The organism is Streptomyces sp. LUP30 (genome assembly GCF_001746365.1).
GTDB lineage: Bacteria > Actinomycetota > Actinomycetes > Streptomycetales > Streptomycetaceae > Streptomyces.
Window position 1 is genome coordinate 56339 of sequence record NZ_MJAJ01000011.1, and the last position, 57471, is coordinate 113809.

Sequence of the window (57471 nt, forward strand, 5' to 3'; positions counted from 1 at the left end):
GCGCCGGATCAGCTCCGCCGTGTCCTTCAAGGAGAGCGCGGCGGCCTGCAGATGATCGTAACGGAGCGAGCAGTACTTGACGGTGTCCGGATCGGCGCTGGGATGCGCGCTGCCGTAACCCTCGGTATAGACGATGGCCGGGTCGCTGTGGAAGCGATAGATGTCGAATGAGCCCGTCATCCCCGCGTGCGCCCCTGCCGAGAAGGGCAACACCTGAATGTTGATCCGAGGATCGTCCCGGAAAGCCAACAGGTGGGCCAGTTGTTCCCGCATGATCTCCGGGCCGCCGATCTCCTGATAGAGCGCGGCCTCACTCAGGACGACCCAGAAAAGCGGCGGCTCGGCCTTCTCGAAGATCCGCTGCCGGGCGAGCCGGACGGCGGTGCGATCATCGAGGTTCGCCTTGTCCATCGCCCCGAGCACCGCGCGAGTGTACGCCCGGGTCTGAAGGAGGCCCGGCACCATACCCATCTCGAAGGAGTAGATCTCAGTGGCCCGCGCCTGAAGCTCTGCCACCTGCCGGAACCAGGCCGGAAGTTGGCTACGAAGAACGAGCTCGACGAGCCTCGAGAACAGCCCACCAGTTCCAAGGGCGGCGTCCACCCGCTCGCTGAACTCGGGCGTGGGCACCTTGCGGGCGGTCTCGACCTGTCCCACCAGCGAGCCGGTGTAATTGAGGATGTCCCCGAACTGCCGCTGCGTGAGCCCGGCGGCCTCCCGCATGCGCCGCAGCTCGAACCCGTAGTAGTCGAGCGGGGAGGCTCCGGGGTCAAGGATGTTCACATGGGTCACGCAGGGCACCTCTCTCACGCAGCCACTCGTTGCATTCAACCTGTAGCCCAGAGTAGTTGCGCGAGGTCACCCTCGTAGTGTGAACGGATACTTCCCCTCGATCTACGCGCCCCCGGTCCCCACGCAGTACCGCATGACCCTGACGGTCGACGTGCACTCCGCCCGCCACATCCGCAGGATCGCCCGCAGGTTCCTGGCGGACTGGAACATGGAACCCCTCACGGACACGGTGGAGCTGGCCCTGACGGAGTTGATCGCCAACGTGGTACGCCACGTCCCTGACAGCCGCTGCACGGTGCTCCTCCTGAAGCAACAGACAGGCGTCAGGGCAGAGGTATCGGACACCTACGGCCAACTGCTCCCGACCCCGGCGAAGTCGAACCCGGAGTCGGAAGGCGGCCGCGGTCTGCTGCTCCTGGACGCGCTGGTCGACAAGTGGGGAGTGTCGCCGACGGCAGGGGGCGGGAAGACGGTGTGGTTCGAGTGCACCAAATCCCCCGCTCAGGGGAGCAGTCCCCTGTGACTGCGGTAGAACTCCTCACCGATCTCCCGCACGTCCGCATCGCCGCTCCTGCCGGCCTGCGCGATCAGCTCGCCGAGAGCCGGCCATGCTTCGAGGTAGGTCAGCATGTCGGCCAGCATGCGGTAGTCCTCGGCATCGCCGTCGACCAGAGCATGCAGCACGGCGTCACTGACTCGGTGCGCCGGTCGTGGACGAGTCTGTCCAGCTCGCGGGCAAGTGCTGGTCCTTCGGCTCGGGAAGACGGGTGCGGAGCAGGTCGTAGACGGCGGAGCGGCCGAGCAGTACAAGCGCCGCGACGAGGTGCCGCGAGGGTGTGCGTGTCCCTGGCCAACGTGCCCGGCGTGACCGTGGCCGGCGTCCCGGGTGCGGGCAAGACCTCGGGGGTCAACAAGTTCGTCTGCGACTTCGCGCCGTCGGCGGCCGTGCAGATCGCGACTGCGGACGGGAAAGTGTCGCGGGCATCGGAGGGCGACTACGCCGACCTGGTCAAGCGGATGTTCGCGTTCTGCGGGGACGACCTCAACGAAGCGAACGCGCTGTTCAAGCGCCTGGTGGACCTGCGCAAGCGGCGCTCTGCCACCATCCGGGACGTGCTGGGTGTGAAGAACATGTGGCACGTCGGCCCCTCTCCGGAGTGGCCGCTCACGGTCCTGATCATCGATGAGGCGCACACGTTCTTCCGCGAGTACAAGGGCAGCGACGCCACCACCAAGCGCCTGGCCGCGTTGACGGCGGAGAATGCCCGGCTGGTGGAGGACCTGGTCAAGAAGGGCCGCAGTGTCGGCGTCCTGGTGATCCTGATCAGCCAGAAGACCACCGGGGATGCCATCCCGACCTTCATCCGCGACGTGTGCCCCATCGGGCTGTCCTTCGCGCAGAAGACCGTGGAGGCCGCGGTGGCCGCGCTGGGTGAGGACATCCGCAACTGGCCCGACGCCAGTCCGGTCACCTTGCAGGACCCCGCCTACGTCGGGGTCGCGGTGATGGCGATGCAGGGCCGCCCCGGCTACACCCGCATCCGCACCCCCTGCGTCTCCGACACCGACGCCGCCCGCATCGCGGACGCCACCTCGCAGCTGACCGCCGACCCGGACCTGTGCCTGGATACCCTCCTCCGCTCGACCGACCGGACAGCAACACCCGCGCCCTCGCTCACCAGGTGAACCCGAACAGCCCACGCCAGAAAGGAGGTTGAGATGATGGCGGAGGAACGGTTCACCCGGCGCACTGTGACCGTGGTCATGGCGGTCATCGCGGCCCTGGCCTTCGTCTTCTCCTTCGGCAACGTCTGGGCACTCGCCCTGCGCCTCGGCGTCCCCCACCCGATCGCCCCGCTGATCGCGCCCATGGTGGACCTGTCGGTCGTCGGGCTCCTGGTCGCCCTGCGGTTCCTGGCCCTGCGCGGGGTACCCAAGGCGGAGTTGCGGGCCGGTACCCGGCTGCTTCACCTGTGCGGCCTGCTCACCCTCGCCCTGAACACCGCCGAACCCCTGCTGACCGGACGCTACGGCCGCGCCTGCCTGGACACCGTCGCCCCGCTCCTACTCCTCGGCTGGGGCCGCGTCGGCCCCGCCCTCCTCACCCAGTTCCACATGCACACCACCCCCGCCCCGCACCCGGAGGTAGCTGCCGCTCCTTTCTCCGAGCCGGTGCCCAACGAAGCACCCGCACCTGAATCAGCACCCACTCCCTCTGTCCCGGTCATCGCCGACTTGCCGGCCGAAGAACCGCAGCCCACCCCGGCTCCAACCACCGTCGCCAAGGCGGCCCGCTCCGTCTCCGGCCCGGCCCTGCCGTCCGCTCTGCTGGATGCGGCCCGGCGCATCGCGGACACCCACCGCGCCGAGCATGGAACCCCGATCACCGCCGCCCACCTGGGAACCCGCATGGGCATCGCCCTGCCGGTGGCCACCGCCGCTCTCGCTCAGCTCTGAGCCCCGGCTCTCACCGGCCTCATCCCCTCGCTGAACCCCATGCCCGCCCATGGGCCTGGTTCGTCATGCCCCGAGCACCAACACGCCTCTTTGCCTGGCTGGTTGCTGCTCGGGGCCGCCCACCCGAACAGAAGGGACACGCCCCGAATGGTCACCCTGGACCTGCGCCACGTGGCAAGCCCCGCCGTACGGGACCTGCTCCACCTGGTCAACCACCCCGACTTCGACCGCGCACAGCAGCAGATCGAGCACCTCGGCGGCTGCACCGAGCCCGTCCGCCTGACCGGCCATAGCGTCACCATCGACACCACGACCGGCGAGGTACTGCGCTCCTACACCTCCTCCGACGAGCCCACGGGCAGCCTGCTCACCACGTGCGGTAACCGCCGCGCCTCCCGCTGCCCGGCCTGCTCCCGCCTCTACGCCGCCGACACCTACCACCTCATCCGCGCCAGCCTCTCCGGCGGCAAGACCGTCCCGGACACCGTTCGCACCCACCCCCGCGTCTTCGTCACCCTCACCCCGCCGTCCTTCGGCCCCGTCCACAACCGCCCCACCACGCCCGACGGCGGCATCCGGCCCTGCCGCTGCCGCAAGCTCCACGAAGCCACGGACGCCCTGATCGGGACGCCCCTGAACCCGGCAACGTACGACTACGCGGGCGCGGTCCTCTTCAACGCCCACGCCGGAGCCCTGTGGGCCCGCTTCACCACCTACCTGCGCCGTGAGATCGCCGCAGGGCTCGGTATGACCCAGAAGGCCGCGCACGCGGTCCTGCGGATCTCCTTCGCCAAGGTCGCCGAGTACCAGCAGCGCGGCCTGGTCCACTTCCACGCCGTCATCCGACTCGACGGCCCCGACGGCACCCACCAGCCCCCACCCCTGTATGCCACCGTCGCCAAGCTCACCGACGCCGTACGCGCCGCAGCCGAACGGGTCCGCGTCACGGTCACCTCGGACGCGATCGGGGAACGCGCACTCGCCTGGGGAAAACAGCTCGACGTATCCGAGATCACCGCCTTCGGCACCGACAGCGAATTCACCGACCAGGCCGTGGCCGCCTACGTGGCCAAGTACGCCACCAAATCAGCCGACGCCACCGGCACCCTCGACCGCACCCTGTACTGCCGACCCTGCCAGGGACGCGGCGCCACCCTCCTGCCCCACGGAACCCCACTCCCGTGCACCGCCTGCGACGGCACCGGACAGGTCCGGCCCCTGCCCCGTCTCGCCGTCGCACGTCACGTCCGGCAGATGATCCGCACCTGCTGGGAGCTCGGCAGGCTGCCCGAGTTCGCCGACCTCAAGCTCTGGAAGTGGGCGCACATGCTCGGCTTCCGGGGCCACTTCTCCACCAAGTCCCGTCGGTACTCCGTCACGCTCGGCGCGCTGCGCGACGCCCGCCGCGCCTGGCGCACCGAACAGGCCCGCACCCACGCCGGCCTTCCCGAACCCGACCCGACGACCACGCTCGTCGTCGGGCACTGGGCCTACCTCGGCACGGGCTACAGCCCCGGCGGCACACTTCTTGCCGCCTATGTCTGGCACCGCAAGGAACTGGAACGGCAGTTCGCGGCCGAAGGCGGCTGCTGATGACCTCGTCCCCGACTGCCGTCCTCCACGCCGGGACCGGCCCGGCGCTGGAGTTGCTGACGGTCCCCCAGGTCATGGCCCGCCTCCAGCTCGGCCGCTCCGCCGTCTACGACCTGCTGCGCTCCGGACAGCTCGCCTCGATCACCCTCGGCCGCGCCCGCCGCATCCCCACGCATGCCCTCACCGACTTCATCCGCACCCGCCTGGAACAGGACGCCGCCTGATGACCACAGACCGCCCCTCTTCGTCCCACCGCTCCCGTACCCGTGCAAACGGCGACGGGACCGTCTACCAGCGCAAGGACGGACGATGGGAAGCCGCCGGATACGTGCTCGCCTCCGGCAACACCCGCAAGCGCGTCCGCGTCTACGGCACCACCCGCAAAGACGCGATGACCAAGCTCACCGAGAAGATCGCCGCCAGCAACCGCGGCCTCCCCGTCGCGACGGCCGACAGCACCGTGAGCGCCTACCTCACGTACTGGCTGGACGGCGTCGCCGTTCGCCACCTGCGGGAGAACACCCACACCCGCTACGCCGCCTCCATCCGCCTCCACCTCAACCCCGGACTCGGCGCCAAGAAGCTCGCCCGGCTCACCACCCGCGACGTCCGCACCTTCCTCGACGGACTCCGCACCACCTACCAGTGCTGCGCCCAGGAACGGGACACCGACCGGCGGTGCTGCTGCGCCATCGGCCAGTGCTGCGAGAAGCGGCTGTCACCGCTGACCGTGACGTACGTCCACGCAGTCCTCAAATCCGCCCTGGAACACGCCGTCCGCGAAGACGAACTCCCGCGCAACGTCGCCCGGAACGTCAAGACGACCACGCCCCGCCCCAGGCGTTTCCAGCCGCTCACCGCCACCGAAGCCCGGCAACTCCTCCATGCTGCCAACAGCGACCGGCTGCATGGCCTGTACGAACTCGCCCTGCGCACCGGACTCCGCAAGGGTGAACTCCTCGGCCTCCATTGGGAAGACCTCGACCTCGACGGCGGCACCGCCACCATCCACCGCTCCCTCCAGCGCACCCGCAGCCAGGGCCTGACCGTCCTGAACACCAAGACCCTCGCCTCCGAACGCCGCATCGCCCTCCCCACCGAATGCATCAACTCCCTCAAGACCCATCAGGAACGGCAGCAGGAAGAGCGTCAGGCAGCCGGAACGGGCTGGACGGACAACGGCCTCGTCTTCACCACCCCGAAGGGCAGACCACTCGACCCCACCAACCTCACCCGCCGCTTCCGCCGCCTCCTCCACCGCGCTGGGCTCCGGATAATCCGCTTCCATGACCTCCGCCACTCCACCGCCACCCTGCTCCTTGAGCAAGGCGTCGACCTCGTCGTCATCAAGGAACTCCTCGGCCACGCCCACATCGGCGTCACCGCTGGCGTCTACGCCCACGTCCGACTCCGCCTCCAACGCCAGGCCATCGACACCCTCGGCGACGTGCTCAGCCCCACCGACGACGACCCTGACGCCCCACCCACCACAGCGGCCGTCCGCTGACGTTGCCGTCAGCGTTGCCGTCAAACGACCACAGAGGCCCCGCTGGAACACTCCAGCGGGGCCTCTGCATTTCATTCTCCATCCCCTCCGAGACAGGCGACCTACTCCGGAGGAATTCGCTGAATAACTGAATTTGCAGACAATTCGGGAATCTCGGCGATCAGCCGGGAATGTGCCGCTCGCAGGAAAATGAGAATCTCTCGTACGAGTTCCTCGCGCCCCACGAAAGCCTGCACAGGACGCTTCGACGAACTCACCGCGATGAGATCACCATCCTGACGCAGGCGAATAACCTCCTCGCTTTCAGTAAACCCGAACGCGGCATCCTCGCCCAACGAGATTCGCTTCGCTGCACCAGAAAGGGACAAGGCCAGGTCGACGAGCGTCACAAATCTCTTCTTTGAGACGATCTCGGTGTCATCAATCGCCAGTTCGAAGTTCACCCCGAAGTACTTGTAGCGGAGGTCCATCTCCGTAGCGGCAGCCGGATCGCCCTGCCTGGCGGCGTCCCAGGTCTTGATCCAGGCTGAACCCGACTCCGGGAGATCGAAGGAGAGATGAATCACGTTTTTCCTCACTTGCTGTCCACCTAGTACGGAAACGCCGTCACGACTTTTCCGTCGTTAACGATTACGCGGACGCCAGTTAGCTCGCCGCCACCATTCGCCGAACCAGCCCTCCCGACAGGGGTTCCGAAATCCCACTCGTAGATCTGGCCAGGGCGCGCTGCACCTGTAACAGGATCCGGCGTATTGGGCTTAGGTGTTCCCCGATTGATTGTGTCGGCTATTCGTTGGCGAACCTGCTTCGCCTTACCGGTAAAGATTCCAGCCGCGTCGTCCACCAGCGCACCTCCGGGCCGGTGACGGTCGACGATGTGCTGCCAGTCTCCATTTTCCAGCGCCGCGGTTCCGCACAAGCCATTCGAGTTATGCACCAGGACCGGTGTCTCACCCGCCAGCACATAGTACGCGTGGACGTCCTCTACCGTGAGGTCGTGTGTGCGCTGGCGCTTCGCGTAGTGACTGAGCGCGGTGATCTGGACATGAGTCCCAGCGCTCGTACGGAGCATCTGGCCGAGCTGAAGGTCGCCGGCCGGCACCCACTTCTTCAGCTCGGGCACCCAGAACGGGTGGGTATCCGTGGCCACGATGCTGGAGTACGCACCGTCCACGGAAATGGAGATCTCGGTGAAATCCTTGTCGTTTTCCGTGGTGATTGTCTCAACAACCGGCTTCTTGATCGTTTCGCCGGTTTCCGGGTCGGTCGTGATTACTACGTCGCCGACTTCAACGTCTTCAATTGCCTTCTTCGTACCGTCAGCGAGGAGTACCCCTGTACCCGGCAGGAAGCTGTGGCATTTACCCAGTATTTTCGCGCCGACTTTTCCGAGGCCGTACCCGGCTGCACCTGAAGCAGCGCCCCAAACCGCTCCCTCAGCCATATCGCTAAGTTGTCCCGAGGTGCTGTGATCAGCGTCGTCCGACAGCATGTTCCCCACTGCCGAACTCGCCGCCCCAGCGACAGCCCCACAGCCCGCCGCGGCAGCGAAGCCGACACCCCCGGTCGCGAAACCTGCACCCGTCGCCGTGCCGAGACACAACCCGCCGACCACAACTTCGGTAGCGACTTGGGCGATAACGACCTTGTGCTCGGAGACCCAGTCTTTCGTGTCGTCCCAAGCCTTGCTCAACCCGCAGCCGGTGTACCACGAACAGCCACCTCCGCCGCCACCCCCGCCGCCTCCTCCACCACCACTGCTGCCGCCGCCGCTGCTCCCACCACCGCCGCCGGAGCTCTTCGTTTTCTTGGCCTTCACCGTCTCGTCGATGGTGCCGCCGTTGGCCGTGCAGTTTATGTAGTAGGCGCAGTTGTCGACTTTGAGGCCGGAGGGGTCGGTGCCGGTGATGGGGTTGTTGTTGGCGTAGGTGTAACCGTGGAGCTGTTGGGGGTCGCTCAGGTCCATGATCGGGTCGACGCTGAGGAAGCGGCCGACCCCTGGGTCGTATTCGCGGGCGCCGAGGTGGGTCAGGCCTGTGTCCGTGTCCTTGGTGCCGCCAACGAAGCCCTTGTCTCCCGCCCAGGGGCCGAGTTGGGCACCTCGCGCGGTGCCGAAGATGCCTGCCTTGCGGCGTGTGATCGCCTGAGCGGCGTCAGCCGTGACCTGGGTCGTGGTCGTGCCGTGGTGGTCGGCGAGCAGGAAGGTCAGTTTGCCGCCGGTACGCATGGCCACCGTCTGCGCGCCGGTGCTGTAGTAGCGGGTGCCCGTGGCCTTGCCGGACTTGTCGATGGTGAGCTCATTGCCATCGGGGAGGTAGAGCGTCGTACCCGTGGAGTCGGTGCGGGTCAGGCGCTGGCCGTCGGTGTCGTACGTGTAGTTGGTTGTCTGACCGTTGCTGGTGACGGACTTGAGGTGGTCTTCGACGTCCCAGGCCAGGTCCTGGTTGAGCGTGGTCGTAGTGCCCCGCTTGAAAGTTCGGGTCTTGGTGCCGCCGGTCTCGGTGTAGCTGTAGGACTCGGTGCGCGGATCGGTGCCGGTCTGGGTGACGCTGGGCAGGTTGTGCTTGCCCGTGTCGGGTGCGGCATAGGTACGGACCGTGTCGGCGGAGGGACCTGCGGCGGTCTGGTGCTGGGTTTCGGTCTTTCGATTGCCCACCGCGTCGTACGAGTAGCTGGTCCAGTACGGGTCCTGGCCGCCGACCACGTCACCGGAAGGAGCAGCGGCGCACGTACTACCCGTGTTTGTCCAGGCTTCGGTGATGCGCGTGAGCGCGTCGAGGGTGAAGCACTGGGTGTCGGTGGTCCGAGCGGCGTCCTGACCGTAGTTGGTGGTGATCTGTGTGATGTTGCCGGCCGGGTCGTACGTGTAGTGGGAGTCCTCGATCCTCTGCGGCGCGGTGTCACGGTCGGTGTAGGCGTCGGTCAGCGCGCCGGTGTGGTCGTCGTAGACGCTGGTGGTCTTCAGGTGCTGGGCGAACTTGCCGTATTCGAGGACGGTGTTACGCCCGTAGTGGTCGTAGGTCGTGTCCGAGATCAGCGGGTCGCTCTGCGCGCTGAGAGTCCGCAGCAGGCCGGCGCTGTCGTAGTTGATGTGAACCGATTCCTCGGGCAGGCCACCGACGGCTGGATGCTCGGTCTCCATGAGCTGGCCTGTGTTGTCGTTGTAGTAGTTCCACCACTCGTAGCTGCCGGCTGGCACGCCCAAGCCGGCGGGGACGGTGACCTTGGTTCCTGCCGGTTGGTCGAAGGCGCTGTAGTCGGTGATCTCGGTGACGTAGGCCTTGCCGTCGATATAGCGGGTAGTGGTGGCGAGCTGGCCCTTGGCGACATCGTCGTAGGTCCAGGCCGACAACATGGTGGTGCCGTTCTTGACCGCGGTGCGGCGGCCCAGATCGTCATAGTCGGTGTGCAGAGTGATATTGCGGGCGTCGGTGGTGTCGGTGACCCGATCGCCTTCGTCGTACTTGGTGTGGGTCTCCCCCTTGTCCGGGTCGACGACGTCGGTCTGGCGGCCGCGAACGTCGAAGCCATAGGTCCACTTGGCCCCCGACGGGTCGGTGACCTCGTCGAGGCGACCGAGTTTGTCGTAGTGGTAGCCAATGGACTGCGAGGCCGTGTGTTCGGCGTTCGTGTACTCCTTGAGCTGCACTGTGCGGCCCAGCGCGTCCACCACTGTCGTGGTCGCGGTGCCGCCCTTGGGCGGGATGACGGTGGTGCTGTCGCCCGTGTAGGTGGTGATGCTCCGCTTCGTCTCATCGCCGAACTTCTTGGCGATCACCGCTGTTGGCCGGCCCGCGCCGTCGAACACGGTCTCGGTGGACGAGGGGTACTGCGTGTCCTGGCCGGTCACCAGCACAGGCTCGGCGGCACCGGTGCTGAAGAACGTGCCGGAAGAGCGCCACGCTTCGCCACGGGTGTTGTAGAACGCCTCCGTCACCAGGCGCCCAGCCAGGTCCGGGGACTTGGCCTGAGTCTGGCGCTCGCGCAGCAGACCGTCATAAAAGGCGTAACTGGTCTGGTACTCGGAGAAGTGGTCGAGGAACTTCGTCGTGACGACGACGGGGCCGTCGGTGCGGACCTGATACGCGTAGGAGTAGTTCGGCGCGTCGGGGAATTCGGTGGCCGAGCGGGTCGGAAGCCAGACCTTGGCAGCTCTGCCAAGGCCGTCGTAGGCCGTCGAGGTGACGCGGCCATTGGCATCGGTCACCTCGAGTGCCTGGCCTCGCAGCGGGTCGAGCTTGGTCGCAATGGCGTGGCCGAGCGTGTTCGTCACCGTTGCGGTGGTCGGGTTCTCGCCCACGGGAGGGATATACGACGAGACGGTGACCTTGCCAAAGGCGTCCGCCGTCGCCAGCGGACGACCGTACTGGTCGTAGCAGAGTTGGTTCGTGGTCGCGCCGCAGGTGTTGGGGATGGAACTGGCGATGTCGTATCCAGTGCCGGTGCCGTTGATCCGCTCGGTCTTGGTGATCAGGCCCTTGGTGGGGGCGACACCGAACGCTGCGCCGTCGTAGGAGACACGGGAGTCATCGATGATGTCGTCGGGACGCTTGACGGTGGCGTTGCACAACGCGGCGACCGTCTCTGTGCGAGATATCGTGCTGATCAACCAGACCGATGTGTTGCGCAGGTAGGTCGTGGTGGTGCAGCTCTCGTCGCCGACGGTAGTGCCGTCCCCCGTCTTGGCGGTGTCGCCATGCTGGGAGACCTGGGTGACCATGCCGTAGGCGTCGAAGCCGCGGCTGGTTCTGGTTGTACGGGTGCCGCCAGTGACGGTTGTACGGGTCTCTTCCGACGCAGTGCCCGTGTGAAATGCCTTCAGGTCGGGCAGCTCGGCTTCACTGCGTGCCCGTGTCGCGGTCTCCGCCGAACGCCATGGGGTGTAAGAGGTGGCCGAGACAAGCGCGCCTCCGTCCCCGTTGTAGGTCGCGCTCTCTCGCACCGCGCCGGCGAACTGTTCCCGGTCGATGACCGCGACGCCGGCGGAGTCCTTCACTTCGGCACCGTCGATGCCACGGAAGTAGCGGGTCTCGGTCAGAGTCCGAGCATCCGCGCCGGCACCCTTGCGGGTCTGCACGCGCTCATAGCCGCGCGAGACCGAGTAGGTGCGGTCCTTGGGCTTGGTGAACTCGTCCGTGCTCTTGGCCCACTTGGTGCCACCGAGGTACGTGTACTCGGTGACGACGTCGGGGGACTCGACGAGGTTGTCGCCTTCGGTGACTCGCTTGACCGGGTAGATGACGAACCAGTCCTGCTTGGCCGTCTCGCCCTCGAAGGGCCACTTGACCGGATAACAGCGAGTGGTGTTCGTTCCGTCCGCCGGAGGGAGCGTGGTGGCGGTGCAGTCGGGGTCGTAGTAGTCGACGCCGATGGTGCCACCGGTCTCGGTCTTGACCTGTGACATCCGCAGCCGGACGAACGGCGCCAGGCCGTCACCCAGTTTGTCGACGCGGTTGGGCTTCTGCACGCCCGTGAAGGTGACGGCAGGCAGGATTTCGGCAGTCCCCACCTTTCCGGTGTGCTGAATGGACTTCAGCCACATCGGGGTGGATATGCCGTCTCCGGAAGCCGGGAAGTCCTGTGCCAGGGTCCAGGTGTCGACGTCCTTGTACACACCGCCGGTCAGGATCTTGGTCGTGATGGTGGAGAGGCGCTTCTGCGACCAGAACGTCGGGGAGTACTGGTCCTTGCACTCGGTGGAGCCATCCTTGCAGTACTGGTCGTACGGGACGTCCGGCCAGTGCGAGGCGTTGGTCTGGTCGAAGGTGCAGCCGCTCAGGCAGCGGGACGACACGCCGAACTGGACCTGGCCCATGGCCTTGCCCGTATAGACGGCGTCGTCGCGCAGGCCGTAGTCGATGCGGTCCAGCCAGCCGCCGCGTACGTAGGGGGTGACCGTGGCCTTGCCGGTCGTCGTCGAGACGTTGCGGCCGTAGTTGTTGGACTCCTTGGACCAGTAGTACGCCATCGCGTTGCCGCGCGGGTCGACGACGTAGTCCAGCTGCCAGCGCCAGGCCTGCTGACACCAGGCCGAGGCGAAGGAGGCGTTGTAGCAGGGCTCGGTGGAGTGGTTGCCGAAGACCGGTGCCGTCCAGGTCGAGTTGGTCACCGGGTCGTCGGCGGCGGTGCCGTGGTCGCTCCAGCCCGGAAGCCTGTTGCGGCCGAAGAAGTACTGGGTTCCGTCAGCCGAAGTGACCTTCCAGTACTCGCCCTTGCCGTCGACGCCGGTCGTGCCGTCGTCGCCGTTGACCGCGCCGGTGAGCTTCTCCACCTTCTCAGCCGAGTCGTCGGCCGGATGCCATCCCTCGGCCTTGTCGAAGACCAGGTCGATGGTCTTGCCGCCCAGGGACATGACGGCGTTGTCGTTGTACCAGCACTGGTCGCCGACCTTGGTGGTGTTGGTCGCGCCGGCCTTCTCCTTGTCGTCCTCGCAGGACTTGTAGCGGCGCTCGATGTAACCGGGCTGCCAGTCCCAGCCGTCGCCGATCCAGGAGGGCTGGTTGTTGGAGGCCGAGGTGCGGCCGTCGACCGCCTGGGAGCTGTAGCCGAGCGAGACGGCGGGCTTCAGACCGCCCGGCACCGCCGGTGCGTCGATCGGGTACGACCAGGAGAATCCACCGGTCGCGCCGCCTGCCGTCCACGAGCCGGAGGGTTGCAGAGAGGTCGCTTTGTAGTTGCCACCGGCACCGGAGGCCGCGGCGGTGGCTGCCAGTACGGTCGGGCTCGGAAACGTCCTCGCGGACGTCACGGAGGCAGCGGACAGGGGGGCGGTCGCGGTGAGCGTCCCGGCCTTCGCATCGTTGGTCGTGGCCAACGGCCTGGCGATGCGACACGCCGACTTGTCCGGTGTGGTCAGCGCACAGGCGGGCAGCTGCACCAGCCGCAGACGGGCAGCCCAGTCACCGCCGTACGCGCCCTTGAACGAGTTGTAGTCCACCTGGACCAAAGCGCTGCCCGCCGAACTCCTTGCGTCCGCAGGCGTAAGGGAGAACAGGAGACCTTCGACGCCGGCCTTGCGGGCGGTCTTCTGCTCGGCGAGCGTGACGGTCACTTTGGCCGGCAGGTGCGCAGCAGTCCGCTCGTCAGCAGGCGGACCCGTCAAGGCAACGGGGAGCGAACCGGCTCTCTTGGCCACTGACTCGGCGGTCACCGAGTTCAGCTGCACGGTTGCGGCGCCGGGCTCCGGCCAGGTGACCTTGGGCGCCTTCCAGGGGCGCGCCTGATCGGGCCGATCGTCCGTAGTACCGACAGCCATCCGCTCCACTGCCACCGTAGGCGGCTGCTTCGGCTTGGGAAGACTGACTCCCTTACCGGATGATGCAACCGCCACGCTGTTCGCAGGAAGCATTCCCAGTATGAGGGCGGCAGAAATAAGGCCGCCCCATCTACGCGCGCCGTACCGGCTCACGCCCCACCCCTCGTGAAGGCAAACAAAGCCCCCAAAAGGTAACAGGAAGATCAGCCGCAGGAAATAGATTCCCACTCGCTACGCACCGAAACAACCCGAATCCTCAACCTGTCGACGTGGCATTTGAGAGAGATGTGAGACTTCTACGAATCGATAAAGTTGCAGTTCAGGCCATGTTTGCGAGATCAAGCCACGTCACCTGATTGCCCACCTTTACACTCAATGCACATGTTCTCCATGTTTTCTGCCACCTCTCAGTGGTGCTCCGAGCGAGATAGCCGAAGGTGTCACTTATAGAGTTGCGTGAAATCAGGGCACAGGGATTGGGGATTTGTTCGTGTCCAGAGAAAATGAGGACAGGGCGCTTTTCCGAAGGCGCAGATTCCGGTTGCTGACAGGCCTCGCCGCCGTTGGCGTTCTGGTGCCGATATCACCTGCCGGTGCGGTCGAGGCCTCACCTGCGCACGCAGCAAAGACACTCACCGCGGCGTCCGATCCGGTCGCCGACGGTTCGATGACCGAGAAGGACAAGGCTCTTGCTGATGCCCAGGCCTCCGGTCAGCCCGTCGAGGTGGTGTCCGCTCGCACGGAGTCGAGCGACATCTGGGCCCAGCCGGACGGCTCGTTCTCGGTCAAGCGGTACGGCACCGCCGTGCGGGTATGGCGGAACGGTGCGTGGGTGGGGGCCGACCCCACCCTCGCGTTCGCCACCGACGGCGCCGTGGTTCCCAAGGCAGCAGCTGTGTCGGTGCGCTTCTCCGGCGGTGGCACCGGCCCCATGCTCACCGGAAACCGCGACGGACGCACACTCTCGCTGACCTGGCCCAAGGCGTTGCCCACTCCCACACTGGTCGGCAATGTGGCCACCTACGCCGAGGTGCTACCCGGTGTGGACCTTCAGCTGAAAGCCGAGGTGGAGGGCTTCTCTCAGCTGCTCGTGGTCAAGAACGCCGAAGCCGCCAAGAACCCGGAGCTGGCCCAACTCCAGTTCGCCGTCAACACGGTCGGTCTCGATGTCTCCAAGGACAGCGAGACCGGGTCTCTGGAGGCGGTCGACCCGGCCGGGCAGACCGTGTTCACCAGCCCCACCCCGATGATGTGGGACTCCAGCCAACCCACCAGTGCCCGAGCGCGGCAGTTGATGTCCGCCTTCACCACGACCGCGTCGACCACAGAGAACGCCTTCGACCCCGGGGCCGGGGCCAAGGACGCGGCCATGGAGACGTCCGTCAGCAGCGACACGCTGACCATCACGCCGAAACAGGACCTTCTGACGGGGGCTGAGACGACCTACCCCGTCTATATCGACCCGACCTGGTCCAGCAACGTCCGCACCCACTGGACGAGGGTCTACCAGGCTTACCCCAACACGTCGTTCTGGGACGCCAAGGAAGTGGTGCGCGTCGGGTACGAAGCCGAGACCGGCGGCCTGAACCGCATCTCGCGCTCCTTCTTCGAGCTCGACACCAGCGCCGCGCGGGGGGCGCAGGTCAAGTCCGCCACCTTCCGGATCCGCAACACCTGGTCCTGGTCCTGCCAGGCCCGCCGCGTCCAGCTGTTCGAGGTCGGTGACATCTCCGACAAGACCACTTGGAAGAACCAGCCCGACCCGATCGGGTCCGTACTGGACACGGTGAACGACGCCAAGGGCTGGAGCGACGACTGCCCGGCCGGCAACCTGGAGTTCAATGCCACGAACGTCGTCCGAAAAGCGGCTGCCAACGACGACGTGAGCGTCAACCTGGGCATGTACGCATCCAGCGAGACAGACACCTTCGGGTGGAAGAAGTTCGACCCCAAGACCGCCGTCCTGGAGATCGTCTACAACAACCCGCCCAAGGTCCCGACCGACCTGGGCACCTATCCCAGCACCAGTTGCACTGCGGGTGGCACCATCGGCAACACCTCGGTCAGTCTGTACGCGAAGGTCGACGATCCCGACGCGGGCAACCTGACCGCCGAGTTCCAGCTCTTCCGCTCCGGCTCCACCACTCCGTACGGAATCAGCGTGCCGGCACTGCGCGGACGCGTCGCCACCGTCGCGCTGCCCACCGACAAGACGCCCAGCGGAACCTATACCTGGAAGGTACGGGCAAAGGACCCGGACGGGGCGTACTCGGCGTACAGCAAGACCTGCACCTTCACCATCGACCGCGTTCGGCCGAGCAAGCCTCCTGTCATCACCTCCGACGGCAACAAGTACCCCAACGGGGATAGTGGCTGGCCTTCACAGACGGGGCCGGCTCGCACAACTGCTCGATTCCTGCTCGCCCCCAACGGTGTGACAGACGTGAAGGCCTACTACTGGTGGACCGACAGCGATCCCAGCCTCAACGAAGCCTCCACAGACGCCGCCTGGGCAGACTTCATCGTGCCCTCCTACGGCCCTCACCTGGTGTACGCCTACAGCGTCGACGCAGCCGGCAACCGGTCCGACACAGCCACCTACCTCTTCTACGCCACACGTTCCACGGACAAGGACCAGCCCGGTGACCTGAACGGCGACACCTTCAAGGACATCTGGAGCACCGACTCCAACGGCACCCTCCTCGCCCACGCCGGCCAGGGAGAAGGCCACTTCTACGCCGCAGCCAACGCAGGCGGGATCTTCCCGGGCCAGCAGGTCGCGCTGACCGGTGACTGGACGGAAGACGGCTACAACGACCTCGTCTCCCTCGAATACAACGCCAACAACAAGAAGAACAATCTGCGCGTCTACAACAACAACGGCAAGGGCAGCATCAATCGCGACCAGTACGTAGAACTGCGGGTCAGTTGCCCGGTGCCCAGGAGCGGAAAGTGCAAGGCCAGGCCAGGCTGGGAGGGTGACGACCACTGGTACAACGCCGTTCAGGTCACCACAGGGGGCGACCTGAACGGCGACTCCTTCCCTGACGTTCTCGTCAAGCAGGGCACCAAGCTTTGGGCGTATTACGGCGACACCGCCGGGATTCTCGACAGCGTCGCGCCCCCATCACTCGTAGGCACCATCGACTGGAGCAAGTTCACCGTGGTCGCCCCCGGCGATCTCAACGGCGACGCCGCCCCCGACCTGCTGCTCCGTGACGACTCGACCGGCGACCTCTTCCGCTCCTACGGAACGAAGATCGCGGATGACGGCAGACTCAACCTCGCCACATGGGGTGCCGACCGCACCAAAATCGCCACCGGCTTCAAGAAGGCCGACTACCCGACCCTGGGCACCTCCGGCGACCTCACCGGAGACGGCGTCCTCGATCTCTGGACCCGCAAGGCCGACAACACGATGGCCGGCTGGACCGGCAAGGCCACCAACGGTCAACTCACCGGTCTGGCGGCCGCCTTCAGCATCGACGGCATCACCGGCGGCGTCCGCCTCACACCCGGCACTCAGCTCACCTCCGGTCAGTCCATCACGTCCAACTCCGCCACTCTGACCATGAAGGGCGACGGCAACCTCACGGTCGCCTCCAAAGCCGGCTCCGTCGTCTGGCAGTCCAGGACATCGGGCAACCCAAACGCCACCGCTCGCGTGGAGGCCAACGGCAACCTCACCGTCTACAGCGCCGACGGACTGACCAAGCTGTGGACCACCGGCTTGGTCAAGGAGACCACCCCCGACCTGACCGGTGAGGGCTACGTCCTGCTCCAGGACAAGGGCAATCTGGTCGTCTACAACGCCAAGAGCCAGGCCCTGTGGTCCAACGGCTCAGGCATGCGCCACGACTACAACGGCGACGGACGCAGCGACCTGGCCTGGTGGAACGATTTCGATGCCGGATCGGACGCCACCTACAGTCTCTTGACCAACTCCGACGGCACCTTCAAGGAGCCGCTGAAGTCCTACACCGCCGCGGCCGGCGTGTACGAGGCCAAGTACATGAAGTTCGTGACCGGCGACTTCAACGGTGACGGGCGCGGTGACATCGCGGCCCTCCACCCCAAGCCGGACACCAGCCTGGAAATGCTGACCTTCCTGGGACAGAGCAACGGAGGGTTCGCCGCGCCGCTCACCTCCTGGACCGTCGCAAAGAACGTCATGCACGCCACCTACATGACCCCGGAGGCCGGCGACTACAACGGCGACGGACGGGACGACGTAGCCGTCTGGTACGCCTACCCCGACGGCACCACGAAGCTGTTCACCCTCACCGCCAACGTCCGGGGCGGCTTCAACACCCCTCTCGAGTCGTTCACGGCGTCCTCGGGCACCTGGCTGCGCAGCCGCTGCAAGTTCACCACCGGTGACTTCAACGGTGACGGACGCGACGACATCGCCGTCTTCTACGGCCAGGGTGACGACAGCATCCGCACCCACACTTTCCTCGCCACGGTCACGGGCGGCTTCGCGACTCCGACGTCCTGGTGGTACACCGCCTCGCTCGACTGGGACCAGGCCACCCCGCACGCTGGTGACTTCAACGGCGACGGACGCGACGACATCATGATCTGGTACGACTACGACGACGGCAGCGACCGTGTCTCCACCATGTTCGCCGAGTCCCTCAAGGACCAGTTCGGCTCCGCCAAGGTCACCCTGGACGGCAAGAAGAGCTGGGACATCAAGGCGACCCAGCTCGCCACCGGCGACTTCAACGGCGACGGATACGACGACCTGGCAGCCCTGCGCAAGCAGGACACCAGCATCCAGACCTGGACCTGGAACTGGTCCGGCGCGGACGCGACCTTCAAGGGCGGCGTCGCGGGCTGGACCGCTCCCACCAGCACCTACCCCTACGAGCCCATGAAGCTCGTCACTCCCTACAACTGACCCTGCCTTACCCGTACGGGGCATGCGGCAGTGCCGCGTGCCCCGTACGCTGTCCCGAATGCCCTGACCACGAAGGGTCCGCCTTGCCCCCCATACCCGCCCCCCGCCGTGACCGTCTGCCCTCGCTCACCGGGCTTCGGTTCTGGGCGGCCCTGCTCGTCGTCCTGTATCACCTGTCCCGGCAGGCGGGGACCGTGCCGGGGATCAGTGACGCCGTCTGGTACGGGCGTAGTGGGGTCACGTTCTTCTTCGTGTTGTCGGGGGTCGTGCTCGCCTGGACCTACGACGGCGCCGGTGTCGCCGTCCGGGTGTTCCTCTGGCGGCGCTTCGCGCGGATCTGGCCCATGCTCGCCGTCGGTGTCGGGGCGTCCGTCGCCGTGTGGTGGGTCCTCATGGACCAGGCTGTCTCGCTGAAGGCGATCGCCGCGACGCTGCTGCTGGTGCACGCGTGGTTCCCGCAGCCCGTCATCTTCAAGGGAGGGAACCCGGCCGCCTGGTCGCTCAGTGACGAGGGCTGGTTCTATCTGATCTTTCCCGTGCTGCTGGCGACGCTCTCGGGGCGACGGGCCAGGACGTGGGGGTGGACGGCGGCCGGGGTCGGCTGCGGCGCGCTGCTGCTGTGGGTCGGGCTGTCCGGGCTGTCGCCCGCCACCCGCACCTGGGCGCTCGACTATCTGCCGCTGACCCGTTCGCTCCAATTCGTGCTGGGCGTGGTGACAGGGCTGGCGCTCAAGCGCGGGTGGCGGCCTCCCGTGTCACTGCCGGTGTCCGTCGGACTCGTCGTCGCCTGGCACCTGGCGCTGATCCCGTGGTCGAACGCGGTGCCGGACTCGGCCTGGTACAGCCCGTACTCCGCCTCGCAGTTGCTCTCCGCACCGCTCTTCGCGGCCCTGATCGCCGCCGCCGCCCGCGCCGATCTCGACGGCCGGCGGACCGCACTGGGCGGAGCCTGGATGATCAGGCTGGGGCACTGGTCGTTCGCCTGGTACCTCCTGCACGAGATCGTGATCCGGGTGGCGGTGTTCGAGTGGGGCGAGCCCGCGCCCGGGGGCGAGACGCTCGTGTTCTGGGCGGGCGTGCTGGTCGTCAGCCAGGCCCTCGCCGCCCTCGCCTATCACTGCGTCGAGCATCCTGCCGAACGCCGGCTGCGGGGTCTGGTGGTCGCGCCTTCGAAGGACGCCGCCTCAGCGCGGCGAAGTCGGACGCTCGCCTGAGCGTCCGCGGTGACGGGCGACCGTTCTCGCGAGGGAGACGATCAGCAGGTTCACCCCGATGACCAGGGAGCCCACGGCGACGAGCGCTAGGAGGACCAGCGTGGGGTTGACCCAGGCCGGGACGAGGTCGTAGGAGGCGTTGCACTTGTTGTGCAGCGGGAAGATCTGCGACGGCTCGCGATAGTGGTCCCTGCGGTAGTCGTCGTCGTACTTCTGGCCCTTCAGGAGCGTGCAGGTCTCGGCCACGTCGAGGCCGCCGGACCACACTCCCCACAGCCAGGTGAGGAACAGCGCCCCGCCCGACAGGGTGCAGAGCGCGAGCCAGTGGACCGGCTTTCGCCCCATGAATCTCGCGCCCGCGTTCCCGCCCATCCCGTGACTCCCCCGTGCCGTGGTCCGCCCGTGCCCTGGTCGTCCCCTCCCATGGTCGCCGAGGAACGATCAGTTCGGCGCCGGATGCTTCTCCCGTGTCTTCGACGATGTCGTCGTCGTCCGCGTCGCCGCCGGTGTGGCGGATCGCGCCCTCGGGCCCATCAGGACGTACGACAACCCGAAGCCCGCGCACACCACCGCCGCGCCGCCGGCCGCGTCCAGGACCCAGTGGTTGCCGGTGGCCACGATGGCCGAGACCGTGAAGAGGGGGTGCAGCAGGCCCAGGGACTTCGTCCACCGGCTGCGCGCGACGATCGCGATGACCAGGCCGCACCACAGGGACCAGCCGAAGTGCAGGGACGGCATCGCCGCGTACTGGTTGGTCAGCGAGGTGAGCGTGCCGTAGTCCGGCTTGGAGAAGTCCTGGACGCCGTGGACGGTGTCGATGACGCCCAGGTTCGGCATCAGGCGCGGCGGGGCCAGCGGGTAGAGCCAGAACCCGACCAGCGCGAACAGGGTCGCGAAACCCAGGGACGCGCGGGCCCAGCGGTAGTCGACCGGGCGGCGCCAGTAGAGGACTCCGAGGATGGTCAGCGGGACCACGAAGTGGAGGGAGCCGTAGTAGAAGTCGAAGAAGTTCCGCAACCAGGTGACACCGACCACCCAGTGGTTGACGGTGTGTTCGATGTCGATGTGCAGAAGGCGTTCGAGGCCGAGGACGTCACGGCCGTGCGCCTCCGCCCGGGCCCGTCCGCCGGAGTTGGTGCCGCCCGTCGCCGCCAGCCGCACCTGCTGGTACGCCGCGTAGGTCACGCGCAGCAGGAGCAGCTCGAGCAGCAGGTTCGGACGGGTCGGCACGCGCTGGAGGAACGGCAGGAGCGGCACGTGCTTCCAGCGCGCGGGGACCGGTTCGGCGCACTCCGTCGGGATCGGCGTCCGGTAGTCGGGGGACGTCCGCGGCAGGAACGGGACGACGGTCGCAGCGGCGATCGCGAGGAGCAGCACCGTGTTGTCGCGCAGCGGGTGGAGGACCTCCATGTGCGGCAGCATCATCGTGGCCGGGAGGGTCGTCACCAGGATGACGGCCACCGGCCAGACGTAGCGGTCGGACGCGCGCCTGCCGACCCTGCCGACGATCGTCGGCAGGACCCACAGCAGTTGGTGCTGCCAGGTCGTGGGCGAGACGACGATCGCCGCGCAGCCGGTCAGGGCGACCGCGAGCAGCAGCTGGCCGTCCCGGGCGTAACGGACCGCGCGGTGGACGCCGATGACGGCGACGGCCGCGCCCAGCGACAGGAACAGGCCGATCTCCAGCGGGCCGGAGAGGCCCAGGCGGAGCAGGGCGCCGTGCAGGGACTGGTTGGCGAGGGCGTCGGCCTCGCCACCGAGGCCGACGCCCGCCAGGTGGTGCACCCAGTAGGTGTACGAGTCGTGCGGCATCGCCGCCCAGGCGAGCGCCGTGCCGCCGGCGAAGGTCGCGCCGGCGGCCGCCGCCGTCCGGCGACGGCCCGTGAACCACAGCAGGGCGGTGAAGAGGAGCACCGTGGGCTGGAGGGCGGCGGCCACCCCGATCAGGGCGCCGGCGGCCCGCTGGTCCCGTACGACGAAGCAGCCGAGGAGGACGAGGAGGACGGGGACGATGCTGGTCTGGCCGAGCCAGAGTGTGTTGCGCACCGGCAGCGAGAGCATCAGCAGGCTGCTCGCGACGGGCGCGGCCAGCAGCGAGGTCCGTCTGCTGACCGGCTGTGGCAGGGCCCGGGCCAGGACCACGGCGAGGGCGGCCACCAGCAGCAGGGTGCCGAAGGTCCAGCCCCAGCCGAGGGCCTGTTCCGCCGCCCGTGTGAAGGGCTTGAGGACCAGTCCGGTGAAGGGCGTGCCGGTGAAGCGGGTCGATTCGTAGAGTGAACCGTTGACGTGCAGCACGCCGTCGGGTCCTACCCAGGTCTCCAGGTCCGTCAGCCGTTCCGCGCGCGGGGTGCCGAGGACGACGGCCACCTGGCGCACGGCGAGGACCCCCGCCACGAGCCAGAGGCCGAGGCGGGCCGCTCTCAGGCGCGCTCTCGTCGTGTCGACCGCCGTCTCCCCGAAGGTCTCCGCCGCCCGCCCGCTGTGCTCCGCATTCGCCACGCCTCGTCGGCCTCCGCCTCGTTCGTGCCACGCGTTTCCTGCGCCGGGTCTGCTGAACTCGCCCGTCGATGTGGCCCGGCGCCGTCCCCTGACACAGACGCAGGCCACCCGTGCTTCACCCGACGTCCGCTCACCATTTGTCCGGAAGACGATAGTCCGTACCGAGAGGGCCCGCTTCCGCGAAGGGCGCGACCGGGTCGCGGCGCGAACGGAATCCGGCCCTGCGCCGTACGGTCGTTCACACCATGTGTGCAGTGGGGCGTACGGAGAGTGCGCGAGGCTGACCGGAGGGGACCCCGGGGGTGCGGTGGGCGGGGACGTGGCCGCGGCGAGTTGGTCGACCATCTCCGGATCGCCGAACCGAACCGTCGCCCGACGCGGCACGGGCATGATCCAGGCGGCCCGGTCCGCGTACCCGTCGACCGGCAGGCCCATCACGGTCTGCTCCCGCGCGCCGTCCCAGCGCACGACGGAGACCTCCCGGCCGACCGCGATCCGCCGCCGGCCGCCCGGGATCAGCGCCTCGGCCGAACGGCTGAATTACGCCCCCGGGGACGGTGCGGTACGGCCGCCAGGAACTCGTGCGCCGTCCATGCCGTTGACGTGACTAGTTAGCATCCCTAACTAGAGATGCCGACGGGGATGCCGAGAACGACGAGAACAGCGACAGCAACCGCAACAGCAACAAGTACGACAGGACACGAGAGGCAGAACGCATGAGCGAGTCGCAGGCGTGGGACGCCGTCGACGCCTACTTCACCGACCAACTGGCTCCGGACGACGAGATCACGGCCGCCGCGTTGCGGGAGAGCGACGCCGCCGGGCTACCGCCGATCAGCGTCACGGCGAACCAGGGCAAGCTGCTCCAACTGCTCGCCGAGATCCAGGGAGCCCGGTCGATCCTGGAGATCGGCACGCTCGGCGGGTACAGCACGATCTGGCTGGCGCGCGCGCTGCCGGCCGACGGCCGTCTGGTCTCGCTGGAGTACGACCCCCGGCACGCGGAGGTCGCCACCCGCAACATCGCCCGCGCGGGCCTCGACAAGCTGGTCGAGGTACGGGTCGGCGCGGCCCTGGAGTCGCTGCCGCTGCTGGCGGACGAGAACCCGCCACCGTTCGACCTCGTCTTCATCGACGCCGACAAGGCCAACAACGCCCCCTACCTGGAGTGGGCGCTGAAGCTCACGAGCGCGGGCAGTCTCATCGTCCTGGACAACGTCGTACGCGGCGGCCGAGTGGTCGACGCCGACGACGACGCGGCGGACGTGCTCGGTACCCGTGCCGCGATCGAGCTGATCGGCACGCACCCGAGACTGAGCGGCACCGCGATCCAGACGGTGGGGGTCAAGGGCTACGACGGTTTCGCGCTGGCACGCGTCCTGGCGTAGCCCCGTGCCCGGCCGGCCCGGCTCTCGACCCTCTTGAACTCTGAAGCCTCATGGGCTCAGGCCTCATGGGCTCAGGCCTCATGGGCGCTCAAGCCTCGTGCGCTCAAGGCTCGTGCGCTCTCAAGCCTCGTGCGCTCTCAGGCCTCGTGGTAGAAGCCCACGTTGACGCTGCGCGGCCCGGTGCGGTCGTACACGATGATCTCGCCGGAGCCCGCCAGCGGCAGGGTCCCGCCGTACACGAGGGGCTGGGTGTACTGCCCGATCACCAGCCGCACCTCGGAGGACGGCTCGTCCTGCGAGCCGCGCAGCCACGAGACCTGCCAGGCGCCGTCGGGCCCGCACAGGAACTCCAGGTGCACGCGAGAGACGAACAGCCAGTCCTCGGGGGTGGCGAGACGGCACACGGACTTGTCCCTGCCCACCCGCAGCACGGCGCCCGGGTCGCTGGGCGAGTCGGCCATGAGCATGCCGGCCGTGGCGCCCTCTTCCGTCCCGGAGACGGTGGCCATGGTCAGTTCGAGCACGTGCGCTCCCCTTGAGAATTCTTTGACATGCCTGTCGGCGTCCTGGGTCCCGAATGTGTTTGTGCAGCGGCCGCATGATAAATCGCCCGGGCACATCGCGTCCGGCACAATGGACTCATGACCGAGCGAAAGCCACCGGGCGTTCCGTTCGAATCCTGGGTCGACAAGCAGATCCGGGACGCGGAGCAGCGCGGTGAGTTCGATCAACTGCCGGGTGTGGGCAAGCCGTTGCCCGCGGACCTGGAGACGCCGTACGACGAGCTGTGGTGGATCAGGCGGAAAATGGCCCGTGAGGGTCTGTCCGTCCTGCCGCCGACGCTCGCCCTGCGCAAGGAGGCGGAGGACGCGCTCGCGGCGGCGTACGCGGCGCCCTCGGAACGCATCGTCCGGAAGATCATCACGGACGTCAACGTCAAGCTGCGCGACATGATGTTCAAGCCGCCGCCCGGGCCCCCGCTGGGCATGAAGCCGTACGACGTGGAAGCGGTCGTACGGGAGTGGCGGGAGCGCCGGGCGACGGCTGGGAGAAAGACGGCTGGGGAGACGACGGCCGGGGAGCCGACCGAGCGAACCGACCCCTGAGGTCGCCTGAGGGTCGCGTTCGGTCGGAAGGATCCACCGGAAGGACCCACCGGAGGGCCGGGCCGGCCGGAAGGCTTCAGAGGTGCAGGAGCCGCTCCGTCAGTTCGCGGTAGTCCCGCAGGGCCAGGCGGAGTTGCTCGGTGTCGACGGCGGTCGCGGCCGACGCGGCCCGGTCCTTCCCGCCCTCCGGCTGATGCCAGGATCCTCGCAGGGTGCGGCGGCGCCGGTCCACGGCGTCGGTGAGACGTGCGGCGAGTTCCTCGAGCACCTCGTCCGCCTCCGCCACGGCGTCCCGGGGCCCGTCGACGAACCCGACGACCGCGTGCCGCATCCGTGCGGAGATCCGGTCGCTCTCGTCCTCGGGGAAGAGCGACGCGCCACCGTGCTCGCCGGACGTCGACGACGATGCCGTCCTCGCAGCGTGGGCCTCGCGTTCGACGGGAGTGCCGGAAGGCGCGGAGGCGGTGGAGGAGGACGGGCCGGCCGTGGGGGCGGTGATCGGGGGGACCGGAGCCCCGGAGGTCGAAGCGCTCCCCGGCTCACGGCCCTTGGCGCCCACCGTGCCGGTGTTCGTGCCGGTGCTCGTGCCCGTGCTCGCGCCTGCGTCCGTGACCGTCTCGGGGGTGAGCGGCCTGGGCTTCGCGCCCGTCGGACCCGCCGCACCGGCGGTGCCCGCGGCGCCGACGGCGCCCGCGGAACCCGCCGTGCCTGCCGTGCCCGCCGTGGTGTCCCTGCGCGTCGCCGCGCCGGGATCGTCGGCCGTGCCGTCGCCGCGGTGATCGGTCGACGACCGGTCCTTGTCGATGGGCAGGACGCCTTCTCCGGGCAGGACGGCCCGGCCCGGCCGCGCGGCCTTGACCCGGTCGTCCGTCGGGCGGCGGTCGTCCCCGCTCGCACCCCTGTCAGGTGTCAGGTCCGACATGACGGTCAGCCCTCCTTCGTCTGGTGACGGTGGAAGCCCAGCTGCGGGCGGTGCCCGGAACGCTCCCGGGTGGCCGGCTCCTGGGCGCGATGGCGGTCGGAGCCGCGGCCGGACGAGGCGATCAGGTCGTCGAAGAGGGCGCGCGCCTCCACCAGGGCGGACCGCATGTCCTCCGTGTCGGGCGCACCGCCCTCCAGCCCGGAGGCACGTCCCTCGTCCGTCCCGTACGCGTCGGAAGCACCCGCGTGCCGTGTGCCGGAGCCTCCGCCGGAGGTCTGGACGACGCGGTGGACACGTCGGTAACCCTGGACGTGGTTCGCATGGTGGACGGAGAGCGCGGCGACCTGCTCCTCGTACTGGTCGCCGGCCGGGAAGCCGCGGGCGCCGGCCACCTCGGCGAGCAGGCGGTCAGCCTCGGCGACCGCCTCGCGCGGCGAGTCGACGAACCGCTCCTGCGCGGCCGTCCAGCGGGCCTCGAAACGCTCGCGCTCGGCGGGCTCCAGCGGCCGCTCGCGCAGTCCGCCGTGCCGCTCGACGAGAGCGTCGAGCTCACGCTCCGCGGCCTTGACGTCTCCGTCGTGGCGGGCCACGGCCCGGTCGTACTCGGGTCCGAAGCGGCGCTTCAGACCGTGTCCGCCGTGCGAGCCGCGGGCCCTCACGGCCATGACGGCCGCGACGGCGACGAGGGCCGCCACGACCACGATCAGAGCGATGATCACTCCTGTGGACATGCCTTGCCTTCCGGTGTGTCGGCCCCACGGGCCGGTTCCTCTGTCGGGTTGCCCGGACCGCACCTCATAAACGGCGGGGGCGACGGCCCGTCAGAGGCCGGCGGCCGGGGAGAGCGGGTCGCGAGCCGGCCCGGACGGCGGACCGGCCAACGGCGGACGAGGCCGGGTGCGGTGGTCCGGTGCTTCCGTGGTGCGGTTATTCGGTTGCGAGCCGGACGCGGCGTCACCGGAGAATGATCGGATGACCTGGAACGTCGCCCCGGAGCCCTTCGACTCCCCCGTCGCCGCAGCGCTCTGGCGGGCCTACTACACCGAAGTCAGCGACCGCTGGTATCTGCTCCACGAGGGACACCGGACCGACCCGGACGAGCTGGAGCGGGAGATCGCCGCCCAGAGTTGGGACGAACTCGCTCCGCCTCATGGGCAGTTGCTCGTGGGGCGGTACGACGGTGAGCCCGGCGGCTGCGCGGGCGTACGGCTGCTGTCCGCCGGGACCGCCGAACTGAAGCGGGTGTTCGTCCGGGAGGAGCTGCGTGGCAAGGGCGGCGCGGCACTCCTGGTCCGGGCCGCCGAGGAGGCCGCCCACGCGCTCGGCGCCACGCGGATGATCCTGGACACCCGCGGCGACCTGGTCGAGGCCCGTGCCCTGTACGCGCGGCTCGGCTATGCGGAGACCGACGCGCACAACGACGAACCGTATGCCGACCACTGGTTCCGCAGGGACCTCTGCTGACGGGGAGCTCAGGGAAGCCGGTGCTCAGGGAAGCCGGTGGTCTGGCAGCACCCGCCCGCTGTACGGCTGCTCCCGCTCCGAGCCGCACAGCTCGGCGTTGAGTTCCTTGACCAGCTGGACCAGGTCGGTGGGCCGGTCCGGGCCCCACCAGTCGCCGAGCAGCTCGGTCAGCGACTCCTCGCGGGCCTCGCCGAGCCGCTCGGCGACCTCGCGGCCCTCGTCGGTGAGCACCATGCCGAGTCCCTCGCGCACGGCGAGCCGCCGCTCCTCGACCTGCCGCGCCGCATTGGTGATCGCCGGCAGCGGGACGGTGCTGCGCTCGGCCAGCTCCGACGGCTCGACGCTGCCGTACCGCTTGATGCGCAGCAGCAGCCAGCTCGCGGCCGGGAGGAGGTCGTAGCCGGCCGTCGTGGTGATCTTCCGGTAGATCTCGCGGCGGCCCTCGTGGGTGCCGAGGACCGACAGCGCCCGGCACACCTCGTCGTACGAGGAGCGTTCCACGGGGTTGCTGGCGAGGGTCTCGGTCACGTCGGGAGCGGTGACCGAGCCGCGCAGCGGATCCTCCCGCAGGAACCACGCCAGGACGAAGCCCACGAGCGCGACCGGCGCCGCGTAAAGGAAGACGTCGGTGATGGACGAGGCGTACGCGTGCAGGACGGGCGGGCGCAGGTCGGACGGCAGGCCGGCGATGCCCCGCGGGTCGGACTCCAGCGTGCCGACCGAGACTCCGGGCGGGAGCCGGACGCCCCGGAAGGCGTCGGCCAGCTTGTCGCCGAGGCGGCTCGCGAAGACGGTGCCGAAGATGGCGACGCCGAAGGAGGCCCCGATGGAGCGGAAGAACGTCGCGCCCGAGGTGGCGACGCCGAGGTCCTCGTAGGCGACGGCGTTCTGCACGATCAGCACCAGCACCTGCATGACCAGGCCGAGTCCGAGGCCGAAGACGAAGAAACAGACGCTCATCTCGGCCGTGGAGCTGTGCTCGTCGAGCCGGTGCAGCAGGAGCAGGCCGACGGTGGTGACGGCGGTGCCCGCGATGGGGAACACCTTCCAGCGGCCGGTGCGGCTGACGATCTGCCCGGAGGCCGTGGACGACAGCAGCATGCCCGCCACCATGGGCAGCATGTGCACGCCGGACATGGTCGGTGAGACGCCCTGCACCACCTGCAGGAAGGTCGGCAGGTAGGTCATCGCGCCGAACATCGCGAAGCCGACGATGAAGCTGATGACGGCGGAGAGCGTGAAGGTGCGGATGCCGAACAGCTTGAGCGGGAGGACCGGTTCGGCCGCCCGCCGTTCGACGGCGACGAACGCCACGGCCAGCAGCACCCCGAGGACCGCCAGGCCGACGATCTGCGGCGAGCCCCAGTCCCAGGTGGTGCCGCCGAGGGAGGCGACCAGCACGAGACAGGTGGCGACGGAGGCGATGAGGAAGGTGCCGAGGTAGTCGATGACGTGCCTGGTCGACTTGCGGGGGATGTGGAGCACCGCAGCGATGACGACGAGCGCGACGACGCCGACGGGCAGGTTGACGTAGAACACCCAGCGCCAGCTGAGGTGTTCGGTGAACAGGCCGCCCAGGAGCGGGCCGAGGACGCTGGTGGCGCCGAACACCGCGCCGAACAGGCCCTGGTAGCGGCCGCGGTCGCGCGGCGGGACGATGTCGCCGACGATCGCCATCGACAGCACCATCAAGCCACCGCCGCCCAGCCCCTGGACGGCCCGGAAGGCGATCAACTGCGGCATGTTTTGCGCCATTCCGCACAGCGCCGAACCGATGAGGAAGATGACGATCGCGATCTGGAAAAGCCTCTTGCGCCCGTACTGGTCGCCCAGTTTGCCCCACAGCGGGGTCGCGGCCGTCGACGCCAGCATGTACGCGGTGACCACCCACGACAGGTGTTCCATACCACCGAGGTCGCTGACGATCGTCGGCAGGGCGGTCGACACGATCGTCTGGTCGAGGGCGGCGAGGAGCATGCCGAGCAGCAGGGCGCCGATCGAGACGAGGACGTTTCCGGACACGTGTTCCTGACGTGGATCCGCCGTCCTGCTGTGCGCGTCCAAGGCCATGGATGCCTCCTGGGGCTCTGGTGACCTTTTCCATCGTGATCGGTGTGACCCGTTATGGCCTCTTGTAGTGCTCCCCCGATTCTGGCGGAATCCGACATTCCGGGGGCCACGGGCGACCGCCCGTGGGGAGCATCTGCATAATCGCTGAAGTTTGAATGGGGAGGGACGAACACGTGATCGATCCGATGGGGCGGCAGGGACCGGCGGGACGGCAGGGACTGCCGTGCCCGGAGTGCGGAGCGCTCCGCGCGGCCGACAACACGCCGTCCTGCGCCTGCGCCCAGCGCGCCTCCGAGGCCCTGCGCGACACGCGCACGGCGGAGGCGGCAGCCGCGGAGGACTTCGATCCGTTGCGGATACGGCCGTACGTGGAACTGGAGGACTCGGGCCCCGGCCCCGCCTCCGGCCCTGCCGCAAGCCCCGGCCCCGGCTCCGGCCCGGAGGCGGGCGCAGGCCCCGCCTCCGGCCCGGCGGACTCCGGAAGCGCGGCGGGCGACGAGGCCGGTAGCCGAGGGGGCGGTACGGGCGGGATCCGAGGGGGCGACTCGCCCGGCGCGCGAGGGGGCGGCTCGGGCGGCGTGCGAGGGGGCGGCGCGGGCTGGAGCGGGGCCGGAGCGGCCTCCGCCGCCGACGTCACCATGCCGCTGAGGCCGGTCCCCGGCGACGCGACCGTGCCGCTGCGCACCGTGGCCCACGGCGGTCCCGCACCGGACACCACGGCGTGGCCCGCACCGCTCGGCCCGCCCGCGTCCGAGCCCGAGGCCGGCGACCTGAGCCTGTTCGAGACGGTGAACGTCGGCGCCGCACACCCCGACGGCGAGGAACCACGGGTCTCCCACCGTCGCCGCACCCTGCTGGTCGCCACGGCCGCCGCCGTGGTGGGCGTGGTGGCGGCGGCCGGGTTCGCGACCGGACTGTTCTCCTACGAGAAGCCGACGCGCGAGCGGGCCGCCCCGCAGGACGTGCGGGCCGCCGTGCCCGACACCTCCACCGAAGCGGCCTCCGGCTCGCCGTCGGCGAGCCGCTCCGCGTCCCCGTCGGCCGCCGAGGCCTCGCCGTCCCCCTCCGAGAGCGCGAGTCCGTCACCCTCCCCGTCGGCGTCGAGCGCCTCACCCTCGGCCTCCCCGTCGGCCGAGGCGCCCAGCCCCACGCCGACCGCCCGCGCGAGCGCCTCTCTGGCCCCCGGGAAGGGAGCCGAGGGCGGTCCGGCGGCCCCGGCCGACGTGGTCGCCCTGCGACGCGGCGACAAGGGCGCCGAGGTGACCGAACTCCAGCTGCGGCTGCGGCAGTTGCACCTCTACAACGGCCAGGCCGACGGCACGTTCAGCGGTGAGGTCGAGGACGCCGTGCGCAACTACCAGTGGTCCCGGGCCACGACTTCGGACGGCCTGGGCGTCTACGGCCCGGCGACCCGCACAGCACTGGAGTCCGAGACGGAGGAACCGTGACCCGCCCGGGGGCCGGCCCTCCCGGGGCCGGCAGGCGGCAGGCCGCGGGTCAGGCCGTGCGGACGTGGATGCGGACGCCGTCCGGCAAGGTTTCCACCCGCACCTGGCGCAGGTCGCGCACGAGCACGTCCGGAGCGTGCGCAGCCGCACGTGGCCCGACTCCCACGACGCGCATTCCGGCGGCGCGGCCGGCCGCGATGCCCGCCCCGGAGTCCTCGAAGACCACGCACTCCGCCGGGGCGACGCCCAGCTCGGCGGCGCCCTTGAGGAAGCCCTCGGGGTCCGGCTTGCTCGCGCCGACCGACTCCGCGGTGACCCGCACGTCGGGCAGCTCCAGCCCGGCCGCGGCCATCCGCGCCGTGGACAGCGGAACGTCCGCCGAGGTGACCAGGGCATGCGGGACCCCCCGCAGCGAGGCGAGGAACTCCGGCGCGCCGGGCACCGGCACGACGCCGTCCATGTCGGCGGTCTCCTCGGCCAGCATCCGCGCGTTGTCCGCGTGATGGAGATGCAGGGGCCGGTCGGGCAGCAGCACCGCCATCGAGGCGTGGCCCTGCCGGCCGTGGACGACCTGCATGACCTCGTCCCCGTCCAGCCCGTGCGCGTCGGCCCAGCGCCGCCAGATCCGTTCGACGACGGCGTCGGAGTTCACGAGTGTGCCGTCCATGTCGAGCAGGAGGGCGCGGGCGGTCAAGGCCGGCATCAGCAGCTCCAGGTGCGTAGAGACAAGGCGGCCCCGCCCGCCGGTCAGGGAAAACGGGCGGGAGCCACTTTGTTTTCCAACGGTACAAAACAAGGGGGGCCCGCCGCCACTCCGGCCGGGCGGGCGCGGGAAAGGTCCGGAGAGCGTTCACCGGCCGTTCAGCTCAGCCGGTGATCGCCTCCCACAGGCTCCACACGCCGAGCGCCAGCATCAGCAGCGCCGCGATCTGCGTGATCAGCTTCAGCGGCACCCGCTTCATCAGCGCCTTTCCGCCGACGATGCCCAGTCCGGCCACCGCCCACAGCGCCAGCACGGCGCCGAGGCCGACGGAGAGCGGGTCGTCGTAGCGGGCGGCGAGGTTCGCCGTCATGATCTGGGTGAGATCGCCGAACTCGGCGACCAGGATCAGCATGAAGCCCGCGCCCGCGACCTTCCAGAACGACTGGTCCTCCGGTCGCCGGATCTCCTCCTCGCCGTCGTCCTTCTTCAGCAGCAGCACGGCCGCGCCGCCCAGGAAGAGGACGCCCGTCAGAGCGTGCACGAGCTGCTGCGGCAGCAGCGTGAGCACGCTGCCGGCCGCGACGGCGAGCGCGACGTGCAGCGCGAAGGCCGCGGCGACCCCGGCGAAGACGTACGAGGCGCGGTAGCGGGTGCCGAGGACGAGGCCGGCCAGGGCGGTCTTGTCGGGCAGCTCGGCCAGGAAGACGACGCCGAAGACGACCGCCGTCACGGTGATGCTGATCAAGGTTCCTCAATCGGTCGGGGCCGCCCCACCGAGAGTCCGCGCACTGTGGACCAGACACCTCGGCACGGCAGCGCACACGTCACCCGCGCCGTGCGGCACGGGTGTGCACTGCTTGCCGAAGGTCTCGCTGGCCGGCCCGTACGACGGGTCTGCCTCCGGGCGCCGGCTCAGACGAGCTGAGCAGTATGTCGACGGTCCGGCGAAGAGCTACTCCCCTTCTGCGCTCCCCAGTGTACGAGACGGCCCGCACAACCCCTCGCGGAGATCGTTCCGCCGTACACCTTGTCGTGTCATGTGCGCGTCATTAGCTTCTTACCCGGCGCACATCTCCCCGCAATGCGCGAGCGCGAGCATTCCCCCGCTCGCACTCCCACACCCCCGCCTCCCCAACGGAGTTCGCATGTCGAAGTTCTACGCGCGTGGACGGCTGAGCGTACTGGCCGCCCTCACCGGCCTCATAGCCTCGGTCGGGCTCTTCACCTCCCCGACCGCCTCCGCCGCACTGCCCACCCCGGTCAGCGCCGCCACCGCCCGGACCTACCTGGCCTCCCTCAGCGTGAAGACCGAGAACCGCACCGGCTACAGCCGCGATCTCTTCCCCACCTGGATCACCATCAGCGGCACCTGCAACACGCGGGAGTACATCCTCAAGCGGGACGGCACGAACGTCGTGACCAACTCGGCCTGCACCGCCACCAGCGGCAGCTGGTACTCCCCCTACGACGGCGCCACCTGGACCGCCGCCTCCGACCTCGACATCGACCACCTGGTCCCGCTCGCCGAGGCCTGGGACTCCGGCGCGAGCGCGTGGACCACCGCCCAGCGGCAGGCCTTCGCCAACGACGTCACCCGCCCGCAGCTCCTCGCCGTCACGGACAACGTGAACCAGTCCAAGAGCGACCAGGACCCGGCCGAGTGGATGCCGTCCCTCACCTCGTACCGCTGCACGTACGTCCGCGCCTGGGTACAGGTGAAGTACTACTACGACCTCGCGGTCGACTCCGCCGAGAAGAGCGCGCTGACGAGCTACCTCGCCAACTGCTGACCTCCTCCGCCCGGATCCGGTGCGATCCCGACGTGATCCGACTGGATTCGACGTGATCCGACGTGATCCGACGTGATCCGACCGCAGGGATCTCCCCGCGGACCTCCGTCGTTCCGTACCGTACGGGGCGACGGAGGAGGGTGATCGCATGGCCGAACTGCGGCTGGGACCACTGCTGAGGTACGCCGACGGCTCGACGGCGACCGTCTGGGTCGAGGCGAGCCGCCCGTGCACCGCGGAGGTGCGCTGCGCCGACGGCGCCGGCGGCAGAGCCCCGACCTTCCAGGTGGCGGGCCACCACTACGCCCTGATCGAGGTCGGCGGCCTGACCCCGGGCACGGAGACGGCGTACGAGGTGTTCCTCGACGACGCCCCCGTGTGGCCGCTGCCCGACTCCCGCTTCCCGCCCTCGCGGATCCGCACCCTCGCCGACGACGGCGAGGAGGTGCGCGTCGCGTTCGGCTCGTGCCGCTGGGCCGCGCCCCCGGCCGGCGGGAAGGACCCCGTCGGCCCGGACGCCCTGGACAGCCTGGCCATCCGGCTCGCCGCCGACCCGACGGGCGAACGACCCGACGTGCTGCTGCTGTTGGGCGACCAGGTGTACGCCGACGAGGTGTCCGACGCGACCAAGGAGAAGATCGCCGCCCGCCGGGGGCTGGACGACGCGCCCGGAGCCGAGGTCGCCGACTTCGAGGAGTACACCTGGCTCTACTACGAGTCCTGGCTCGACCCCGAGGTGCGCTGGCTGCTGTCCACCGTGCCCACGTGCATGGTCTTCGACGACCACGACGTCATCGACGACTGGAACACCTCCGCCTCCTGGCTGGCCGACATGCGGGCCACGCCCTGGTGGCGCGAGCGGCTGCTGAGCGGCCTGATGTCGTACTGGGTGCATCAGCACCTCGGCAACCTCACCCCGGCCGAGCTGGCCGCCGACCCGCTCTACGCGGCCGTGCGCGAGGCCGCCGACGGCACCGACCTCCTGCGTGACTTCGCCGGGCGGGCCGACACCGACCCCGCGTCCGTGCGGTGGAGTTACCGGCGCGACTTCGGGCGGGTGCGGCTGCTGATGGTCGACAGCCGGGCCGCCCGGGTGCTCGACGAGGACGAGCGCTCGATGCTCGACCCGGGCGAGCGGGCCTGGCTGCGCGAACAGGCCCTCGACGGACCCGGCTCCTACGACCACCTTCTGATCGGCACCTCCCTGCCGTGGCTGCTGCCGCACCTGGTGCACGACGCCGAGGAGTGGGACGCGGCCCTGTGCCGGGGCGAACGCGGGGCGCGCTGGGCCCGGTTCGGGGAGAAGCTGCGACGCGGGGCGGACCTGGAGCACTGGGCGGCCTTTCCGCAGTCCTTCACGGCGCTCGCGGACCTGATCGCCGAGGTCGGCACGGGGGAGCGGGCGCCGGCGAGTGTGCTGGTGCTGTCGGGAGACGTCCATCACGCCTACGCGGCGGAGCCCCGCTGGCCCGAGGGGTCCGGCCCGGACGCGCGGGTGCTCCAGCTCACCTGCTCCCCCGTGCACAACTCCGTCCCGCCGTCGATCCGGGTGGGCTTCCGTTTCGGCTGGAGCGGGGTGGCCCGTGCGCTCGGCCGCCGGCTCCGCCGGCACGGCCACTGCCCCCGTCCGCCCGTCAGCTGGCGCAGGACGGGCGGGCCCTGGTTCGGCAACCAGCTCATGTCCCTGACGATGCGCGGCCGTTCGGCCCGGCTGCGGCTGGAGCGGGCGCGGGCGGACGGACGTCTGGCGACCGTGACGGAGTCCGACCTCACCCCGTGACGCGGGGCCGTCGTCCCCGTGGATGACTAATCGTCAAAAACCGTCACAGGCAAGGAGATTGACGCCAGGACACCAAGAGAGGGCGCGCACCGGACGGCCGCGGTGCGCGCCCTCTCAGGCGTGTATTCGGTCACACTTTCGGACACGGACACGGCGGGCGTCAGGCGTCCGACGTGCGGTGACCAGGGGAAGAGGGCCCTCGCGGGAAACGAAGTCGTGGCTAAAAGTTGAACTTGCAACGAACAATCAGGTCCACCTACCGTGAGTCGCTGATTCGGTACCGCCGCCCCCACCGACCGGTCCTCTCCCCGATCCGGACCGGCCCGATCCGAGACCGAAGGAGCACCCCCACCATGTCCGCTCGCCTCAACACCGCGCAGCCCTACGCGGTCGGCCTCTTCCGCATCGTCGTAGGCCTGCTCTTCGCCTGCCACGGCGCGGCGTCCCTGTTCGGCGTCCTCGGCGGCTCCGCCGGCAAGGGCGGCACGATCGACACCGGCACCTGGCCCGGCTGGTACGCGGCCGTGATCCAGCTCGTGTGCGGCACCCTGGTCATGCTGGGCCTGGGCACCCGGGCCGCCGCGTTCCTGGCCTCCGGCTCGATGGCGTACGCCTACTTCAACGTGCACCAGCCCCACGCCCTGTGGCCGATGCAGAACGGCGGGGAGCCCTCCGTGATGTTCTGCTGGGCCTTCCTGCTGCTGATCTTCACCGGTTCCGGCGCCCTCGGTCTCGACCGCCTCTTCGCGGGCCGTACGAGCCCGGAGCGGGAGCCGGCGGTCCGGAAGGCCCCCGTCTCCGCCTGATCCGCACAGGACGCACCGCGTGGTCCGGCCGCCCCAGCCGCGACGCACGCGGAACGGCGACCACCCGGGCCCCTGGGCGCCCGGGTGGTCGCCGTTCGGCCCGCATGCCCGGCTCCCCCGCACGTGAACGTGCTGTGCCGAACACACGCGCCCCCCGTGAATCCGCTGTCACACCCCCGGCGTACGCTGTATGGCTGTCATTGGCCGCATCTGCCGCTCCCCCGCGACACAGCGGCAAGTCGGGCCGTCACGGGGGAGACACGGGGAGTACGCGGTGTTGGAGAGTGTGGGGGCGCTGCTCGGCAGCCCATGGATCTACGCGTTGGTGGGCCTGTCGGTCCTCCTCGACGTGTTCCTGCCGGTGCTGCCCAGCGGGGTGCTCGTCATCACGGCGGCGACGGCCGCGGCGGCGGGCTCGGGCGCGGCGGCCGGCCAGGTCCCGCACCAGGTCCCGGACATCATGGTGCTGATCCTCTCCGCGACGACCGCCTCGGTGCTGGGCGACCTGGTCGCCTACCGGCTGGCCTGGCGCGGCGGCGAGCGCCTGGACCGGGCGATCTCCCGCTCCCGTCGGCTGACCACCGCGCAGGAACGTCTCGGCGACGCGCTGGCCCGGGGCGGCGGCGCGCTGGTGGTCGTGGCCCGGTTCGCCCCGGCCGGCCGTTCCGTCGTCTCCCTCATCGCGGGCGCCGCCCATCGTCGCCCCCGCGACTTCCTCCCCTGGTCCGCCCTCGCCGGTCTCTCCTGGGCGGGCTACAGCGTCGCCCTCGGGTACTTCGGCGCCCACTGGCTGGGCACCACCTGGATCGCCACGGGGGTGTCGGTGCTCGCCCTGTTCGGCGCGGGCGCGGGCGCCGCCTTCGTGGTGCGCCGCCAACCGGCGTGACGGACCGCTCGCGGCGACCGTCGCCTCGCTACGACGGCCCCGGCGGAGACACCCCCCGCTGACGCGGGCACGGGGAAGCGCCGCGGAGCCCGTGTGACGCCGCCGTGCTCCTCGGCACGCGGCGGCGGGACGCGGATCCGGGACGCGGATGCGGGCAGCCGGCGACGGGACGCCGACGGTGGGCCGTCACGCGGCCGTGGGGCGGTGGGACCCGCGTACCTCCAGCCCGTCCAGCAGTTCGGCCGTGGCCGCGGCCACGGCTTCGACCGCTCTGTCGAACACCTCCCGGTTGTGCTCGGCCGGCGCCCGGAACCCGGACACCTTGCGGACGTACTGCAGGGCTGCTGCGCGGATCTCGTCCTCCGTCGCCTCCTCGGGCAACGCGGGCGGACGCAGCGTCTTGATACTCCGGCACATACTCCGAGTCTCCCTCCTGTACGCCTCGAGCGCGTTCCCCCTCACCGCGCGACGGTGCGGGGCCCGGCCGAAGCTCATCCCTGGAACCGGCCGTGCCGACCGGACGTGCTGACCGACGTGCGGCCTGGCCGTGCGGCCTGGCGTCCTAGCCGGTCTCCTGACCGGTCCCGGAACCGGTGCGCAGATCGACGAACCAGTCGTTGGATCTGATCCGGTTCCCCTTCGGATACTCGAAGTCCGCCTGCCCGAGCAGGGTGAACCCCGCACTGCGGCACACCCCGTTGGACGCGTGATGGTCCACCCGGGGGAACGCGTGCAGGGCCCGGTGTCCGCCTGCCTGCCGGACGACTTCCACGAGCGCCCGGGCCGCCAGCGCGGCGAGGCCTCTGCCCTGGAACTCGGGCAGGATCCCCCAACCCGTCTCCCACACCGTCCCGCCCCGCCACTCGCGCTCCCAGTACCCGATCGAGCCGACGCTCTCCCCGCCGTCGGCGAGGGTGACCCGGTACATGCGACCGGCGAACGGCTCGACGTACCGCCGTTGCCGGTCGGCGAGCTTCTCCTCGCTCTCCGGTCCGCCCAGGTGCTCGGTCATCTCGGGGCTGTTGGCCCGTCGCAGCAGCCAGAAGTCGCCCTCCGACCAGGGGGTCAACCGCACCCGCTCCACGCCCGATCCGTCCATGCGCCCACCCTAGAGGCAGGGTCTGACAGCGGCGTTCGAGCGCAGTACGATCGCCGTCGAACGCACCGGGGCCGTCGCCGGGGCCATCACCCCGCCGTCGCGCGACGGGCGACGGACGACGGACGACGGACGGAGGGTGAACGGTGGAGGGACCACGAACGACCGGACCGGCCCCGGGCTCCGCGCCTCCCGTGCTCGCCTACGACGGGGACTGCGGCTTCTGCCAGTCCTGCGTCGACCGCATCCGGTCCCTGGCCGCACCGACCCTGGAAGCGGTTCCGTGGCAGTTTCTGCCCGAGGAGTCGACCGCACCGCACCGCGCGCGACTGGACCGTGAGGTTCTGCTGCTGCGCGGCGCCACGGTTCTCGCGGGCGGATCGGACGCGGTGGCCCGCTGGGTGGGCTCATCGCCGTCCGCCGGTTACCGCGCGGCGGGGGCCGTCCCGCGGCTGCCCGGCGTCCGCGGCTGCGCCCGTGCGGTCTACCGCTGGGTGTCCCGCAACCGTCACCGCCTGCCCGGCGGGACCCCCGCCTGCGCCGTGCCCCCCGCCGCCCCGAGGTGAACCCGCTCGCGCGCCCTCGCGTCCCGGCCTGCGTCCTCACGCCCGAGGCCGAGTCCGCGCTCGCCGACGGTCACGCGGTGGACCTGTACGTCGAGACCGGTTCGCTCACCAAGGTCGGCGTACGGCTGCCGGCCGAGCGCCGGCTCGGGGATCCCGCGCCGTCCTGGCAGGAGGCCGGTCCGCTGCGCCGGCACAACGGGGCCGCCCGGCACGCCCCGCTGTTCACCGGGGCGATGGAGGACGGGAGTCGGGTGCTGGTCCATCGACTCGACGCGGAATCGGACGCCACCGACCGCCTCGGCGTGGAGATCCTTGGGCGGGGTCGGGCCGGCGCCGCTCGGGCCGTCCCGCCCGCCAGTTAATCGAACAGACGTTCACACGAACACCCCGAAGGAGCTCGCTACTCAAATTCGAACAGGCGTACCATTGCCGTGTGGCTACGACCTATGACTTTCCCAGCGACCTGCGCGCCGGTCAGGAGGAGCTGCATCAGGTCCGGGCCGAGCTGTCGGCCCTGCTGAAGCGGCTTCCCTGGTCCGTCGAGCCCCTGGACGGCTTCAGCGATGCCGGGGGCTGGCGCAAGACGGAGCGCCCCGCCTCCCCCGGCTGGACGGCCGACGAACAGGCCGAGGTGGAGAAGCTCCGCCGCCGGGAGCACGAGCTGGCGGTGTTCGTGACGTGCCACCGCTTCTGGTCGGAGGTCGCCGCGGCGGACCGGGTCGAGGCCCGCATGAATCTCAAGCATGCCCACGAGGTGCCGCTCACGGACGACGACTGACGTCAGGTGCCCCGATCGGGTGAATGCCACCCGGGGCGGCAACCGCGCGGCTCCTTCCCCCTGTCACTCAGCTGCGAGTCACGTACACCCCAGGGGGCACCATGAGCCGGCAGTACCCGCAGCAGCACCCGCAGCCGCAGCAGCCCAGGAAGCGAGGCGTCGGCAAGACCGCCGGTCTCGGGTGTGCCGGCGTTCTCGTCCTCTTCGTCGTCATCGCCGTCGCCACGGGCGGCGGTGGCGGCGGCGATCCGACCGACAACAGCAAGAAGGACAAGGCCGTCGCCACCGCCGAGAAGGATGCGACGAAGGAGCCCGCCACCGAGGGGAAGTCCCCGGCCGTGGGCTCTCGGACCCAGGCCGAGGAGTTCCGGGCCTGCGTCGCCGAGAGCGGCACGCCCACCGAGAAGGCCGCGGTCAAGCACGTCACCAAGGTCACCGGCGCGGACAAGCGGAACGACATCCTCGACGCTCCGGAGGTCTTCACGGACTTCTCCGGCGGTCTGGCCGGCCCGCACCAGGGCGAGGGAAAACTGATCGCCTCCGCGTTCACCTCGTGCTACGAGTCCGACAACGGCCTGGTGACCGTCTTCGACAAGGACGGCGAGGTCCTCGCCAACGCCAACTACTGACCGCCGGGCCGTCGGTGGAGCCGGTGCGGTCGTGAACGGTGCGGGCATGACCGCGGCCCTCCGGAGGGTTCCGGAGGGCCGCGGTCGACGACGCCTCGCGTCGGGCGTCGTCCTCGGTGGGCGCGGACGGTTTCGAACCGCCGACATCCTGCTTGTAAGGCAGGCGCTCTACCCCTGAGCTACGCACCCGAGACGAGTCGACAGCCTACATCGCCCGGGGCCGTGCCCCGCAAACGCCTGTCGGGGGGGTTAACCCCACCCCACGTCCGGGAGTGTGCCGGATCGTCCGGCCGGCCCGGTCTCCCTAGGGTCGTGAGCGCATCGTCAAGCAACCCAGGGGGAGACCATCATGGCCCGCACGACCCTTTCCGCCCGCGCGGTCCTCGTCACCGCGGTCGTCGTGGCCCTCGCCGCCGGCGCCACCGCCTGCGGGGCCTCCGCGGCCGACGACAAGCACCCCGACCACCGCTCCTTCGCCCTGCAGGGCGACACCCTCACGATCGACTCCGACGACTCGGCGCTGGAGATCGTCGCGTCGGACGCCGCGACGACGGGCGCGGTCGCCGTCACCCGGTGGTTCGAGGGGTCCGTCACCGTCGGCGAGAGCCCGAAGGTGACCTGGTCGATGAAGGACGACCGGCTGACGCTGCGGATGCGCTGCTCCGGCGTGATCGCCGACTGTTCCGCCAAGCACCGCGTCGAGGTGCCCCGGGGCGTCGCCGTGAAGGTCGAGGACGACGACGGCAGCGTCCGCGCGCAGGGGTTCCGGGACGCGCTCAGCGTGCACGCCCGGGACGGCTCCGTGCACGTCACCGACTCCAGCGGGCCGCTCGACCTGCGCACCGAGGACGGTTCCGTGCACGCCGAGGTCGCCTCGCGCTCGGTGCGCACGCACACCGAGGACGGCTCGGTCCGCCTCGAGCTGAGCGCCGTGCCGGACCGGGTGGACTCGGTCAGCGAGGACGGGTCCGTGACGATCGCGCTGCCCGCGGCCGCCTACCGGGTGACCACGAAGACCGACGACGGCGGAGTGGACGTTTCCGTGCCGCGCGACGAGTCCAGCGCCCACGTGGTGAGCGCACACACCGCCGACGGCAAAGTCACGGTCAGGAACGCGAACTAACGGGCCCGTGTGTTCGTCCTTAACCGGTGGGAGAATGACACCGGGGCAGGGCGGATCACAGCACGGGAGAGGGATGTGACGGCGACACCATCGCAGCCGTATTCGCCGTCGAAGCCGCGCGCACGGGCCCGTGCCCTGTCGGACTCCCTCACCCTCGTCGCCCTTCCCCTCGTGCTCGCCCTCGCGCTGCCCGCCGCGTTCGCCGGCGGCGGCACCCGGCGCTGGTTCGGCGGCCGGGCGGAAGGGCAGCGGGCCGAGGCGCAGGCCGCGAAGGACGCGGCGGCGACCGCCTTCTACGAGCTGGACAGCGCCCAGCGCGACCTGCGGATCTCGATCGAGACGATCAGGGCCGTGGACGACACCCCGGCCGCCCGCCGCGCGGTGTCCGACTTCGAGGCCGTCGGCAGGCGCATCGACGAGGCCAGCAGCCAGTACATCGACGCCGTCGACGCGCACGATCTCGACCGCGACGACCTGGAGGCCGCGGCGGCCTCCCAGGCGCGCGCGGAGCTGACCCGCGCCAAGGACGAGCTGATGCGCGTCAAACGGGAGCTGGACCGGTTCGCCGAGGGACTGGGCCCGCTGCTCGGCAAGGCGGAGACCCAGCTGGCCCGGCTCGCGCCCGCCGTGGAACGGGCCCGGCAGGCGCTGCTGGCGGCGTCCGACGCGCTGGACGCCGTACGCGAGAGCGGGCTGCGGGCGGACGATCTCGCGGCGCGGCTGGCGGCGCTGGCGCCCGAGCTGACGAAGCTGAACGAAGGCGCGGGCCGGCACGGGGTGCCGCTCACCCTGGAGCGGGCGGAGCGGGTCTCCAGGGAGGCCGAGGCGGTCCGGGTGGAGGCCGAGCGGCTGCCGGAGCGGGCCGCCGAGACCGACCACCGGCTCGTCTCGCTGCGCACCCGCGCGCAGGCGCTGACGACCCGCTCGGAGCAGGTGGAGCCGATCCTGAGCGAGCTGCGGCGGCGTTTCTCGGCCGCGTGCTGGCAGGACCTCCAGCACGTCCCCGACGAGGCCGGGGAACACGTCCGGCAGGCCGAGGACAAGCTGAAGGAGGCGCAGGCGGCACGCGACGCCCAGCGGTGGCCGGACGCCACCTCGCTGTTGTCGACCGCGCGGGCCCTGCTGAACACCACGGACGAGGCGGTCTCGGCCGCAGGTGACAGGCTGACCAGGCTGAACGCGGTCCAGAAGGATCCGCGCGCGGAGATCGACCGGACCAGGTTCGCCATCCGGGACGCCCAGCGGCTGGCCATGGCGGGCCGCAACACGCCCGACCCGCGGCACGCGCGCCCGCTGGACGACGCGGTGGCGCGGCTGGAGCGGGCGATCGGCACGCTGGAGGGCCGGCACCCCGACTACTGGCACTTCCTGACGGAGACGGAGGCCGTCCGGCGGGCGGTCGCCGACGTGGTGGCCCGCATCCGCGGGGAACGCGGCGGCACGGGGCACTGACACCCGGGCGGGGCGCTGCGTTGCCCACCGCGCTCTACGGGCGGATATTGAGTGGGGTACGGCCTCGTCGGCATGTTCCACGCCGGCATGTCTCACCCTCCGGGAGGCGGAGATGGCGACACACGCGGTGCGCTCCGAGTCCAGGCGGCGTATCAGGTTCAACGACCATCTGCCGCTCGATCACCGGCTGAACCTGGTCTACCGGATCGGCGCCGGGCTCATGGGTCTGGGTCTGCTCGTCTTCGGGATCTTCGGGATCATCGACAAGATCGGCTTCTTCGACACCGGCGGGGACCAGGTGTGGAGCCTCAACACCAACGGCGCGCTCAGCTGGCTGTCGGTGGCCGTGGGGCTGCTGCTCTTCGTGGGCATGGTGATCGGCGGGAATTTCGCGTCCACGCTGAACATGACCCTCGGCGGGCTGTTCATCATCAGCGGATTCCTCAACATGGCCCTGCTGCAGACGGACTACAACTTCCTGGCCTTCGAGATCCAGAACTGCATGCTGAGCTTCGTGATCGGGATCCTGCTGATGGTCTTCGGGATGTACGGCAGGGTGGGCTCCGCCCTGCCGCACGACAACCCCTACTGGCGGTCCCGCCATCCCGACCTCGCGGAGGAGCAGGACCGCCGTCGGGAGCTCGGGGAGAACCGGCCTCCCGCGTCGCCCCCGTCGTCCGATCAGGTGCGGTAGGCGTAGTAGTACGCGGTCGGGTACGACGAGACGAGGCTCGCGACCGACCTGCGCAGGGTGTTGTTCGAGTGGTACGTCACGTACGGCACGCCGTTGCTCTTGGCGGTGACGATCATCGTGTGGTCCTTGGACCCGTCCCGGTCGAAGTCCATCTGGAGGACGTCGCCGACCTCCAGCTGGTAGACGTTGGCCAGCGGGGTGGTGCGCTTGGAGTTCTGCGCGAACCAGGACCACTCGTTGACGCCGACGAACGAGTCCGACTGGATGTCCGCGGTGCCGAACCACTTGGTGTAGTCGTACACGTAGCCGGGGACGTGCTTCCAGCCGCCGGCCTTCAGGGACTGGCTGACGAAGTTGGTGCAGTCGCCGCCGTCCGTGTGGCCGTTGAAGTCCGGGTAGTCCTTGTTGTAGACGTTCCAGTACTTCTCGGCGTAGGCGGCCATCGCCTTGTAGTCGTAGGCGGTGCCGGTCTTCGGGACGGCGGCCGGGTTGCGGGTGGTGGCCGCGCGCGGGGCGTTGGGCATGGTGTCGTCGTCGGCCGCGGTGGTCGCCTTGACGGACGTCGGCTTGGAGAGCGTGTTCACCGCGAGGCCACCCTGGTCGGTGTCCTTGATGGTGGTGAGCTGCCAGTTGCCCTGCTGGTCGGCCTTGAACGTCAGCTCGTGCGTGGCCTGGAACCCGGTGCTCTTCGGCGCGTTGCCGCGGGCCTGCGCGTAGGTCAGGGTCGTGGTCTCGGTGACGTCCGCCTTGGCCGTGCGGCCCGTCACGCGGGTGGCGTTCAGGGTGACGGTCGTGGTGGCCTTGCTGTACTTCTCACCGGCCTTCGCCAGCTTGTCCTTGCGCTGTCCGAGCGAGGACAGGGTGGCGTCCTCGGTGCGGGCCGTGCCGGAGGACAGCTTGACGCCGCCGGAGAAGCCGTTGGTCAGCGGCTTGTCCCGGCCGCCCTGCGCGCCGGTGACCAGCGCGTCCGTACGGTCGGTGAAGACCGCGTCGGCGAGCCGCTGGAAGGTGGCCTTGGTCCCCGCGTCGACCGTGGGGTCGTCGACGACGGCGGCGCCCGCGGACCAGTTGGGCAGCAGGGCGACTCCGGCGACGACCGAGGTCGCGGCTGCCCCGAGTATCGTGACGCGGCGGCGCGTGCCGCTCAATTTCCTTGACTTCACTGGTGTTTCCCCTCTTGCCCCGGCGGAGGGATGCCGGGAGGGCATCTTTGCACGGGGTGTGTGGCTGTTGTGAAGGGGGTTGCGGTTGAGGTTTGGTCACGTCAACGCCGCCCCCGGGGCGGGTCACTTCACGACTGTCGACCAGTCGGGATTCTGGGCCGGATCCAGGCTGCGCAGCCGCTCCAGCGTGGCGGGCGACTGGACGTCCATCCAGTCGGACAGCTCCTTGAAGGACACGCACTTGACGCCCTTCTTGGTGCACACGGTCTTGATGACCTCGTCGACGGCCTTCATGTAGATGCCGCCGTTCCACTCCTCGAAGTGGTTGCCGATGAACAGCGGGGCCCTGCTGCCGTAGTAGACCCGGTTGAAGCCCGCCATGTAGGCGTCGAGCGTCTCCTGCTCCCACTGCGGGTACTTGGCGGGGTCGCCCTCGGGCTCGCCGTCGGACTGGTTGGCCAGGAAGTTGAAGTCCATGGACAGGCCCTGGTACTTGCCGCCGTCGTACGGGAGCGCCTGGAGCGGGAAGTCCCACAGGCCGTTCTTCTTCGTGGGCCAGATCTGGAAGTCGCCCGAGGAACTGGCGTCATAGCGCCAGCCGTAGGTCTTGGCGGCCTTCAGGAGGTTCGCCTGGCCCTCCAGGCACGGCGCCCGGCCGCCGGTGACCTCTTTCTTGAAGTCGAAGGGCAGCGGGGGTATGTCCTTGTAGCCGGTGTTGGTCTTCCAGTTCTCGACGAACTTGTAGAACTGGTCGATCTCGCTCTTCCACTCGTCGACGCTCCAGAAGCCGCCGCCCTTGGCTCCGCAGAAGTGGCCGTTGAAGTGGGTGCCGATCTCGTTGCCCTCTTTCCACGCCTCGCCGAGCTGCTCCAGCGTGGTGCGGATGTGTTCGTCGGTCGGGAAGCTGATCGCGGACGACCCCACGGGGTGCTGCGGCGAGGAGTACAGACCCTTCTTGCTCTTGGGCAGCAGGTAGATGCCCGTGAGGAAGAAGGTCATGTCGGCGTTGTACTGCTCGCCGAGCTTGCGGTAGTGCTCGAAGAGACCGTCGTCGCCCTGCAGCGCGCCGTCCCAGGAGAACACCACGAACTGCGGCGGCTTCTCGCCGGGCTTGAGCGGGACCGGCTTCAACTGCCCCGCCTGCGGCCCCGTGTACGAGGTGGACCCGTCGCCGAGGACATGCGTCTTGCCGTCCCACTCCGGCTCCTTGGTGGCCCCCGCCGACGCCTTCTTGCTGTCCCCCGAGGACGCGGTCGGCTGGGTGTTGGAGGTGCGGTTGAGCACCAGGTAGCCGCCCATCAGGGACGCGACGACGAGCAGCGCGGCCAGCGTCAGGAACCCCGGGTGCGTGGCGGCGGGGCGGCGCGTTGCCACGGCCTTGCGGCGGCGGCCCGACGGTGACTTCATGTGCGGCTCATTCTCCGTGGTTCGGGGGGCGCGGGTGCCCGGTTCGGTGGTCAGCCGAGCGGGCTCATGGCACCTGACCAGATGCCGTACGGGACGCTGTCGTCGGCCGGGCCGGCGACGCCCTTCAGGGGAAGCGGTTCGAGGCTCTTGCCGAGGTCGATGCGGTAGACGACGACCGCCGTGGACACGGTCTTGGCCGTGCCGACGTACCAGGCGGCGGTGTCGTTCTGGGCGGTGCCCGCCTTTCCGGTCACCTGGCCGAGCGAGCCGGTCCGGCCGGACTGCGTCTGCGAGGCGGGCACGTCGTCCGGGTGGGCGGTGCGGAAGGAGTCCGCGAGTGCGGAGTTGACCTCCTCGGCCACCTCGGCGCCGAACGCCCGGCTCGCGGTCGGCGTCTCCAGGGCGATCTTGGTGCCGTTCTTGGTGATCAGCCGCACCGAGTAGGGCTCGGTGTGCTTGCCGCCGGCGGCGAAGGTGGAGTAGCCGCTCGCCATGCGGATCGCGCTGGGCGTGGCGCTGCCCGTGGACAGCGCGGGCACCTGGGCCCCGAAGCTGGAGGGCAGCAGCCCGGAGCGCTCGGCGGTGGAGCGCACCACGTCCAGTCCGGTGTCCATGCCGAGCTGCATGAACGGTGTGTTCACCGAGAGTGCCAGCGCGCGGTGCAGGGAGATCCGCCCGTAGGACCTGCCGCCGTCGTTCTTGGCGGCCGCCTTCTTGCCGCTGCGGTCCCAGTACGGGCCCTCGGGCGTCGTCACGGGCACCGCGTTGTCGCCGTCGTAGAGCGTCTGGCCGGTGACCGTCTCGGTGGCGCCGTCGCGGGTCTTGTGGATGCCGTGCTCCAGACCGGCCGCGTACACGAACGGCTGGAAGGCCGATCCGGCGGGGACGGTCGTGGCGTTGGACTCGTTGTAACCCTGCGTACGGTGGTCGGGGCCGCCGTAGACGGCGAGTATGCGCCCGTCGGAGGCCACGGAGGATGCGCCGAAGTGCGCGTCCTTGGCGTTCTTCGGGTCTTCCTTCAGGGCCTTCTTGCGGGCCTTGGTGACGGTGTCGGTGAGCTTGGTCTCGCGGTTCTTGTCGAACGTCGTGTAGATCTGGTAGCCGCCGAGGTCGTAGTCCTTGTCCGAGATGTTCCCGGCCTTCTTGGCGTACTGGGAGGCCAGCTCCACCAGGTAGTCGCTCTGCTCACCGGTGTCGTAGAGCGGGTTGGACTTGAGCGGCTCGGGGAACTTGGTGTACTTGGCGCGCTCGGCCTTCGACAGCTTGCCGATGTCGACCATCCGGTCCAGGGTCCAGGACCAGCGCTCGACGGCCCGGGCGCGGTTGGCCGGGGCGAGGGTGGGGTCGTACAGGCCCGCGCCCTTGAGCAGCGAGGCGAGGAAGGCGGCCTCGCTGGCGTTGAGCTCGCTGACGTCCTTGCCGTAGTAGGCCTGGGCGGCCCGCTGGATGCCGTAGGTGCCCCGGCCGAACCAGCTGGTGTTGAGATAGCCCTCGAGGATGTCGTCCTTGCTCATCTGGTTGTCGAGCTTGAGGGCGATCATCGCCTCGGTGAACTTGCGGCTGACCGTCTGGTTCTGGTTCAGGTAGACGTTCTTGACGTACTGCTGGGTGATCGTCGAGCCGCCCTGGGTGTCGCCCTGGCCGATCGTGCGGAACAGGGCGCGGCTGATGCCCTTGAAGGAGATGCCGGGGTCGCTGTAGAAGCTGGCGTTCTCGGCGGCGAGCACCGCCCAGCGCACGTCCTCGGGGATGTCCTTGAGCGGCATCGCCTGGCGCTGGACCCATCCGGTGCGGGCCATCGGCGTGCCGTCGGCCCAGAAGTACACGTTGTCCTGCTGGGTGGCGTACGAGTTGAGGTTGTCCGGGATGTCGGTGGCGGCGTAGGCCACGACCAGGAGCAGGCTGCTCAGTCCTATGGACGCGAGGACGCCGCCGAGCCACTGCCGCCAGGAGGGTATCCAGCGCCGCCAGTCGGTGCGGCCGGGGCGCGGATACAGGGGGCGCAGCTTGCGGGCGTACGGCGTGACACGAGCCACATACGGCGTCAGAGCGGCGACGAGCGGAGCCAGTCGAGGACCCAGAACGGCGCATACACGGACAAACAGGGAGAGACGGGGAGCTTTTCTTCTGTTCTTCGAAGAACGCGCTTTCCCGTCGGCGCCCTCCTCGGACGTGTCCGGAAGCGCCGGTATATCCGACACCCGCAGCTGCATGGTCTCGTCCGCCTTGAAAGAGGCAGGAACCTTCAACTGCATGGTGGCATCCGGCTCTTGGGGCTCCTCCCCCTGCCCCGCCTGGGTCACTACGCGTCTCCCTCCGCATTCCGTGTTGCTCGCGGGCAGACGTACAGACTTACGAGGGCCTGACATGGTTGCCGTTGACGCGGCCGCAATCCTCGAACCCTCTCGACCTCGGGGTTCAACACGGCGCTCTCAAATTACCAGCGCCCTTCGCAAATTCTCCACATAAGGAATCGACAGAAGTGAACAGAGGTCAAACTGCTGACGCCACCACCGAGCATAGGGCCTTAGTCTGACGGCATGCCTCGCTACGAGTACCGCTGCCGGACCTGCGGCGACACCTTCGAACTGAGCCGCCCCATGGCGCAGTCCGCCGATCCCGCCGACTGCCCCGCGGGCCACGACGACACAGTGAAGCTTCTCTCAACGGTCGCGGTGGGCGGCACGAAGTCCGCCCCCGCGCCCGGCACGGGCGGCGGAGGCGGAGGTGGGGGCGGGGGCTGTTGCGGCGGGGGCTGCTGCGGCTGACCGCGCCGGCGCTTCCGGCGCAGGCAGCCCGGCCCCGGCGGCGGCTAGCCGAGCCGCGAGGCCTTGAGGAACTCCCGCAGGATGCGCTCGCCGGCCAGCACGCCCCGCTCGGGCAGGGCGGTGATCTCCGGGGCCGTCCAGGCCGCGTCGGCCAGCTCGCCGTGCCCCGGACGCCAGCCCCGGTCCGCGGCCAGCAGCAGGTCGGCGTCGAGCAGCGAGTCGCCCGCCGCCAGCGTCAGTCCGGCGCCGGTGCGGCGGGCCACCTCGCGCACGGCGGCGCTCTTGGTCAGCGGCTTGGGCACCGCGTAGATCTTGCGGCCCTGCAACGACACCGTCCAGCCGCGGTTCTCCGCCCAGACCGCGAGCTCCTTCACCCACTCCTCGGGCAGCAGCTCGCGCTCCACGACCAGGTAGGCGAAGAGGTCCTCGGCGATCCGCTGCTTGCGCAGCCAGAGCGGGTCCGCCGTCCTCGTCAGATGGTCCTGCACCTCCGCGAGCGGGGCGCACTGGGCGCTCAGCCGCGCGAGCACGGCCGCGTGCCAGTCCTGGTCGGTCGCCCCGTCGACGAGGAGATGGCCGCCGTTGGCGCAGATCGCGTACGTCGGCGGCGGGCCCGGCAGGTTGATGCGCTGGTACTGCTTGCGCGTGCGCGTCGTCGTCGGCACGAAGACGGCCCGGTCGCCGAGGTCGGTCAGCAGCTGCGCGGACGTCTCCGTCATGAACGACAGCGGCTTCGCCTCGTGCACCTCCACGCACAGCAGCCGCGGCGCCCGGGCGTCCGGCATGGTCAGCGCCAGGGCGGCCGCCGAGTAGATGAGCGTCCGGTCGAGGTCGCTCGCCACCAGAACCGGCATCAGACCGTCACCGCCGTGCCGTCGGCGCCGGTCGCGCCGCGGGTGTACTGCGGGTGGATGAGCCCGACACAGGTGTACGGCAGGTCGCCGACCTCCTCGACGGGCACCCCTCGCTGCTCCGCGAGCAGACGTACGTGGTCCAGGTCCGCGCCCGCCCCGGCCCGCGCCAGGATCTTCCACGGCACCCGGCGCAGCAGCACCCGGGTGGTCTCGCCGACGCCCGGCTTGACCAGGTTCACGTCGTGGATGCCGTACTCCTCGCTGATCCGCTCGACCGCCGCCCACCCCTCCCAGCTGGGGGTGCGATCGCCGGCCAGCAGCTCCTTGACCGCGCCGTCGACGGCGTCGGCGACCTCCGGGAAGCGGGCGGCGACGGCGTCCAGGAAGGCCACCGAGACGTCCGTGCCGGCGAGCTCGCGGTAGAACTTCGCGCCGTGGAAGTCGTCCGGGCCCACCAGGTCGGCCCGCAGCACGGTCCGCGAGACGAGCCCCGACACGGTCGAGTTGAGGCAGGCGGACGGGATGAGGAAGTCGTCGCGGGTGCCGTAGGTGCGCACGCACGAGCCGGGGTCGGCCAGCACCGCGATCTCCGGGTCGAAGCCGGCCGCGCCGCCACGCGCCTCGAACTCCCCGATCGCCGCGGCCAGTTCCCGGGTGATCGCGCCCTTGCCGGTCCAGCCGTCCACGAAGACGACGTCACGCGGGTCGTGGTGGGCGGCCAGCCAGCGCAGCGCGTTGGCGTCGATGCCCCGGCCGCGCACGATGGACACGGCGTAGTGCGGCAGGTCGAGTCCGTGCCGGAACTGCGCCCAGCGGCGCATCAGCACGCCGACGGGCGTGCCGGCCCGGGCCAGGGAGACCAGGACGGGCCGGGGCGACCGCTCCGCGATCACGGTGTCCGTGACGACCCCCACGGCCTGCGCGATCCGCGCCGCCGAGGTCTCCAGGGCGGCGTGGAACAGTTCCTGGTACTGCTCGCTGGGCTGGTACTCGACGGGCAGCGACTCGGCGTAGTGCGCTCCGCCGCTCTGGATGGCCTCCTCCCGCTCCTCGGTCGGCGCCTCCAGCGTCACGTCGGAGAGGTCCTGGAGCAGCCAGCCGACCTCCTCGGGCGCGTACGAGGAGAAGGCGGGGCCGCGGAGGGGGTCGGGCAGCATGGCGGGTCTCTCTTCAGACAGGGCGGCTACGTACAGCGGCTCGGGGACGTACGAGGGGACGACCGCGAGGACCACGTGCGGCGTGTGCGCGGCGAGCTGGGACAGGAGGCCGTCCGGGGCGTGCAGCTCCCGGGTGTCGGCCACGGAGTCCACGACGGCGACGACGGCGTCGAAGCCTCCGCCCGCGACGTTATAGGCATAGCGCTCGCCGGGGCCGTCGTCCGGGTCGTCATGCGCCGGGAAAACGATGCGGCTGCGTATCGCGTATCCCGGGTCGTCGACCGCGAGGACGGGCGAGCGGGTGGTGGTCGAGTAGCGGACCTCGGCGGCGACGACCTGCTCCAGCTCGCGGGCGAGCCTGAGGGGGGCGTACATCAGCTCCTCGAAGCCCAGGACCAGGACGCGCCGGGCGTCCTCGGGTATCGCCTCGGCGAGACGGGCCGCCATGGCGGGGAGTGCGGCCTCCAGGCGTGCGCGGTGCCGGGGGGTGAAGCCGTGCCGGCCGCCGTCGGGAAGGCCACGGGGCCAGGACAGGCCGACACGGGTGATGTGGCCGGGGGGCCGCGTCCGGCGGGTGCGGTCGGCTTCCCGCTGCGGGTCCGCCGTGGCCGGTCGCACCTCGCGGCGGAGCCGCGCGTCGTCGGAGCCCCGCGCCCCCCGCGGGCCGGAGTTCGCGTCGGCGTCCCGGTCGTCGCCCTGCCCGCCCGCGGACGACCGGTCACCGCTCGCGGCGCCCTCGGCCTCGTACCGGGCGACCAGCTCCTGCCCCTTCTCCAGCACGCCGTCGGGGAGCCGTACCGTGCCGGAGGCGGTGGCGATCAGGTCCACCCGGGCGCCGATCTCGCGGGCGAACTCCGCCAGCCGGCCCGCGTCCGCCGCCGAGCGCATGTCGACGAGCGCCACGACGACGTACCGCCGGCGCGGATACCGCTCGTGCAGGGCCCGGATCGTGTTCAGGACCGTGTTGCCGGTGGAGAACTCGTCGTCGACCAGAACCAGCGGGCCGTCCCCGACCAGCAGCGACGGGTCCTCCGGGAGCAGCAGGTGGGAGGTGGCGTGGGAGTGGGACTCCTCGAAGCCGCCCGCCGAGACGACGCCCGCCACGGGGCGGCGGGTGGAGTGCAGGTAGGGAGCGGCGCCGAGGCCGTCGGCGACACAGTGGCCGAGGCCGGTGGCGGTCTCCGCGTAGCCCAGGACGACCGCCCGGGCGGCCTCCTCGGCGCCGAGGAGCTCGCGCACCCGGCGGCCCAGCGCGAAGCCGTGCCCGTGCACGACGGACGGAAACTGCGGGATGTGCTTGCCCAGCACGTGGGAGACCAGCAGATGGGCCCGCTTGGGGTTGCGGCGCAACGCCAGCCCCAGCAGGTCCGTCAGCGTGTCGTCGCCGACGAGCTCGACGCCGAGCCGCTGCGCGACCCAGGTCCCGGACCAGATCGCGTCGTCGTGCCCGTGGTTCACTGCGTTGTTCATGCGTCCCTTGTGGATGAGGTGGGTGTTCAGCCGGGTATGCCGGCGGCGAGCAGGTCGACGAAGCTGACGTCCTCGTGGGCGACGCCGAAGACCTCCGCGCGGAGCATGGTGCGCTCGGCCCAGGCGCGGTGCGGTTTCACCTCGTTCATCTTGTTCGTGTACTGCGACCGCAGTACACCCCCACCGCCGCGTTCCGGCCGCAGGATGTCCGCCGCGTCGCTGTACTCCTCGTGGCTGACCACGGACAGCGCGTGCACGGCCGGCACGTGCGAGGGATGGATGCAGGTCTTGCCGAGCAGACCGTTGGCGTGGTCGAGGGAGATCTCGCGCAGCAGTCCGTCCATCGCGTGCTCGATCAGTCTCTCGCGCAGCTCCACGGCCTGGCCCTCCAGGAAGGGGCTGTGCCGCAGCATCGGCTTGAACATGCGCTCGGGCACCCGGAAGTACTCCCAGACCGGCCCGGTCACCGTGAACCCGGTCCCGTCGGCGCGGCCCAGCATGTTCACGACGTCCGCGATCACGGAGGCGACGATCTGGACGTCGTAGGCGGTCATGTCGGGCGCTCTGCGCAGCCCGTACGAGGAGCAGAAGTCGGTCACGCCCAGGCGCAGCGCGAGGACCCGGCTGCGGTACTTCTCGACGGCGCGGGCGATGCCCTCCAGGGCGTCCACCCGCGTCTCGCGGTACATCAGCTCGGGTGTCTCCAGCACGGGCATGCCGAACAGCCGGCGGCCGCTCGCCGCCTCGGCGCCCGACAGGGCCTCCAGGAAGGGGATGCCCCGCTCCTCGGTGAACTTGGGGAAGACGAACCCGCTGAGCAGTTCGGCGGTGGCTCCCAGGCGCCGGACCAGGTCCGGGATCTGCTCGGGCGTGCGCACCCGGATGAACAGCAGCGGCAGCTGCGGGCCGGGCCGGGCCGCGAGGTCGGCGAACTGCCGGACGAGGTTCTCCTCACCGGCCGCGACGTCCTCGTCGCCGATGGAGTCCTCCAGGCACAACACCATCGACACGACGCCGCGCTCGGTCTGCTTGACGATGTCGTCCGCCAGCCGGGGCCGCGTGGCCGGGCTGTAGAGCGTGGCGCCCAGGGCGGCGGAGAGCAGCTTGGCCGGGGAGTCGGCGCCGAAGGCGCACGGCTCCCGGTAGAAGAGGCGATGTCGCACCTCAGGGGCGAGGTGCCCGAAATGACGCATAAATCTCCCCTGTGGTGCAAGGTAAGGCGATGGATTCGGCAAGAGGTGGCCGGTAATAGTACGTAGGGACCCATGTCCGGGGTTCCCCCCGGTCATGAATTTCAGGTAACTCCGACACGCACAGTCCCGCACGGACCCGCGGCAGTCGTGTGCGGGGCACCCGAGTACCCCGCATTGTCGTGAGCAGGCCCGAGAAGGCAGGATGACCGCATGACGCACGCGATGCTGAAGGGGTCGAACGTCCCGCTGAAAGCCACCACGGTGCGCGCCGTGCTGCGCTGGACCCCCGGGCAGGGGGTCCCGGACGTCGACGTCTCGGCGCTGCTCCTCGGCCTCGACGGTCGTGTGCGCTCCGACGAGGACTTCGTCTTCTACAACCAGCCCCGCCATCCCTCGGGGAAGGTGTGGCGGCTCGGCAAGAAGCGCGTCGCCGAGGGCCTTACCGACACCATCCAGACGGACCTCTCCGGTGTCGAGTCCGGCGTCGGCCAGATTCTGCTGGTCGCTTCGGCGGACGGTGTCACGTTCGACCGCGTACGTTCCCTCAGCATCCTGCTGTACGACGCGGCGGCCGACGGTGAGCCCCTGGCCACCTTCGACATCCGCCCCGAGACGGGCCAGGAGACGGCGCTGATCTGCGGCGAGCTGTACCGGCGCGGCGAGGGCTGGAAGTTCCGCGCCCTGGGCGAGGGCTACTCCAACGGCCTCAAGGGCCTGGCCACCGACTTCGGCATCTCGGTGGACGAGTCGGAGGAGGCCGCCGCCGACCCGGCGCCGTCCCAGGCGCAGCAGGCCCCGGGCCCGTCCCAGCCGCTGCCGCCGGAGCAGCCGGCCTCGGCGGTCCCCCAGCAGCAGCCGTCGTACGGCTACCCGGCGAGTCTGCCGACGTACGGCTACGGCTATCCGGACGGCGCCTTCCGCCTGCCGCCGCAGGGCCCGCAGTTCATCGGACGGTGAGGTTCCGGGCGGGCCGGTGCGGGCAGACCGTGCGTGCCGTGAGGGCGGCCGGGTGAGCGCCCTGCGGCGCTACCTCTCGGCCTTCGCCTTGTAGCCCCGGCCCCACTGCAGCCCCCACCCGTAGAGCCGGTCCAGCTCGGCCTGGAAGCCGTAGACGAAGCGCACCTCGCGTCGCACGATCAGCTCCCCCTTGACGTTCTCGATCATCACCACCGCGCACGAGCGGGCCTGCGGATGCCGCTCGTCGAGGCCTATCTCGATCCGCGGCCCGTTGCTCGGGTACAGCGTGACGATCGCGTGCGTGCGGTCGAAGGCCGGCGTCTGGTCGTAGATGTAGACGAAGACGAGCAGCCGCTTGATCTGCTCGCGGTGGTCGAGGTTGACGTACATCGTCTCGCCGGACGCCGAACCGAACCGGTCGTCCCCGCTCAGCTTCACGTACGGCGCCGCGTTCACGTCGCCCAGCAGACCGCCCAGCGGCTGGACGACGCCCTTCGTGCCGTCGGCCAGCTCGTACAGGCAGCCGAGGTCGAGGTCGACGTTGACCATGCTCTGGCTGTGCTCGATGACCTCCGGGGGCCGCAGCGCCTTGAAGGGGTGGCGCAGCAGGCTCTCCCGCTGCAGCCCGCCGATGTCGGACGTGCGCATCCGCCAGGCCAGGTTCACCCGCAGGTTGCCGGTCGCGGCGCCCTGTTTGGTGAGGGACACCGTGTGATGCCGTTTGGTCAGTTCGATCGCGTTGGTGGCCGCGCTGCCCGAGTCGAAGTCGGCCGCCCTGCTGCCCAGGATTCCGTCGAAGAAGCCCATTCCCGCCCCCACATCCACGTCCACGGCATTCGCCGGAACAGACTGACGGGGCGGCCGTGCGAAGGACAGTGTCCTCACCGGCCGCCCCGTTCAGAGCGTTCCTCACTCAGCGTGCGGTCACACCCCGGACGAGACCTCAGTCTTCTCGTCCGAGCCCCGGGCTTTTCCCTCTGCCGCTGCCAGCGCCTTGTTGCGGCGCACGGAGGACCAGAAGGACCAGGCGATCAGGACGACGCCGACGAGGCCGGTGATGACCTCGTTGATCTGGTACTGGATGGTGACCATGAGGATGACGGCGAGGGCGCCGATCGCGTAGTGGGCGCCGTGCTCCAGGTAGACGTAGTCGTCGAGGGTGCCCTGGCGGACGAGGTACACGGTGAGCGAGCGGACGTACATGGCGCCGACGCCGAGGCCGAGGGCCATCAGGACGATGTCGTTGGTGATGGCGAAGGCGCCGATCACGCCGTCGAAGGAGAAGGACGCGTCCAGGACCTCGAGGTAGAGGAACATGAAGAACGCGGCCTGGCCGGCGAGGACGACCGGCGAACGCTTCTTCCCGGTCCGCGCGGCCTCTTCCTCCTCCTCGTGCTCACGCTCCTCCTCTTCCTCGAGCTTGTCCTCGAAGTAGCCGGAGAGGCCGCCGACGACCATGTACGTGATCAGACCGGCGATGCCCGAGATCAGGACCGTCTGCGCCTTGTCGACGTGCGCTCCGCCGTGCTGGTGGGCGTGGGTGGCGAAGGTGAAGGACGTGATCAGCAGGACGACCAGCGCGATGCAGACCGACAGCATGTCGACCTTGCCCAGCTTGGCGAGCGGGCGCTCGATCCAGCGAAGCCACTGGATGTCCCGGTCCTCGAAGATGAAGTCCAGGAAGATCATCAGCAGGAACATGCCACCGAAGGCCGCGATCGACGGGTGCGCGTCGGTGACGAGCTGCTGGTACTTGTCCTTGTCGTTGAGCGCGAGGTCCACCGCGTCGATCGGACCGATCTTGGCGCTGATGGCGACGATGACGACGGGAAAGACCAGCCGCATGCCGAAGACGGCGATCAGCACGCCCACCGTGAGGAAGATCTTCTGCCAGAAGGCGCTCATCTTCTTCAGGATTCCGGCGTTGACCACCGCGTTGTCGAACGACAGCGAGATTTCGAGGACGCAGAGGATCGCCACGATGCCGAGCGCCTCCCACCCCCCGTAGAAGCCCGCCGCCACGAGGCCGAGCGCGGTGATCGCGAACGACCAGCCGAAGGTTTTCAGAAGCACTGGCTACCCAATCGTGTATTGGGGGTCCTCCCAGACGGTGTCTGGGCGGAGGGCCTCCCCGCGCCGTACTCGGCTTTACGAAACGTTGACTTTCAGCTGCTGAGTCTAAGGGTCGACCGTTACGTGCGGTACAGGCGGCCCCGTACCGACCGGTAGCCGGGTTGCCGAAGAGGCCGGAGCCGCTAGGAGACGTTCACCCCGAAGTCCAGGGCAATGCCCCGCAGTCCGGACGCGTACCCCTGTCCCACGGCCCTGAACTTCCACTCGCCCTGGTAGCGGTAGAGCTCGCCGAAGATCATGGCCGTCTCCGTGCTCGCGTCCTCGCTGAGGTCGTAGCGGGCGAGTTCCTGGCCGTCGGCCTGGTTGACCACGCGGATGAAGGCGTTGGCCACCTGTCCGAAGGTCTGGCCCCGCTCGTCGGCCATGTGGATGGAGACCGGGAAGACGATCTTGTCGCACTGCGGCGGCACCTTGGGAAGGTTCACCAGGAGCGACTCGTCGTCGCCTTCGCCCTCACCGGTGAGGTTGTCGCCGGTGTGCTCGACCGAGCCGTCCGGGCTCGTGAGCTGGTTGTAGAAGACGAACCACTCGTCCCCCATCACCCGGCCGTCGGTGCACAGCAGTGCGCTGGCGTCCAGGTCGAAGGGGGCTCCGGTGGTGGAGCGCGCGTCCCAGCCGAGTCCGACCATCACCTGAGTGAGGTTCGGCGCGGCCTTGGACAGGGAGACGTTGCCTCCCTTGGCGAGCGTGACGCCCATGTTGCTGGTCCTCCCCTAGGTGGTGCTCGGTGCTGCCTCTTGGTTGTCCTGCGCGTCCGGCGCCGACCGTAAACGGTGCGGCGCCGGACGGAGCTGACGTTCGGGTGACTTCGGCCCTGCGGCTCAGACGTTGACGCCGAAGTCCTGCGCGATACCGCGCAGGCCCGACGCGTAGCCCTGGCCGATGGCACGGAACTTCCACTCGGCGCCGTGCCGGTAGAGCTCGCCGAAGACCATGGCGGTCTCGGTCGACGCGTCCTCGCTCAGGTCGTAGCGGGCGATCTCGGCGCCGCCGGCCTGGTTCACGACGCGGATGAACGCGTTGCGGACCTGCCCGAAGGACTGCTGGCGGTTCTCGGCGTCGTAGATCGAGACCGGGAAGACGATCTTCTCGACGTCGGCCGGGACCGCGGCGAGGTTCACCTTGATCGCCTCGTCGTCGCCCTCGCCCTCACCGGTGGTGTTGTCACCGGTGTGCTCGACCGAGCCGTCGGGGCTCTTGAGGTTGTTGAAGAAGACGAAGTTGGCGTCGCTGCCGACCTTGCCCGAGTTGTTCAGCAGCAGCGCGCTGGCGTCCAGGTCGAAGTCCGTGCCGGTCGTGGTGCGCACGTCCCATCCCAGACCGACGATGACCGCGGTCAGGCCCGGGGCCTCCTTGGTCAGCGAAACGTTGCCGCCCTTGCTGAGGCTGACTCCCACGGGTCCTCCATTGGTGTCCTGGGGCGGGGGCCCCGTCCTGCGTTGGATATC

The 57471-nt window shown here is 69.7% G+C and carries 48 protein-coding genes, 1 tRNA gene and 2 pseudogenes (1 of these 51 running past the window's edge); 25 read left to right on the forward strand and 26 right to left on the reverse strand.

Translation table 11 applies throughout. The features are described 5' to 3' along the window. Positions 1 to 792, reverse strand: the 5' portion of a protein-coding gene (locus tag BG482_RS12170; RefSeq protein ID WP_069769080.1) for a helix-turn-helix transcriptional regulator. 36 nt of this gene lie to the left of the window's left edge; 792 of the gene's 828 nt are visible here — the first part of the coding sequence; its start codon is at positions 790 to 792; the stop codon falls past the left edge of the window. Positions 793 to 871: 79 nt separating this feature from the next. Here BG482_RS12170 and BG482_RS12175 point away from each other — a divergent pair, with 79 nt between their 5' ends. Next, complete coding sequence (locus tag BG482_RS12175) at positions 872 to 1315, forward strand: ATP-binding protein (RefSeq protein WP_069768988.1); 444 nt, start codon at positions 872 to 874, stop codon at positions 1313 to 1315. On the opposite strand, the gene BG482_RS12180 is transcribed toward BG482_RS12175, so the two are convergent. Beyond that, a complete protein-coding gene (locus BG482_RS12180) occupies positions 1294 to 1476 on the reverse strand; it encodes a hypothetical protein (protein WP_069768989.1) in 183 nt (60 codons plus the stop codon). The two genes, BG482_RS12175 and BG482_RS12180, sit on opposite strands and share 22 nt — an antisense overlap. A gap of 141 nt (positions 1477 to 1617) precedes the next feature. Here BG482_RS12180 and BG482_RS12185 point away from each other — a divergent pair. The 5 genes and pseudogenes from BG482_RS12185 to BG482_RS12205 form a co-directional block, all read left to right on the forward strand. Beyond that, positions 1618 to 2478 (forward strand): annotated as a pseudogene (locus BG482_RS12185) (cell division protein FtsK); the annotation flags it as partial. A gap of 36 nt (positions 2479 to 2514) precedes the next feature. Further along, positions 2515 to 3249, forward strand: coding sequence for a DUF2637 domain-containing protein (locus tag BG482_RS12190; RefSeq protein ID WP_069769081.1), 735 nt, complete (start codon positions 2515 to 2517; stop codon positions 3247 to 3249). Between the two features lie 147 nt (positions 3250 to 3396). Then, positions 3397 to 4842 (forward strand): replication initiator, encoded by a 1446-nt coding sequence (locus BG482_RS12195; RefSeq protein WP_069768990.1) that lies wholly within the window; start codon positions 3397 to 3399, stop codon positions 4840 to 4842. Next, complete coding sequence (locus BG482_RS12200) at positions 4842 to 5066, forward strand: helix-turn-helix domain-containing protein (protein ID WP_069768991.1); 225 nt, start codon at positions 4842 to 4844, stop codon at positions 5064 to 5066. Before BG482_RS12195 ends, BG482_RS12200 begins: the two co-directional genes overlap by 1 nt. Further along, entirely contained in the window at positions 5066 to 6349 is a 1284-nt protein-coding gene (locus tag BG482_RS12205) for a tyrosine-type recombinase/integrase (RefSeq protein ID WP_069768992.1), read from the forward strand. Before BG482_RS12200 ends, BG482_RS12205 begins: the two co-directional genes overlap by 1 nt. 101 nt (positions 6350 to 6450) lie before the next feature. Here the strand turns inward: BG482_RS12205 and BG482_RS12210 are convergent, their stop codons facing one another. Together BG482_RS12210 and BG482_RS12215 are read right to left on the reverse strand one after the other, a co-directional pair. Next, positions 6451 to 6915 (reverse strand): hypothetical protein, encoded by a 465-nt coding sequence (locus BG482_RS12210; protein WP_069768993.1) that lies wholly within the window; start codon positions 6913 to 6915, stop codon positions 6451 to 6453. Positions 6916 to 6938: 23 nt separating this feature from the next. Then, complete coding sequence (locus tag BG482_RS12215; RefSeq protein ID WP_256096338.1) at positions 6939 to 13619, reverse strand: polymorphic toxin-type HINT domain-containing protein; 6681 nt, start codon at positions 13617 to 13619, stop codon at positions 6939 to 6941. Between the two features lie 652 nt (positions 13620 to 14271). Between BG482_RS12215 and BG482_RS12220 the strand changes: the two genes are divergently transcribed. Together BG482_RS12220 and BG482_RS12225 are read left to right on the forward strand one after the other, a co-directional pair. Further along, positions 14272 to 18507 (forward strand): FG-GAP-like repeat-containing protein, encoded by a 4236-nt coding sequence (locus BG482_RS12220; RefSeq protein ID WP_069768995.1) that lies wholly within the window; start codon positions 14272 to 14274, stop codon positions 18505 to 18507. An 83-nt stretch (positions 18508 to 18590) separates the two neighbouring features. Continuing rightward, positions 18591 to 19721: an acyltransferase gene (locus BG482_RS12225; RefSeq protein ID WP_069768996.1), complete on the forward strand. Its 1131-nt coding sequence runs from the start codon at positions 18591 to 18593 to the stop codon at positions 19719 to 19721. Here BG482_RS12225 and BG482_RS12230 read toward each other — a convergent pair. The 3 genes and pseudogenes from BG482_RS12230 to BG482_RS46110 form a co-directional block, all read right to left on the reverse strand. Beyond that, positions 19692 to 20093 carry a hypothetical protein gene (locus BG482_RS12230; protein ID WP_069768997.1) on the reverse strand — a complete coding sequence of 134 codons (402 nt, stop codon included), beginning with the start codon at positions 20091 to 20093 and terminating at the stop codon, positions 19692 to 19694. The genes BG482_RS12225 and BG482_RS12230 overlap by 30 nt on opposite strands. Before the next feature lie 69 nt (positions 20094 to 20162). Next, the gene (locus tag BG482_RS12235) at positions 20163 to 22220 is read right to left on the reverse strand and encodes a bifunctional glycosyltransferase 87/phosphatase PAP2 family protein (protein ID WP_069768998.1); all 2058 of its coding nucleotides are present in this window, start codon (positions 22218 to 22220) and stop codon (positions 20163 to 20165) included. 324 nt (positions 22221 to 22544) lie between these two features. After that, positions 22545 to 22739, reverse strand: a pseudogene (locus tag BG482_RS46110) (DUF2330 domain-containing protein); the annotation flags it as partial. A gap of 197 nt (positions 22740 to 22936) precedes the next feature. Here BG482_RS46110 and BG482_RS12240 point away from each other — a divergent pair. Continuing rightward, a complete protein-coding gene (locus BG482_RS12240; RefSeq protein WP_069768999.1) occupies positions 22937 to 23608 on the forward strand; it encodes an O-methyltransferase in 672 nt (223 codons plus the stop codon). 137 nt (positions 23609 to 23745) lie between these two features. On the opposite strand, the gene BG482_RS12245 is transcribed toward BG482_RS12240, so the two are convergent. Next, positions 23746 to 24132, reverse strand: coding sequence for a hypothetical protein (locus tag BG482_RS12245; RefSeq protein ID WP_069769000.1), 387 nt, complete (start codon positions 24130 to 24132; stop codon positions 23746 to 23748). A gap of 117 nt (positions 24133 to 24249) precedes the next feature. On the opposite strand from BG482_RS12245, the gene BG482_RS12250 reads away from it, so the two are divergent. Further along, positions 24250 to 24714: a DUF1992 domain-containing protein gene (locus BG482_RS12250; RefSeq protein WP_069769001.1), complete on the forward strand. Its 465-nt coding sequence runs from the start codon at positions 24250 to 24252 to the stop codon at positions 24712 to 24714. A gap of 76 nt (positions 24715 to 24790) precedes the next feature. On the opposite strand, the gene BG482_RS43885 is transcribed toward BG482_RS12250, so the two are convergent. Together BG482_RS43885 and BG482_RS12260 are read right to left on the reverse strand one after the other, a co-directional pair. Further along, positions 24791 to 25636 (reverse strand): hypothetical protein, encoded by an 846-nt coding sequence (locus BG482_RS43885; protein WP_079141763.1) that lies wholly within the window; start codon positions 25634 to 25636, stop codon positions 24791 to 24793. 5 nt (positions 25637 to 25641) lie between these two features. Beyond that, on the reverse strand, positions 25642 to 26367 hold the full coding sequence (locus BG482_RS12260) for a hypothetical protein (RefSeq protein ID WP_069769002.1): 726 nt from the start codon (positions 26365 to 26367) through the stop codon (positions 25642 to 25644). A gap of 241 nt (positions 26368 to 26608) precedes the next feature. Here BG482_RS12260 and BG482_RS12265 point away from each other — a divergent pair, with 241 nt between their 5' ends. Beyond that, entirely contained in the window at positions 26609 to 27100 is a 492-nt protein-coding gene (locus BG482_RS12265) for a GNAT family N-acetyltransferase (protein WP_069769003.1), read from the forward strand. A gap of 24 nt (positions 27101 to 27124) precedes the next feature. Here BG482_RS12265 and BG482_RS12270 read toward each other — a convergent pair whose 3' ends face one another. Then, entirely contained in the window at positions 27125 to 29170 is a 2046-nt protein-coding gene (locus tag BG482_RS12270) for an MDR family MFS transporter (protein WP_069769004.1), read from the reverse strand. Between the two features lie 173 nt (positions 29171 to 29343). Between BG482_RS12270 and BG482_RS12275 the strand changes: the two genes are divergently transcribed. Then, positions 29344 to 30618, forward strand: coding sequence for a peptidoglycan-binding protein (locus tag BG482_RS12275; RefSeq protein WP_256096339.1), 1275 nt, complete (start codon positions 29344 to 29346; stop codon positions 30616 to 30618). A gap of 49 nt (positions 30619 to 30667) precedes the next feature. Here the strand turns inward: BG482_RS12275 and BG482_RS12280 are convergent, their stop codons facing one another. Further along, positions 30668 to 31321 (reverse strand): HAD-IA family hydrolase, encoded by a 654-nt coding sequence (locus BG482_RS12280; protein ID WP_069769005.1) that lies wholly within the window; start codon positions 31319 to 31321, stop codon positions 30668 to 30670. A 163-nt stretch (positions 31322 to 31484) separates the two neighbouring features. Then, the gene (locus tag BG482_RS12285) at positions 31485 to 32066 is read right to left on the reverse strand and encodes a TMEM165/GDT1 family protein (protein ID WP_069769006.1); all 582 of its coding nucleotides are present in this window, start codon (positions 32064 to 32066) and stop codon (positions 31485 to 31487) included. 400 nt (positions 32067 to 32466) lie between these two features. Here BG482_RS12285 and BG482_RS12290 point away from each other — a divergent pair, with 400 nt between their 5' ends. The 4 genes from BG482_RS12290 to BG482_RS12305 all read left to right on the forward strand — a co-directional run bounded on the left by BG482_RS12290 (position 32467) and on the right by BG482_RS12305 (position 36583). Continuing rightward, positions 32467 to 33111 (forward strand): HNH endonuclease family protein, encoded by a 645-nt coding sequence (locus BG482_RS12290; RefSeq protein ID WP_069769007.1) that lies wholly within the window; start codon positions 32467 to 32469, stop codon positions 33109 to 33111. Between the two features lie 148 nt (positions 33112 to 33259). Continuing rightward, on the forward strand, positions 33260 to 34891 hold the full coding sequence (locus tag BG482_RS12295; protein WP_069769008.1) for an alkaline phosphatase D family protein: 1632 nt from the start codon (positions 33260 to 33262) through the stop codon (positions 34889 to 34891). Positions 34892 to 35244: 353 nt separating this feature from the next. Then, positions 35245 to 35697: a DoxX family protein gene (locus BG482_RS12300; protein WP_069769009.1), complete on the forward strand. Its 453-nt coding sequence runs from the start codon at positions 35245 to 35247 to the stop codon at positions 35695 to 35697. A 274-nt stretch (positions 35698 to 35971) separates the two neighbouring features. Then, a complete protein-coding gene (locus BG482_RS12305) occupies positions 35972 to 36583 on the forward strand; it encodes a DedA family protein (protein WP_069769010.1) in 612 nt (203 codons plus the stop codon). Positions 36584 to 36769: 186 nt separating this feature from the next. Here BG482_RS12305 and BG482_RS12310 read toward each other — a convergent pair whose 3' ends face one another. Both BG482_RS12310 and BG482_RS12315 read right to left on the reverse strand, forming a co-directional pair. Then, complete coding sequence (locus BG482_RS12310) at positions 36770 to 37000, reverse strand: DUF2277 domain-containing protein (protein ID WP_069769011.1); 231 nt, start codon at positions 36998 to 37000, stop codon at positions 36770 to 36772. Between the two features lie 145 nt (positions 37001 to 37145). Beyond that, on the reverse strand, positions 37146 to 37682 hold the full coding sequence (locus tag BG482_RS12315) for a GNAT family N-acetyltransferase (protein WP_069769012.1): 537 nt from the start codon (positions 37680 to 37682) through the stop codon (positions 37146 to 37148). Between the two features lie 143 nt (positions 37683 to 37825). On the opposite strand from BG482_RS12315, the gene BG482_RS12320 reads away from it, so the two are divergent. The 4 genes from BG482_RS12320 to BG482_RS12335 all read left to right on the forward strand — a co-directional run bounded on the left by BG482_RS12320 (position 37826) and on the right by BG482_RS12335 (position 39652). Next, positions 37826 to 38245: a thiol-disulfide oxidoreductase DCC family protein gene (locus tag BG482_RS12320; RefSeq protein ID WP_069769013.1), complete on the forward strand. Its 420-nt coding sequence runs from the start codon at positions 37826 to 37828 to the stop codon at positions 38243 to 38245. Further along, positions 38242 to 38607 carry a hypothetical protein gene (locus BG482_RS12325; protein WP_069769014.1) on the forward strand — a complete coding sequence of 122 codons (366 nt, stop codon included), beginning with the start codon at positions 38242 to 38244 and terminating at the stop codon, positions 38605 to 38607. The genes BG482_RS12320 and BG482_RS12325 overlap by 4 nt, the downstream gene beginning before the upstream one ends. A 71-nt stretch (positions 38608 to 38678) precedes the next feature. Beyond that, positions 38679 to 39023: a hypothetical protein gene (locus BG482_RS12330; RefSeq protein ID WP_069769015.1), complete on the forward strand. Its 345-nt coding sequence runs from the start codon at positions 38679 to 38681 to the stop codon at positions 39021 to 39023. A 101-nt stretch (positions 39024 to 39124) separates the two neighbouring features. Then, positions 39125 to 39652 carry a hypothetical protein gene (locus BG482_RS12335; protein ID WP_069769016.1) on the forward strand — a complete coding sequence of 176 codons (528 nt, stop codon included), beginning with the start codon at positions 39125 to 39127 and terminating at the stop codon, positions 39650 to 39652. Between the two features lie 117 nt (positions 39653 to 39769). On the opposite strand, the gene BG482_RS12340 is transcribed toward BG482_RS12335, so the two are convergent. After that, positions 39770 to 39841: transfer RNA gene (locus tag BG482_RS12340), tRNA-Val, on the reverse strand. 160 nt (positions 39842 to 40001) lie between these two features. Here BG482_RS12340 and BG482_RS12345 point away from each other — a divergent pair. The 3 genes from BG482_RS12345 (at position 40002) to BG482_RS12355 (ending at position 42921) form a co-directional block, all read left to right on the forward strand. Then, positions 40002 to 40775, forward strand: a complete 774-nt coding sequence (locus BG482_RS12345; protein ID WP_069769017.1) for a DUF4097 family beta strand repeat-containing protein — start codon at positions 40002 to 40004, stop codon at positions 40773 to 40775. 75 nt (positions 40776 to 40850) lie between these two features. Further along, the gene (locus tag BG482_RS12350) at positions 40851 to 42227 is read left to right on the forward strand and encodes a hypothetical protein (protein ID WP_069769018.1); all 1377 of its coding nucleotides are present in this window, start codon (positions 40851 to 40853) and stop codon (positions 42225 to 42227) included. 112 nt (positions 42228 to 42339) lie between these two features. Continuing rightward, the gene (locus BG482_RS12355) at positions 42340 to 42921 is read left to right on the forward strand and encodes a DUF4383 domain-containing protein (protein ID WP_069769019.1); all 582 of its coding nucleotides are present in this window, start codon (positions 42340 to 42342) and stop codon (positions 42919 to 42921) included. On the opposite strand, the gene BG482_RS12360 is transcribed toward BG482_RS12355, so the two are convergent. The 3 genes from BG482_RS12360 to BG482_RS12370 form a co-directional block, all read right to left on the reverse strand. After that, entirely contained in the window at positions 42909 to 44084 is a 1176-nt protein-coding gene (locus BG482_RS12360) for an amidase domain-containing protein (RefSeq protein ID WP_069769020.1), read from the reverse strand. The genes BG482_RS12355 and BG482_RS12360 overlap by 13 nt on opposite strands. A gap of 123 nt (positions 44085 to 44207) precedes the next feature. After that, positions 44208 to 45491, reverse strand: a complete 1284-nt coding sequence (locus tag BG482_RS12365; protein WP_069769021.1) for a hypothetical protein — start codon at positions 45489 to 45491, stop codon at positions 44208 to 44210. Positions 45492 to 45541: 50 nt separating this feature from the next. After that, positions 45542 to 47746: a transglycosylase domain-containing protein gene (locus BG482_RS12370; RefSeq protein ID WP_176741358.1), complete on the reverse strand. Its 2205-nt coding sequence runs from the start codon at positions 47744 to 47746 to the stop codon at positions 45542 to 45544. Between the two features lie 285 nt (positions 47747 to 48031). Between BG482_RS12370 and BG482_RS40860 the strand changes: the two genes are divergently transcribed. After that, on the forward strand, positions 48032 to 48259 hold the full coding sequence (locus BG482_RS40860; RefSeq protein WP_079141766.1) for a zinc ribbon domain-containing protein: 228 nt from the start codon (positions 48032 to 48034) through the stop codon (positions 48257 to 48259). 44 nt (positions 48260 to 48303) lie between these two features. Here BG482_RS40860 and BG482_RS12375 read toward each other — a convergent pair whose 3' ends face one another. Genes BG482_RS12375 through BG482_RS12385 form a run of 3 tightly spaced genes read right to left on the reverse strand, consistent with a single transcriptional unit; the run spans position 48304 to position 52933 of the window. Further along, on the reverse strand, positions 48304 to 49113 hold the full coding sequence (locus tag BG482_RS12375) for an HAD family hydrolase (protein WP_069769022.1): 810 nt from the start codon (positions 49111 to 49113) through the stop codon (positions 48304 to 48306). Continuing rightward, positions 49113 to 51740 carry a phosphoribosyltransferase gene (locus BG482_RS12380; RefSeq protein ID WP_069769023.1) on the reverse strand — a complete coding sequence of 876 codons (2628 nt, stop codon included), beginning with the start codon at positions 51738 to 51740 and terminating at the stop codon, positions 49113 to 49115. The genes BG482_RS12375 and BG482_RS12380 overlap by 1 nt, the downstream gene beginning before the upstream one ends. Before the next feature lie 26 nt (positions 51741 to 51766). Next, the gene (locus BG482_RS12385) at positions 51767 to 52933 is read right to left on the reverse strand and encodes an HpcH/HpaI aldolase/citrate lyase family protein (protein ID WP_069769024.1); all 1167 of its coding nucleotides are present in this window, start codon (positions 52931 to 52933) and stop codon (positions 51767 to 51769) included. A gap of 210 nt (positions 52934 to 53143) precedes the next feature. Between BG482_RS12385 and BG482_RS12390 the strand changes: the two genes are divergently transcribed. Next, complete coding sequence (locus tag BG482_RS12390; RefSeq protein ID WP_069769025.1) at positions 53144 to 53890, forward strand: TerD family protein; 747 nt, start codon at positions 53144 to 53146, stop codon at positions 53888 to 53890. 69 nt (positions 53891 to 53959) lie between these two features. Here the strand turns inward: BG482_RS12390 and BG482_RS12395 are convergent, their stop codons facing one another. The 4 genes from BG482_RS12395 to BG482_RS12410 form a co-directional block, all read right to left on the reverse strand. Continuing rightward, on the reverse strand, positions 53960 to 54697 hold the full coding sequence (locus BG482_RS12395; RefSeq protein ID WP_069769026.1) for a Tellurium resistance: 738 nt from the start codon (positions 54695 to 54697) through the stop codon (positions 53960 to 53962). 117 nt (positions 54698 to 54814) lie between these two features. After that, positions 54815 to 55963, reverse strand: a complete 1149-nt coding sequence (locus BG482_RS12400; RefSeq protein WP_069769027.1) for a DUF475 domain-containing protein — start codon at positions 55961 to 55963, stop codon at positions 54815 to 54817. Positions 55964 to 56145: 182 nt separating this feature from the next. Further along, positions 56146 to 56721: a TerD family protein gene (locus tag BG482_RS12405; RefSeq protein ID WP_069769028.1), complete on the reverse strand. Its 576-nt coding sequence runs from the start codon at positions 56719 to 56721 to the stop codon at positions 56146 to 56148. Positions 56722 to 56844: 123 nt separating this feature from the next. Further along, complete coding sequence (locus BG482_RS12410; RefSeq protein ID WP_069769029.1) at positions 56845 to 57420, reverse strand: TerD family protein; 576 nt, start codon at positions 57418 to 57420, stop codon at positions 56845 to 56847. Between the last annotated feature and the right edge of the window lie 51 nt (positions 57421 to 57471).

Coding starts and splice junctions, on each gene's coding strand:
- BG482_RS12370 (WP_176741358.1), bottom strand. CDS start 47,746: ATGCAGTTGAAGGTTCCTGCCTCTTTCAAGGCGGACGAGACCATGCAG.
- BG482_RS12230 (WP_069768997.1), bottom strand. CDS start 20,093: ATGGGCGGGAACGCGGGCGCGAGATTCATGGGGCGAAAGCCGGTCCAC.
- BG482_RS12205 (WP_069768992.1), top strand. CDS start 5,066: ATGACCACAGACCGCCCCTCTTCGTCCCACCGCTCCCGTACCCGTGCA.
- BG482_RS12290 (WP_069769007.1), top strand. CDS start 32,467: ATGTCGAAGTTCTACGCGCGTGGACGGCTGAGCGTACTGGCCGCCCTC.
- BG482_RS43885 (WP_079141763.1), bottom strand. CDS start 25,636: ATGTCGGACCTGACACCTGACAGGGGTGCGAGCGGGGACGACCGCCGC.
- BG482_RS12395 (WP_069769026.1), bottom strand. CDS start 54,697: ATGGGCTTCTTCGACGGAATCCTGGGCAGCAGGGCGGCCGACTTCGAC.
- BG482_RS12310 (WP_069769011.1), bottom strand. CDS start 37,000: ATGTGCCGGAGTATCAAGACGCTGCGTCCGCCCGCGTTGCCCGAGGAG.
- BG482_RS12385 (WP_069769024.1), bottom strand. CDS start 52,933: ATGCGTCATTTCGGGCACCTCGCCCCTGAGGTGCGACATCGCCTCTTC.
- BG482_RS12195 (WP_069768990.1), top strand. CDS start 3,397: ATGGTCACCCTGGACCTGCGCCACGTGGCAAGCCCCGCCGTACGGGAC.
- BG482_RS12375 (WP_069769022.1), bottom strand. CDS start 49,113: ATGCCGGTTCTGGTGGCGAGCGACCTCGACCGGACGCTCATCTACTCG.
- BG482_RS12220 (WP_069768995.1), top strand. CDS start 14,272: ATGACCGAGAAGGACAAGGCTCTTGCTGATGCCCAGGCCTCCGGTCAG.
- BG482_RS12390 (WP_069769025.1), top strand. CDS start 53,144: ATGACGCACGCGATGCTGAAGGGGTCGAACGTCCCGCTGAAAGCCACC.
- BG482_RS40860 (WP_079141766.1), top strand. CDS start 48,032: ATGCCTCGCTACGAGTACCGCTGCCGGACCTGCGGCGACACCTTCGAA.
- BG482_RS12335 (WP_069769016.1), top strand. CDS start 39,125: ATGAGCCGGCAGTACCCGCAGCAGCACCCGCAGCCGCAGCAGCCCAGG.
- BG482_RS12200 (WP_069768991.1), top strand. CDS start 4,842: ATGACCTCGTCCCCGACTGCCGTCCTCCACGCCGGGACCGGCCCGGCG.
- BG482_RS12295 (WP_069769008.1), top strand. CDS start 33,260: ATGGCCGAACTGCGGCTGGGACCACTGCTGAGGTACGCCGACGGCTCG.
- BG482_RS12300 (WP_069769009.1), top strand. CDS start 35,245: ATGTCCGCTCGCCTCAACACCGCGCAGCCCTACGCGGTCGGCCTCTTC.
- BG482_RS12345 (WP_069769017.1), top strand. CDS start 40,002: ATGGCCCGCACGACCCTTTCCGCCCGCGCGGTCCTCGTCACCGCGGTC.
- BG482_RS12365 (WP_069769021.1), bottom strand. CDS start 45,491: ATGAAGTCACCGTCGGGCCGCCGCCGCAAGGCCGTGGCAACGCGCCGC.
- BG482_RS12265 (WP_069769003.1), top strand. CDS start 26,609: ATGACCTGGAACGTCGCCCCGGAGCCCTTCGACTCCCCCGTCGCCGCA.
- BG482_RS12250 (WP_069769001.1), top strand. CDS start 24,250: ATGACCGAGCGAAAGCCACCGGGCGTTCCGTTCGAATCCTGGGTCGAC.
- BG482_RS12405 (WP_069769028.1), bottom strand. CDS start 56,721: ATGGGCGTCACGCTCGCCAAGGGAGGCAACGTCTCCCTGTCCAAGGCC.
- BG482_RS12270 (WP_069769004.1), bottom strand. CDS start 29,170: ATGGCCTTGGACGCGCACAGCAGGACGGCGGATCCACGTCAGGAACAC.
- BG482_RS12380 (WP_069769023.1), bottom strand. CDS start 51,740: ATGAACAACGCAGTGAACCACGGGCACGACGACGCGATCTGGTCCGGG.
- BG482_RS12315 (WP_069769012.1), bottom strand. CDS start 37,682: ATGGACGGATCGGGCGTGGAGCGGGTGCGGTTGACCCCCTGGTCGGAG.
- BG482_RS12280 (WP_069769005.1), bottom strand. CDS start 31,321: ATGCCGGCCTTGACCGCCCGCGCCCTCCTGCTCGACATGGACGGCACA.
- BG482_RS12190 (WP_069769081.1), top strand. CDS start 2,515: ATGGCGGAGGAACGGTTCACCCGGCGCACTGTGACCGTGGTCATGGCG.
- BG482_RS12355 (WP_069769019.1), top strand. CDS start 42,340: ATGGCGACACACGCGGTGCGCTCCGAGTCCAGGCGGCGTATCAGGTTC.
- BG482_RS12260 (WP_069769002.1), bottom strand. CDS start 26,367: ATGTCCACAGGAGTGATCATCGCTCTGATCGTGGTCGTGGCGGCCCTC.
- BG482_RS12240 (WP_069768999.1), top strand. CDS start 22,937: ATGAGCGAGTCGCAGGCGTGGGACGCCGTCGACGCCTACTTCACCGAC.